This is a genomic window from Bacillus sp. FSL K6-6540 (genome assembly GCF_038007545.1).
Genome location: NZ_JBBOXH010000001.1, coordinates 6,206,197 through 6,252,500 on the forward strand (window position 1 = coordinate 6,206,197; position 46,304 = coordinate 6,252,500).

General features: G+C 51.1%; 48 protein-coding genes, 16 tRNA genes, 1 rRNA gene and 1 other annotated feature (1 of these 66 running past the window's edge). Of the genes, 13 read left to right on the top strand and 52 right to left on the bottom strand.

Annotation, left to right across the window (positions count from 1 at the left end; genetic code table 11):
- Positions 1-86: 86 nt before the first annotated feature.
- The 3 genes from MHH82_RS27865 to MHH82_RS27875 all read right to left on the bottom strand — a co-directional run bounded on the left by MHH82_RS27865 (position 87) and on the right by MHH82_RS27875 (position 2,815).
- The gene (locus tag MHH82_RS27865) at positions 87-806 is read right to left on the bottom strand and encodes a Cthe_2314 family HEPN domain-containing protein (protein WP_015737419.1); all 720 of its coding nucleotides are present in this window, start codon (positions 804-806) and stop codon (positions 87-89) included.
- Between the two features lie 440 nt (positions 807-1,246).
- Entirely contained in the window at positions 1,247-2,221 is a 975-nt protein-coding gene (locus MHH82_RS27870) for a COX15/CtaA family protein (RefSeq protein WP_015737420.1), read from the bottom strand.
- A gap of 249 nt (positions 2,222-2,470) precedes the next feature.
- Positions 2,471-2,815, bottom strand: coding sequence for a thioredoxin family protein (locus tag MHH82_RS27875; RefSeq protein WP_009592843.1), 345 nt, complete (start codon positions 2,813-2,815; stop codon positions 2,471-2,473).
- A gap of 138 nt (positions 2,816-2,953) precedes the next feature.
- On the opposite strand from MHH82_RS27875, the gene MHH82_RS27880 reads away from it, so the two are divergent.
- Positions 2,954-4,330, top strand: coding sequence for a DUF2515 family protein (locus tag MHH82_RS27880; protein WP_340968871.1), 1,377 nt, complete (start codon positions 2,954-2,956; stop codon positions 4,328-4,330).
- Positions 4,331-4,411: 81 nt separating this feature from the next.
- Here the strand turns inward: MHH82_RS27880 and MHH82_RS27885 are convergent, their stop codons facing one another.
- Genes MHH82_RS27885 through MHH82_RS27895 form a run of 3 tightly spaced genes read right to left on the bottom strand, consistent with a single transcriptional unit; the run spans position 4,412 to position 7,326 of the window.
- Positions 4,412-6,037, bottom strand: a complete 1,626-nt coding sequence (locus MHH82_RS27885) for a putative polysaccharide biosynthesis protein (protein WP_015737423.1) — start codon at positions 6,035-6,037, stop codon at positions 4,412-4,414.
- Between the two features lie 55 nt (positions 6,038-6,092).
- Positions 6,093-6,572 (bottom strand): DUF456 domain-containing protein, encoded by a 480-nt coding sequence (locus tag MHH82_RS27890; protein WP_009592909.1) that lies wholly within the window; start codon positions 6,570-6,572, stop codon positions 6,093-6,095.
- A gap of 7 nt (positions 6,573-6,579) precedes the next feature.
- Positions 6,580-7,326 carry a Cof-type HAD-IIB family hydrolase gene (locus MHH82_RS27895; protein WP_015737425.1) on the bottom strand — a complete coding sequence of 249 codons (747 nt, stop codon included), beginning with the start codon at positions 7,324-7,326 and terminating at the stop codon, positions 6,580-6,582.
- A 260-nt stretch (positions 7,327-7,586) separates the two neighbouring features.
- Between MHH82_RS27895 and MHH82_RS27900 the strand changes: the two genes are divergently transcribed.
- Positions 7,587-8,048 (top strand): SRPBCC family protein, encoded by a 462-nt coding sequence (locus MHH82_RS27900; RefSeq protein ID WP_015737426.1) that lies wholly within the window; start codon positions 7,587-7,589, stop codon positions 8,046-8,048.
- A 49-nt stretch (positions 8,049-8,097) separates the two neighbouring features.
- On the opposite strand, the gene MHH82_RS27905 is transcribed toward MHH82_RS27900, so the two are convergent.
- The 3 genes from MHH82_RS27905 to MHH82_RS27915 all read right to left on the bottom strand — a co-directional run bounded on the left by MHH82_RS27905 (position 8,098) and on the right by MHH82_RS27915 (position 11,988).
- On the bottom strand, positions 8,098-10,152 hold the full coding sequence (locus tag MHH82_RS27905) for a peptidoglycan D,D-transpeptidase FtsI family protein (RefSeq protein ID WP_015737427.1): 2,055 nt from the start codon (positions 10,150-10,152) through the stop codon (positions 8,098-8,100).
- 135 nt (positions 10,153-10,287) lie between these two features.
- Positions 10,288-11,436: a transglutaminase domain-containing protein gene (locus tag MHH82_RS27910; protein WP_085982515.1), complete on the bottom strand. Its 1,149-nt coding sequence runs from the start codon at positions 11,434-11,436 to the stop codon at positions 10,288-10,290.
- A gap of 105 nt (positions 11,437-11,541) precedes the next feature.
- Complete coding sequence (locus tag MHH82_RS27915; RefSeq protein ID WP_009592905.1) at positions 11,542-11,988, bottom strand: hypothetical protein; 447 nt, start codon at positions 11,986-11,988, stop codon at positions 11,542-11,544.
- A gap of 182 nt (positions 11,989-12,170) precedes the next feature.
- Here MHH82_RS27915 and MHH82_RS27920 point away from each other — a divergent pair, with 182 nt between their 5' ends.
- A complete protein-coding gene (locus MHH82_RS27920) occupies positions 12,171-13,343 on the top strand; it encodes an MFS transporter (RefSeq protein WP_015737429.1) in 1,173 nt (390 codons plus the stop codon).
- Positions 13,344-13,757: 414 nt separating this feature from the next.
- Positions 13,758-14,105 carry a toprim domain-containing protein gene (locus MHH82_RS27925; RefSeq protein ID WP_009592860.1) on the top strand — a complete coding sequence of 116 codons (348 nt, stop codon included), beginning with the start codon at positions 13,758-13,760 and terminating at the stop codon, positions 14,103-14,105.
- A gap of 122 nt (positions 14,106-14,227) precedes the next feature.
- Here the strand turns inward: MHH82_RS27925 and MHH82_RS27930 are convergent, their stop codons facing one another.
- The 3 genes from MHH82_RS27930 to MHH82_RS27940 all read right to left on the bottom strand — a co-directional run bounded on the left by MHH82_RS27930 (position 14,228) and on the right by MHH82_RS27940 (position 16,367).
- Positions 14,228-14,845: an SCO family protein gene (locus MHH82_RS27930; protein WP_015737430.1), complete on the bottom strand. Its 618-nt coding sequence runs from the start codon at positions 14,843-14,845 to the stop codon at positions 14,228-14,230.
- A gap of 80 nt (positions 14,846-14,925) precedes the next feature.
- Complete coding sequence (gene cyoE / locus MHH82_RS27935) at positions 14,926-15,864, bottom strand: heme o synthase (RefSeq protein WP_009592896.1); 939 nt, start codon at positions 15,862-15,864, stop codon at positions 14,926-14,928.
- A gap of 284 nt (positions 15,865-16,148) precedes the next feature.
- Positions 16,149-16,367 (bottom strand): alpha/beta-type small acid-soluble spore protein, encoded by a 219-nt coding sequence (locus tag MHH82_RS27940; protein ID WP_015737431.1) that lies wholly within the window; start codon positions 16,365-16,367, stop codon positions 16,149-16,151.
- Between the two features lie 122 nt (positions 16,368-16,489).
- Here MHH82_RS27940 and MHH82_RS27945 point away from each other — a divergent pair, with 122 nt between their 5' ends.
- The gene (locus MHH82_RS27945; protein WP_009592873.1) at positions 16,490-16,657 is read left to right on the top strand and encodes a hypothetical protein; all 168 of its coding nucleotides are present in this window, start codon (positions 16,490-16,492) and stop codon (positions 16,655-16,657) included.
- Positions 16,658-16,668: 11 nt separating this feature from the next.
- Here the strand turns inward: MHH82_RS27945 and trpS are convergent, their stop codons facing one another.
- Positions 16,669-17,655, bottom strand: a complete 987-nt coding sequence (gene trpS, locus MHH82_RS27950) for a tryptophan--tRNA ligase (protein WP_015737432.1) — start codon at positions 17,653-17,655, stop codon at positions 16,669-16,671.
- Between the two features lie 90 nt (positions 17,656-17,745).
- Positions 17,746-17,987: a binding site (T-box leader), on the bottom strand.
- Between the two features lie 178 nt (positions 17,988-18,165).
- Between trpS and MHH82_RS27955 the strand changes: the two genes are divergently transcribed.
- Together MHH82_RS27955 and MHH82_RS27960 are read left to right on the top strand one after the other, a co-directional pair.
- On the top strand, positions 18,166-19,155 hold the full coding sequence (locus MHH82_RS27955) for an aldose 1-epimerase (protein WP_015737433.1): 990 nt from the start codon (positions 18,166-18,168) through the stop codon (positions 19,153-19,155).
- Positions 19,156-19,363: 208 nt separating this feature from the next.
- A complete protein-coding gene (locus MHH82_RS27960) occupies positions 19,364-19,585 on the top strand; it encodes an alpha/beta-type small acid-soluble spore protein (protein ID WP_006212633.1) in 222 nt (73 codons plus the stop codon).
- A gap of 93 nt (positions 19,586-19,678) precedes the next feature.
- Here the strand turns inward: MHH82_RS27960 and MHH82_RS27965 are convergent, their stop codons facing one another.
- Both MHH82_RS27965 and MHH82_RS27970 read right to left on the bottom strand, forming a co-directional pair.
- A complete protein-coding gene (locus tag MHH82_RS27965; RefSeq protein ID WP_009591435.1) occupies positions 19,679-20,083 on the bottom strand; it encodes a hypothetical protein in 405 nt (134 codons plus the stop codon).
- A 293-nt stretch (positions 20,084-20,376) separates the two neighbouring features.
- Positions 20,377-22,170 (bottom strand): M3 family oligoendopeptidase, encoded by a 1,794-nt coding sequence (locus MHH82_RS27970; RefSeq protein WP_340968879.1) that lies wholly within the window; start codon positions 22,168-22,170, stop codon positions 20,377-20,379.
- A 146-nt stretch (positions 22,171-22,316) separates the two neighbouring features.
- Here MHH82_RS27970 and MHH82_RS27975 point away from each other — a divergent pair, with 146 nt between their 5' ends.
- Positions 22,317-22,502, top strand: a complete 186-nt coding sequence (locus tag MHH82_RS27975; RefSeq protein ID WP_015737435.1) for a YycC family protein — start codon at positions 22,317-22,319, stop codon at positions 22,500-22,502.
- Positions 22,499-22,729 carry a hypothetical protein gene (locus tag MHH82_RS27980; protein WP_340968881.1) on the top strand — a complete coding sequence of 77 codons (231 nt, stop codon included), beginning with the start codon at positions 22,499-22,501 and terminating at the stop codon, positions 22,727-22,729. The genes MHH82_RS27975 and MHH82_RS27980 overlap by 4 nt, the downstream gene beginning before the upstream one ends.
- Positions 22,730-22,807: 78 nt before the next feature.
- Here MHH82_RS27980 and MHH82_RS27985 read toward each other — a convergent pair whose 3' ends face one another.
- On the bottom strand, positions 22,808-23,503 hold the full coding sequence (locus MHH82_RS27985) for a DUF2225 domain-containing protein (protein WP_251498627.1): 696 nt from the start codon (positions 23,501-23,503) through the stop codon (positions 22,808-22,810).
- Positions 23,504-23,560: 57 nt separating this feature from the next.
- Positions 23,561-23,938 (bottom strand): globin domain-containing protein, encoded by a 378-nt coding sequence (locus MHH82_RS27990; protein ID WP_015737437.1) that lies wholly within the window; start codon positions 23,936-23,938, stop codon positions 23,561-23,563.
- Positions 23,939-24,343: 405 nt separating this feature from the next.
- On the opposite strand from MHH82_RS27990, the gene ylbJ reads away from it, so the two are divergent.
- Entirely contained in the window at positions 24,344-25,561 is a 1,218-nt protein-coding gene (gene ylbJ / locus MHH82_RS27995) for a sporulation integral membrane protein YlbJ (RefSeq protein WP_015737438.1), read from the top strand.
- 76 nt (positions 25,562-25,637) lie between these two features.
- Entirely contained in the window at positions 25,638-26,441 is an 804-nt protein-coding gene (locus MHH82_RS28000; protein ID WP_009591431.1) for an NAD kinase, read from the top strand.
- A 122-nt stretch (positions 26,442-26,563) separates the two neighbouring features.
- Here the strand turns inward: MHH82_RS28000 and MHH82_RS28005 are convergent, their stop codons facing one another.
- Together MHH82_RS28005 and lipA are read right to left on the bottom strand one after the other, a co-directional pair.
- Positions 26,564-27,103: a YutD family protein gene (locus MHH82_RS28005; RefSeq protein WP_251498630.1), complete on the bottom strand. Its 540-nt coding sequence runs from the start codon at positions 27,101-27,103 to the stop codon at positions 26,564-26,566.
- A 28-nt stretch (positions 27,104-27,131) separates the two neighbouring features.
- Positions 27,132-28,025, bottom strand: a complete 894-nt coding sequence (lipA, locus tag MHH82_RS28010) for a lipoyl synthase (protein ID WP_009591422.1) — start codon at positions 28,023-28,025, stop codon at positions 27,132-27,134.
- 222 nt (positions 28,026-28,247) lie between these two features.
- On the opposite strand from lipA, the gene MHH82_RS28015 reads away from it, so the two are divergent.
- Positions 28,248-29,330, top strand: coding sequence for a M23 family metallopeptidase (locus MHH82_RS28015; protein ID WP_251498636.1), 1,083 nt, complete (start codon positions 28,248-28,250; stop codon positions 29,328-29,330).
- A gap of 110 nt (positions 29,331-29,440) precedes the next feature.
- Here MHH82_RS28015 and yunB read toward each other — a convergent pair whose 3' ends face one another.
- The 6 genes from yunB to MHH82_RS28045 form a co-directional block, all read right to left on the bottom strand.
- Positions 29,441-30,403 carry a sporulation protein YunB gene (gene yunB, locus MHH82_RS28020; RefSeq protein ID WP_340968888.1) on the bottom strand — a complete coding sequence of 321 codons (963 nt, stop codon included), beginning with the start codon at positions 30,401-30,403 and terminating at the stop codon, positions 29,441-29,443.
- Positions 30,404-30,507: 104 nt separating this feature from the next.
- Positions 30,508-30,867, bottom strand: coding sequence for an ArsR/SmtB family transcription factor (locus MHH82_RS28025; RefSeq protein WP_340968890.1), 360 nt, complete (start codon positions 30,865-30,867; stop codon positions 30,508-30,510).
- Between the two features lie 3 nt (positions 30,868-30,870).
- Positions 30,871-31,296, bottom strand: a complete 426-nt coding sequence (locus MHH82_RS28030) for an SRPBCC family protein (protein WP_340968892.1) — start codon at positions 31,294-31,296, stop codon at positions 30,871-30,873.
- A gap of 191 nt (positions 31,297-31,487) precedes the next feature.
- The gene (locus tag MHH82_RS28035; protein WP_340968894.1) at positions 31,488-31,913 is read right to left on the bottom strand and encodes a DUF1801 domain-containing protein; all 426 of its coding nucleotides are present in this window, start codon (positions 31,911-31,913) and stop codon (positions 31,488-31,490) included.
- Between the two features lie 123 nt (positions 31,914-32,036).
- Complete coding sequence (locus MHH82_RS28040; RefSeq protein ID WP_340968895.1) at positions 32,037-32,837, bottom strand: TrmH family RNA methyltransferase; 801 nt, start codon at positions 32,835-32,837, stop codon at positions 32,037-32,039.
- 74 nt (positions 32,838-32,911) lie between these two features.
- Positions 32,912-33,574, bottom strand: a complete 663-nt coding sequence (locus MHH82_RS28045; RefSeq protein WP_009591426.1) for a potassium channel family protein — start codon at positions 33,572-33,574, stop codon at positions 32,912-32,914.
- A 142-nt stretch (positions 33,575-33,716) separates the two neighbouring features.
- Here MHH82_RS28045 and sspI point away from each other — a divergent pair, with 142 nt between their 5' ends.
- Positions 33,717-33,953, top strand: a complete 237-nt coding sequence (gene sspI, locus MHH82_RS28050; protein WP_009591415.1) for a small acid-soluble spore protein SspI — start codon at positions 33,717-33,719, stop codon at positions 33,951-33,953.
- Between the two features lie 84 nt (positions 33,954-34,037).
- Here sspI and MHH82_RS28055 read toward each other — a convergent pair whose 3' ends face one another.
- From MHH82_RS28055 to MHH82_RS28185, 27 genes are all read right to left on the bottom strand, one after another.
- Positions 34,038-35,618 (bottom strand): peptide chain release factor 3, encoded by a 1,581-nt coding sequence (locus MHH82_RS28055; RefSeq protein WP_015737445.1) that lies wholly within the window; start codon positions 35,616-35,618, stop codon positions 34,038-34,040.
- Positions 35,619-35,738: 120 nt separating this feature from the next.
- A complete protein-coding gene (gene zwf / locus MHH82_RS28060; RefSeq protein ID WP_009591421.1) occupies positions 35,739-37,286 on the bottom strand; it encodes a glucose-6-phosphate dehydrogenase in 1,548 nt (515 codons plus the stop codon).
- Between the two features lie 137 nt (positions 37,287-37,423).
- The gene (locus MHH82_RS28065) at positions 37,424-38,254 is read right to left on the bottom strand and encodes a YwmB family TATA-box binding protein (RefSeq protein WP_340968897.1); all 831 of its coding nucleotides are present in this window, start codon (positions 38,252-38,254) and stop codon (positions 37,424-37,426) included.
- 296 nt (positions 38,255-38,550) lie between these two features.
- On the bottom strand, positions 38,551-39,201 hold the full coding sequence (locus MHH82_RS28070; protein WP_036665042.1) for a response regulator: 651 nt from the start codon (positions 39,199-39,201) through the stop codon (positions 38,551-38,553).
- A complete protein-coding gene (locus MHH82_RS28075) occupies positions 39,179-40,252 on the bottom strand; it encodes a sensor histidine kinase (RefSeq protein ID WP_015737447.1) in 1,074 nt (357 codons plus the stop codon). Before MHH82_RS28075 ends, MHH82_RS28070 begins: the two co-directional genes overlap by 23 nt.
- 42 nt (positions 40,253-40,294) lie before the next feature.
- A complete protein-coding gene (liaF, locus tag MHH82_RS28080) occupies positions 40,295-40,939 on the bottom strand; it encodes a cell wall-active antibiotics response protein LiaF (protein ID WP_009591411.1) in 645 nt (214 codons plus the stop codon).
- 169 nt (positions 40,940-41,108) lie between these two features.
- On the bottom strand, positions 41,109-41,795 hold the full coding sequence (locus MHH82_RS28085; protein WP_015737448.1) for a PspA/IM30 family protein: 687 nt from the start codon (positions 41,793-41,795) through the stop codon (positions 41,109-41,111).
- A 1-nt stretch (position 41,796) separates the two neighbouring features.
- Positions 41,797-42,285 (bottom strand): PspC domain-containing protein, encoded by a 489-nt coding sequence (locus tag MHH82_RS28090; protein ID WP_036665039.1) that lies wholly within the window; start codon positions 42,283-42,285, stop codon positions 41,797-41,799.
- A gap of 2 nt (positions 42,286-42,287) precedes the next feature.
- Entirely contained in the window at positions 42,288-42,965 is a 678-nt protein-coding gene (locus tag MHH82_RS28095) for a PspA/IM30 family protein (RefSeq protein ID WP_009591432.1), read from the bottom strand.
- 74 nt (positions 42,966-43,039) lie between these two features.
- On the bottom strand, positions 43,040-43,339 hold the full coding sequence (locus tag MHH82_RS28100) for a hypothetical protein (RefSeq protein ID WP_009591410.1): 300 nt from the start codon (positions 43,337-43,339) through the stop codon (positions 43,040-43,042).
- Positions 43,340-43,692: 353 nt separating this feature from the next.
- A tRNA-Leu gene (locus MHH82_RS28105) sits at positions 43,693-43,772 on the bottom strand.
- An 8-nt stretch (positions 43,773-43,780) separates the two neighbouring features.
- Positions 43,781-43,857: transfer RNA gene (locus MHH82_RS28110), tRNA-Arg, on the bottom strand.
- Positions 43,858-43,869: 12 nt separating this feature from the next.
- A tRNA-Cys gene (locus tag MHH82_RS28115) sits at positions 43,870-43,943 on the bottom strand.
- An 11-nt stretch (positions 43,944-43,954) separates the two neighbouring features.
- Positions 43,955-44,029 (bottom strand) — tRNA-Gly (locus MHH82_RS28120).
- Between the two features lie 14 nt (positions 44,030-44,043).
- Positions 44,044-44,118: transfer RNA gene (locus tag MHH82_RS28125), tRNA-Gln, on the bottom strand.
- Positions 44,119-44,134: 16 nt separating this feature from the next.
- Positions 44,135-44,210, bottom strand: a tRNA-His gene (locus MHH82_RS28130).
- Positions 44,211-44,236: 26 nt separating this feature from the next.
- A tRNA-Trp gene (locus tag MHH82_RS28135) sits at positions 44,237-44,310 on the bottom strand.
- A gap of 6 nt (positions 44,311-44,316) precedes the next feature.
- Positions 44,317-44,401: transfer RNA gene (locus tag MHH82_RS28140), tRNA-Tyr, on the bottom strand.
- A gap of 4 nt (positions 44,402-44,405) precedes the next feature.
- Positions 44,406-44,481, bottom strand: a tRNA-Thr gene (locus tag MHH82_RS28145).
- Positions 44,482-44,503: 22 nt separating this feature from the next.
- Positions 44,504-44,579 (bottom strand) — tRNA-Phe (locus MHH82_RS28150).
- An 80-nt stretch (positions 44,580-44,659) separates the two neighbouring features.
- A tRNA-Asp gene (locus tag MHH82_RS28155) sits at positions 44,660-44,736 on the bottom strand.
- Positions 44,737-44,766: 30 nt separating this feature from the next.
- Positions 44,767-44,843 (bottom strand) — tRNA-Met (locus MHH82_RS28160).
- Between the two features lie 34 nt (positions 44,844-44,877).
- A tRNA-Val gene (locus MHH82_RS28165) sits at positions 44,878-44,953 on the bottom strand.
- A 63-nt stretch (positions 44,954-45,016) separates the two neighbouring features.
- Positions 45,017-45,091, bottom strand: a tRNA-Glu gene (locus MHH82_RS28170).
- A gap of 16 nt (positions 45,092-45,107) precedes the next feature.
- Positions 45,108-45,199: transfer RNA gene (locus MHH82_RS28175), tRNA-Ser, on the bottom strand.
- Between the two features lie 5 nt (positions 45,200-45,204).
- Positions 45,205-45,280, bottom strand: a tRNA-Asn gene (locus MHH82_RS28180).
- Between the two features lie 157 nt (positions 45,281-45,437).
- A 23S ribosomal RNA gene (locus MHH82_RS28185) occupies positions 45,438-46,304 on the bottom strand; it runs 2,062 nt beyond the window's last position.

A 46,304-nucleotide genomic window follows, 5' to 3' on the forward strand; every position in this document is an offset into this window, starting at 1 on the left:
TGATTTGATAACATTTAATGAATGCAATAGTTAGTATAGATTCTTTTCAGGCTTTTGTCAAAAGGAATTTCATGGCGATTTTGTGCCTAAGCCCGCACTCCATTTTCAGTCCACAGCTTGTTCGTATATTTATACGAGGCGGCCAGGCTGCGGCATACCATATCGATGCCCTGTTGGAGATCGTCCAGGTGCTTGTCGATATCCTCCAGCTCGATTTTGTCGGACAGCCCTTGATGGCGCTGCCACAAATCATCCTGCATCTCGGAGTTCATGTAGTGAATTTCAGCGTTGCGCCTTTTCCTGAGCGCGTTCAGCGGTGCTTTGTAGCGATCCTTGATCGCTTCCAGCTCTTCAGCCAGCTCACCGTGGGCCTTCAAAAATCTGAACTGCCGCAGGACCGTAAAATAAGAAAAATGCGCCTTAACCTTGGAGGTATGCAGATCAAACAAATCGTTCAGCACCGTGCCCAGCTTGTCAAGGATCGAGAATACGCGGATGAAGCCGTTTTTGTAAAAATACACATATCGTTGATATTCCCCTTGCTCCTGAATCGACATATCATCGATGTAACCCGATTGGACCGATTGACTGAAATGCTTGGCCGCATTCCAGCTCTGCTCCAGCTCATCCAGGGAGACGATCAGTCCCCGGGTCCAAATCTCCAGCTTGCGAAAATCATGCGTCGGATCTTGATTTTTATCCATTTCCTTCTGCAGCAGCCGGGTTGTCTTCACCATCGATTCGATGGCTTCCTCAAGCAGGCCGTTATTCTGCCGGGGCTGTTCCCCAAGTAACATTCGAAGCATGGCGGTACCCCCTCGCGTCATCAGATTAACCTTGGTTCTTGATCTCGATTGTGCTAATGCCAATATACTCATTCCAGCGCTCAGCGGCCGTCTTCACGGCGATATCCTCGCGCGGGGGCAACTCATCCGGATCGCCATCAGGCCCTTCGGCATCCCATGACTATCAGATGACCCATCATCTGCTGCGCCAATCTGGGTTCGTCCTGTTAGGATGCCCCCGAAACGGGAAGACAACTCCATAGCATGGAGCATGGAGCGACTTGTGATTTCTCCGGTGTTATTAAATATAAACAAATTCGTTGCCTTATCAAACCTTTTCGATACCGCTGCCGGCAGCTCCTTTCTATACAACAAAGCCCTCGAACTCCGGTCCGGGGACTTTGCATGCATGTATGCTATAGGATATTGGATTTTCTTTACGGAATGATCGGCGTTCTTCCTTATACGATCTTTTCGCGGGGCACGTCGTGGCCCTTCCGTATTTCGGCTTCAAGCGGCTTGCTGAGCTGCCATACCCGGACGCTTAAATAACAGAGTACGCCGAACAGCGCCGAGATCAGCAGCGTATGCCCCAGTGCGGAGAATACGTAAACTTCCTCGTTATGCATCGTAGCCATAATGAGAGCGCCGCTGAACACCTGCAGCAGGCACAGCATGGTTGCCGAAATGCCCAGCATCTGGATTTCACGGTTATCGCGATTGCGCCAATATGCAAAATGCCCCATCACCGCCACCACGATCAGCAGCAGAAGCGCGGCCACGCGGTGCATAAAGGCGATGCCGACCCCTCCGCTCAGCTCCGGTATCACTTCTCCGTTACATAACGGCCAGCCGGAGCAGCCTTCCCGGGAATCGGTATGGCTGACGAATGCACCGATATACACCACGATGTAGCTGTACAACGTTGTGCCCCAGACCAAATTGCGGAAGCCCTTTCCCACCCGCGGCAAACGCTCCAGGTCAACGGGCCCCTTCGCTTGTTCGATTCGGCGCATGCCCAGAGCCAGCATGACCGAACTGGCAAAAGCAATCAGCGAGAAGCCAAAATGCAGCGCCATGATCGCCGCCGACTGAGGTTTAACCACCGCGAGGGCCCCCATGATGGCTTGTACCACGACGAATATCGAGGTTCCGATGACGTAAGCCATCAAATCCCGGCGGTCCCGCTTGTACTTCCAGAACGCGATCAGCGAAGCCAAGGCGGCCAAGCCGGCCATTCCGCTTACGGCCCGGTGGGAATACTCAATCATCGAGGACACCGTGTAAGCGGGAACAAATTTACCGTTGCACAGCGGCCACTCTTGGCCGCAGCCAAGCCCCGACCCCGTCTTTGTCACAACCATGCCCCCGAAAGTCGCGCAGAACATAATTAAGCATGTTATGTAACTCAGCCACTTTAATTGTTTATCGTTCACTTATCTCACCTGCTGCTCATAATCATTCACTATTCAAAACCTATACAGGATCGCATCATATACAGTCCACATTTCATTATACCTGATTCTGCAGCCCCGGTCACTTGAGCGATTGTGACAAAATGTTCAAAAATGAACAAAACCTTCATGCTCAAGGTACTTGACTTCACAATCCCCCTCATAATATCCAATGTAAAAACAACACCGCCGCCCGTTATAGCTCAAAGGCGGCGGTGCTATCGTCACTGCTTACTTGTGAATCGTACCGTATACGTCCACGGCACGCTGCAGGAAATCTTCAATCTCCTCGCGCGATTTGCGGAGTTTGTTAACGTAGCGAACCAGCTCGCGTCCGTCAGAGTATGCAACAAAGCTAGGGATGCCCAGAATATTTTGCTGCTGACTCACGTCACCGACAGCATCGACGTCAACTTCCACCAGAGTCAATTGGTTGGAGAACTTCGTCTCAACCTCCGGCATGAATGGATCGATAAACTTGCAATCGCCGCACCAGTCCGCTTTAAATACGGCAACGGTCAGTCGTGGAGACTGGATCGCAACCTGAAATTCTGCTTCTGAAGTGATTTTTTCCATTGATTATCTCCCCTTTACGTCGAGTTCCTTCCCCCCTAGTGAATCAAATTGTTGAGTGGAAGTCAAATTTTAGAGCATACTGACTGTATGAGGTTCACGGTCTGGAATTATCATCAGAAAGTGCAGGTGACAACCGGCATGCACTCGCACGGAGCCAAGGACAAACCAAATCGGGGCAGGGATTACGGGGCATGGACAGCTGCCATTCCGCGAGCCCTGGCAGAATCATGGTCGGGTATGATGGCAGCTTGGCGATATTCCTTAAAGCTTCGGATGAACAGGCATGAATTGCAGTGGGATCCTACAGCCGTTAAGGCCATTCGCAGGCAGCTCAAGAACATTCTCTCCTCCCATCCCTATCTGCCGCAGGGCATTTCTTCGTTTCTCCCTCTGCAAGAAGGTCACAGCGATATTCGCGGTCATGAACCGGACCAGCAGCCAACGGATGAGGAGCAAGAGCTGGTTCATCGCATTCAGGAGGCCGCTGCCGTCGCCAACCGAAGCAACGTGACCCGAACAGAGGCCTATTTGGACTGTTACGAGTCGCATCCGGAGCTGCATTGGGCCTTGCTTGCCCATATGGTATCACGCAATGCCGGATGGAATATGAGCGATCTGAAGGGCGGGCTGATGTCGGATCTCATGGCTCCCCCATTCCAAAACCATCTGTACAGTTTCCTGGAGCGCTGCAATGCGCTGATTTTTCAGGATGCCTATCCGCAGCTGCTTCTCTATATGCACAGTCGAAAAATAGGAAAGCCCTTATTCCATTTGCTCCCCCGCTTCCATGTTTCATCGTTCATGACACCGTTCTGGGAACGGTTTTGGCACGACCAAGGCAGTTCGCTGCTTACGGTCGCCCTCATCATTAATGAACAGAACTATATTGAGGGGCGCGTGGCAAGACATCCTTTTTACCGTCAGCATATTTTGCAGGATCCCCTCTTCCGGGTGCATGAGCTGTCTCGGTTGAATCAAATCGTGTTCCCGCTGGGTCAAAGCCATCAGGCAAGCACAGACTCTGCCGATTATCCCGTTTCCCCTACCCGGCCGCTGGCCGGACTCACCATCCCCAAGTTTGACGACCTGTCCATCCGGATCAAGGCAGGCCGCTCGCTGTACGCTTTACTGTTCGGTTACGAGGATATCTACCATGCCGTACTGGCATTCGCTCGTTCCACCAAGCATCAGGGCTCGCGCGCTGAATATTGGCCGGCGTTATTTACGCCGACGCGGGATCAAGCCATGAATCACGGCCACGAGGGGCTTGAGCTTATCCAATCGGAATGGCTGCCGGACGGCCGTCGTCTGTATAGCCCCCGTCTCGAGGAGATCTGGCAGGATGAACCCCCGGAACCGATTCCCCGGTACGACTGGTATCAGGGCCACGCGATGTTTAAGCATATTCGCAAACCGAAACCGCCGATGTTGCCGGATATCACCCACGCCCATCGGGCCGTTCTGGAGAAAACCTCCATCGCCCATGACGTATCCGATCCGTTCCACCGGCAATAAAAGAAGACCATTCCGATACGGCCGGAATGGTCTCTTCTCTAACGGATGAATGAATAGATGTGCTGTTCTTGAATCATAGGTTTATCCCCGTTCCCGCATACGCGCAGGCTGCAGTCTCATCAGCGGACGGAATACCTTCTGCAAAGGACGCGGGTAACTGCTAAGCTCCGATTGCCGCAGTACGCCAAACACCACCAGCAGCACAAGATATATAATGACTACGGCTACGCCTACAACCAGACAGGTCAGCAGGAATGCCAAACGTGCCGGCATGACATCGACCATCTGAATACCCGCCAGATTCAGGCCGTAACCGATCCCTCCTGCGGCAGCAACCGTTAGTATGAAGCCCATCCAGCGTTTGCCCAGGATCGAGAAGGATACAATCGCCTTGATCGATCTGACGTTCAGCATCGTAATGACAAGGAAACAGAGAGCCGTGCTCCCGATGATGCCGTAAATGCCAAACAACGGAGCAAGCAGGAAGCTGGCAACAAGCTTGACCGCTATCCCGATCATCACGTGAACCATCGAGAGCTTGGCCTTGCCGATTCCAAGAAGAATGGAGTTCGTTGTCATCATCGTGATCTGAAAAATCGTACCGAATGTCAGGAACCCGATGATCCCGCTTCCGCCGAGGGAACTAAACAGCAATCCGTTGATGGAATAGGATGCAACGCAGAGCGCAATCACCATCGGCATACCCGTCAATATGGCAACTCGCATGGCCAGCGATACTTGCTGTTCCAAATGTTCCTGATCTTTCCTCGCAAAAGCGGCAGAGATGATCGGAATGAGCGAGGTGCTGAGGGCAATGGCTAGAATCGGCGGAATGCCCGCTACGCTTTGCGCTCGGTTTCCTAATACCGCGAGGGCTGCAGTAGCCTCTCCCAGACCAACCTGCCCGATCAACAGCGGCTTCACAATGGAGCTGTCAATGAAGTTGACCGCCGGAACAGCCAGGGAAGACAGCACAATCGGTATAGACAGCGTGAATATATCCCGGTATATCCCGCCAAGCGGAATCGAGCGGTCCGCCGCCGGCATTTTGAGCTCACGATCGTTTCGGCGAAGCTTCACCGTAAAATACAGCATGACCGCAAATGCCCCGATACTGCCGAGGACGCCCCCGAAGGAGGCACCTGCCGCGATCCAGGTATCGTCATATCCCAAACGCAGCAGCACATAGGCCAAGCCGATCGCTGTCAGAACCCGTGCAATCTGCTCGATAATTTGCGATATGCCGCCAGCCGTCATATTATTGCGCCCTTGGAAGTATCCCCGCATCATGGCGATGGCCGGAAACAGCAGCAGCGCCGGAGCGAGCGCTTGAATGGCAGCGGCGGCCTCCGGCTGCTTGGCTATATGAGTGGCATAAAAAGGAGCTCCGAAGTAAAGGAGCAGCGTCATGACAACGCCCGCTGCCCCGGCAAAAATAAGCGCAGCATGATAGACGCGCCGAGCCTCCGCAGGCTTGTTCAAAGCATGGCGCTCCGATACCATTTTACTGAGCGTGCTGGGAATGCCGGCCGTTGCTACCGTTAACAGCATTAGATATACGTTATTGGCGATCGTAAACGAGGCATCCCCGATATCATTCAGCATATGCTCCAGCGGCACCCGCTGAGCAAGGCCCAGCACCCGGGCTACCAGCGCAGCAGCGGCCAAGATGATGGTGCCTTTAATAAATGACTCTTTCTTAGACAAAACCGTACCCTTCTTTCTCCTCCAAAGCGCCTCTTACAGCGATTGCTATGCTCTATTAGAAAATCCAGATGAAGAAAATGATGATCATCGCAAGCTGCAATATAATCTTCACCACAATGCTGCTAAACAATCCAACTACCGATCCGAAGCCAACCTTCATGGATTTGCTTGCTCCCGAGCCTGCCAGCATTTCACCCAAAAATGCGCCGAGGAACGGTCCGATAATCAACCCGAAGGCCGGTATCACGAACGGTCCGATAATAAGTCCGATCGTGCTGCCCCAGATCGAGGCTTTGGAACCGCCGAGCTTCTTGACTCCCCAGGCATTAACCGCATAATCGGCAATGAAGAGCACCACCAGAATGATGGTCTGGATAATCCAGAACCATGCATTGTAATGCTCGAATGTAAAGAACCAGCCGTAAACGAACAACGCCAGGTAAATGGCGACAACCCCCGGCAGAATAGGGTATATCGCTCCGGCCATCCCAATGATAAACAGAGCGATGACGATAATCCAGCCCAATACGTCCATCAACATCTCACCCTTCGATCAAAATATGATCCCTGATGACTTCGACGATGCCGTCCTCATTGTTGCTGGAAACCACAAGATCCGCCTCATCCTTCACGGTCTGCTGGGCATTGCCCATGGCCACGCCGAGGCCGGCCTGCTGGATGACGGCCAGGTCGTTCAGGCTGTCTCCTACGGCTACAACCTCGGACATGCTGATACCGAGCAGCTCGCACACCTGTCCGATCCCGGTTGCTTTGTTGACGCCCTGCGGATTGATTTCCAGGTTGTCCGGCGAAGAGTTCGTGATCTCCAGTCCGCCCATATCCTGCAGTCGCATCATGATATTGTGGCGTACCTCATGATCATTCGTGTTATATCCGAATTTCAGCCACTCCTGATTCGCGACATCGTCGGTCCAGTTCTCAGAGTTATACAATCTATCTACTGAATACGCCCAGAACCACGATCCGGTTTCAACCGCGAGTGCATGCATTTGTTCCACGAGCTTGCTGTCGAGCAGCGCGCGGCGATGCAATTCATACGGCGCACGCCATACTTCGCCGCCGTTCACCGTTACCATCGGCGTCGTCAGTTCAAGCTGCTTGGCATACGGATAAGCATCCTGAAACGGCCGGCCCGTCGAGAGGCAGACGTGAATGCCGTGCCGCACCGCCTCCTTGATCCACTTCACCGTTTCCTCGGATACTTCATGGTCGTCCTGAAGCAGCGTACCGTCCATATCCAGTGCCAACAACCGATATTTATGTTTCATGGTATTAACCCCCTTACGAATCAAAGCAAACATAACGACATTTTACCACAAAAGGCCGGGCGTCAAAACATTCCCCTGAATGAGCAGCCCCTCGATGCATGCCAAACCAGGCAGAACCCGGCCTGACGCAAGATTTCCTCGAGGGTGCTCGAACAAACGACAAGCCCCTTGAAATAAATAAGCAATGTAAAAGAAAGAATACTCATTACGGTATGCTAGGATGAGTATGAAGACAACCCCGAAAGGAGTTATGCACCCCAATGACCAAGCTCAATCAGAATCCCGTCGTCACGGCAGAGATGTTGATTCGTAGACCCGTTTCAGAAGTTTTCGAGGCTTTCATCGACCCTGATATCACAACCAAGTTCTGGTTTACCAAAAGCAGCGGCAGACTTGAGAAGGGCCGGCATATCCGCTGGGATTGGGAAATGTATGGCGTGTTTGATGACTTGTATGTGCACGATATCGAGGAGAACCGCCGCATCGCCATCGAATCTTCCGATCAAACCAGGACCGAGTGGATATTCACCCCGCGGGGCGAACATGAGACCTTCGTTGCCATTACCCATTCCGGATTTACAGGAAATGATGATGAGATGTTGCATGGGGCCATTGATTCCATGGGAGGATACACCATGGTGCTCTGCGGCCTCAAAGCGCTGCTGGAGTTTGGCGTTGTTCTGAATCTCGTGGCGGACAAGGCCCCGGACGCCCATGTATGACAAAAAAACGGCAGCCAACCCTGCAGGGCTATTGGCTGCCGTTTGTCGATTATTCGTTCGTACTGCCGTCCTCATTCTCACCCTCGGTTTTTTTAGGGTGCGGCGTACCGTCCAGTCCGTAAATCTCGTCATAAGCGTCGAAAATTTTACGTGCAACCGGCGCGGCACTCTGAGAACCGAAGCCTGCTTCCGGAATGACTACGGCAACGGCCAGTTTCGGGTTTTGTCGCGGTGCAAAGGCGATGAACACCCCGTTTTCCACCCGGATCCGAGTGCCGTTTTTATAAATATCCTGCTCGGATGTTCCTGTTTTCCGCGCAAAATCATATTTGAAATCCTCGAAAGCCCGAAGTCCCTGCGTGTTCATCCCTGCAATGACTTCATTCCAGTACTGCTGCGGGAATTCCTCTTTATTCAATACTTCGCGCTTGAACTCCTTGATCACATTGCCGTCCTGATCCACAATCTTGCTGGCGAGCTGCGGACGGATGCGTTCTCCCCGATTGGCAAGCGTGCTGGCATACTGCGCCAATTGGAGCGTCGTATATTTGCCCGACTGTCCGAAGGAGGCGTACGCCATGGCAGCCAAATAACTTCCCGCCTGCTCGATGTTGGTATATTCGATGATGCCTTTATGCTCCTTTGGCAGACCGGATTCGGTGGATACCCCAAGCCCGAATTTCTTCATGTATCTATCCCATACCTCAACGGATTCGGAGCCATACTTGTTGTACAGCTTTTCCCCGATCCAATCAACCATAAAGGCATTGGAGGAATGCTCGATCGCTTTTCTTGCGTTCAGGGACCCGTAGGCTTTACCGCCGGAGTTCCGAACCCTCGTATTATCCTTACCGAAGAATGCCGCGCCGCCGTCATAATAGTAATCGTTCGGCCCGAACAAGTTTTCGTTAAGCCCGATCAGCACCGACAAAGGTTTCATCGTCGAGCCAAGCAGCACGACCGATTCCAGATTGTTGCCGGAGCGCCCGGAACTGTACGGAGAGATCGTACCGTTACCGTAATACTTCATGACGGATTCCCAATCGTCGGTTCCATTCTCCCATACATTGGGGTCATAATCTGGCATACTGGCCATGGCGACAATGTTGCCGGTATCCACTTCCATCGCTACCGCATAACCCGTGAGCGCATTCGGATGCGTTTTGCCGGAAACCGGATTGGCGTGCAGCCATTTCAGCTGATCGATGATCGCCTGCTGCGTAGCTTTTTGGATATCCTTATGAATCGTCGTATGGATGTTGTAACCCTTCTCCGGGGCAATCATGGTCGGTACCCCGTCCGCCATGTTCTGCGGATTAATCGGAATGCCGATATATCCGTTCTTGCCGCGCAGCTCATCTTGGAACATCATTTCGAGCCCGTCTACGCCGACCTTCTCCTGCTCCGTGTAGATGAGTCCCGGATCCTTTTGCTTCTTGTTCTGCTCATCAATCTCTTTATATTTGTCCAGTGTCTTAATGCCGCGGAACTCTTTCAAATATCCAATCGTTTGAACGGCGATTTTGTCCGGGTTGTATTGACGCTGGCTCTCTTCCACGACCTCGACTCCGGGATACTCGTTCTTATGCTCCATAAAGTAAGCCACTTCTTTAGTCGAGAGATCCGCTTTGATGCGTCTCGGCTCATAACCCGGCTGCTTGTTAAATTCCAGGTCCATCGCTTTGATTACATCATCCACCGTTAATTTCTCTGCTTTCGGATCACCGTATTGATCGAAGACCCTGACCATTTCCTCGGCCAGCTTTTCGATTTCCGGACGGTTCTTCTTCCCTCGTTCGGATGAACTGTAATCCTTTAACAGCGTTAAATACAGGGCTTGGGAGGGTGTCGAGTAGGCAATCGGCGTTCCGGAAGCATCGATGATGCTGCCCCGAATCGGCTGAAGCGGGAAATTTTTAACCTGCCCGCCGGTTTCGAGCTCTTTCAGCTCAGGACCTTCCACGAACTGCAGTATGGCAAGACGTATAATAATGACGCAGAATATAATAAACGTGCTGAAAAAAAATAGATTAACCCGCAAGTTAAACTGACTGCCGGCATCTTGTTCTTCTTGTTTGCGCTTGTCCGGCCTAAACCCTTTCACGTAAGCTTCTCCCCTTTATCCACAATCACATAAACCCATATTAACATAAACGCCCCCCCACTTCATCTGAAGGCACATCGGATAGGCAAGGGCGGACTTCCTTGCTAGAAAGCCGCCCCTGCCTCTATCACTCTATTAAAATACCTGCTCTTTAATATGCGTCTCATTAAATCGCGGCGGATTAAACCAGTTGCCGCTCTGTGCCCAGGTCGGGTCAAGAGGGATCCAGCGCTTCTCTTCGCTCAAGTAGACTTCATTCCATGCGTGCGGACCATAACCGCCTTGTCCGTTATATCCCCTGCCGGTAACCACTCTGACTTTAAGATCCTGCGACCTCGCCATCATGGCATACAACCGGGCGTAATCAATGCATACCCCTAACCTCGTATCGTAGGTATTCTGCGGCGTCTGCTCTTTCCATATCCGCTGCTCTTCATACAGCGTCACTTTGTCGTGGTCGTATGCGATCCGGCTGCCTACCCAATCATAAAGCTTTCGCGCTTTCTCTTCATCGGTTGATGCCCCCTTCACGACATGGGCAGCCGTCTGCTCGATGCCCTCGGGGATTTGATGGTCGATGACCTCGTACTTTCGCTGAATGATCCCATTCAATTCTTCCTGAACCGACTGGGTAAACACCGGCAGCTTTTCCTTGACGAGAGAACCCGACAAGGGCTCGATCACAGCCCGCGCCCCCTGCTGATAAACCGGAGAAGCCTCGACATACCGGCTGAAGCCGTGATCAGGATTCAGACTGACGAAGATGAATAAGATAGCAATCACAATAATGCTCCGCGCTGCGCCCATGACGACGCCGATTCCGGCACCGGTCAGCCGGCTCAGCAGCGATGCCGAGGTTTCTTTTTTCGTTCCGAAGAGTCCCAGCCCGCCTCCCATGATCAGGGAAACCAGCAGCCGCAGCATAAACACGATAACGGCATAACTCAGCATAAAGAGGACCGCAAACCGAAGCAGCGGGAAATCCGCCAGCGATTTTACGGCCGTATAATAAATCTGCTCCCAGAAGCGCAGCTCCCGATTCGGTAAACCGGAGACCGTGCCCAGCCAATCGCCTGCCTTAGGCGACAGCCATAATGTAAAAGGAACGGAGATCGCAAGCCCGACCAGGCGAAGCACCGCGTCCCCCAGAAAAAAAACAAGCTTCCCGGCTGAGCGGGAGGCTCCGCGACTCCATCCCTGAATGAGTGAAAAAGCCACAATCAGCAGCAGCAAGATGGTGATTCCGTTCCCATCCAGCACACTTTCCTTCCATGCCGACATCAAACGGTATCCCCTCCTATCCCATGATGTCTTGTCAACGGACGTAAGCTTAACCGCTCATGGACATGCTGCCAGCTTACATCCGCATCCGATTGCGTTCATCATTTGTTATTTCGATGCCGAATTGCTCTTGGCATCATCGATAAAGCTCTGAATCGTATCGTTGATGTCCCACTTCCCTACCGAAACACCGCGGAAGGTGACTTCCACCTCTTTCGAACCGGCGCTTCCTTTCAACTCGAGATTGGGCGCTTTAATGGAGTACGTGCCGTCTCCATTCGAAGTATATTGTGCTTCCTTCGCTTCCTTCATCATCATGTTCAGCGCTTCTTTTTTTATCGTATCCACCGTCTCTTCCTTGACCGTGGTTACAACCTCGCCGATTTTGTCCAGGGAAATTCCGCTGTACACCAACAATCCCCCGATGATGAGCACGGCAAGTGCCCACTTAATGACGGTTCTCACCACGTTCAGCACGATAAACAAGATGATTAAGGCGATGGCGATGACCAGCCAATTTTGTTTAAGAAATTCAATCCAGACCTGAGTATCCAATTCGTTTTCACTCCCGTCAATCGTTTCAAAAGCGGCGGTTTATGGCCGTCTTGTTAATTATACATGATACCCCGCAAAGCTGTCAGCCAACCGGGTCTTTTCACAAAAAGGTCTAAGCTTGACCTTTCGTACGTACAAGTAGTAGTACCATATCAACTTTAGCCGGATAGGAGGGTGCCATATTGAAAACCGCTTTATGGCTCTATATGTTTTTGTTTCTGGCGTTTTTTGATTTGCATGCTCAGTATCCTGTACTGACGCCCTTTGCCATTTCACTTGGAGCAGCCCCTACGTTTATCGGCTGGATGATGGGCATTTATGCTCTAACCCATCTGCCCGGCAACCTGCTTGCGGGCAGTCTGATCGATCGTCACGGCAGCAGACGCTACATTATTTTCAGCCTAACCGCCGCCGGTATCATTCTGCTTCTTCAGGCCCATGTCCAATTGCCCTGGCAGCTGCTCGTGCTCCGCTCGATCAGCGGCTTCGTGCTGGCCTTTCTGTCACCGGCCTGCCTGGCGCTGCTGGCGTCGCTCTCCCGGGATCCCGTTACGCAGGGCAAATATATGTCCGGTCATGGCGTGATCCACACCCTTGCCTCTGTCTTGTCGCCGGCTGCAGGAGCTTTCATCGTCGCCAATGCGGGATTTTCCGGCACATTCCAGAGTCTGGGCTGGCTTTTGATTTTCACAGGCTTGATGGCGTTTCTCAGTCTCCCGAAGCCGATGTCGGCCGCTGCTAAACATAAGGATCAGCAGGCTGAACCGATCAACAACGAGAAGCCGGCACGGCTTCCGTTTAGCTTGCGCTTATATTTGATTCCTTTTGCGATCGCTTGCTCTCAGGGAATCCTGTTCTTTGAAATACCGCTTCGGGAAAGCGGGCTGGCAAGCATTATGTCCACCGGGCTTCTCTTCTCCGTCATTAGCCTTGGAGCCCTGGTCACGCTAAGCATGCTGTTCCTCAACCGTTATGCGCCTCATATCAGGGTGACCATCGGCGTATTCGGGCTGGCCATATGCTTCTACGCCCTCGCTGCAGCAGACCATGTACCGATTATGATTATCCTGTTTACGCTCGGACTTGCCAAAGGTTTGCTATTCCCGGCTTTATCCTCTTTGTTCATTCAGCTCAGCGGCGGAGGCAGGCTTGGCAAAGTGTTCTCATTTCAGTCCATCGCCATGTCGCTGGGATCCTTTGTCGGCCCGATCGCGGCTGGACAACTGCGCACGGTGATATCCCCTTATTTTGTTGCGTTTCTTATGCTGATGACGGTCCTGCTGCTGCTCCCCAAACGCAATCGTGAAGCACCTTTGACAGCCATCTCGCCCGAAACCCCAATCTCAACCGTCTGATGAATTTGTACCATGCTAAAAACAGCGCCCAAATCAACGCGGATGGGCCAATACACAGTCCATATGGGTAAACCCACATAAGATACAGTGTGGCAAATGACCACGAACATTTAACCAAGGGGTGAAGTAATCATGAGTCATGTTCATCATAAACATTGCCATGGGGGCCATGGAAATTCCGTAGGAATGATTCTTGTATTGTACATTCTGCTCGTCATCATTCTAAGCTGTTTCTAACTAGAATACATGGATTAATCTTATTGCGGCCATCCACTGGATGGCCGTTTATTATGCCTCCTTTTGCATGATCGGCAGAAAACAAGTTACACTATACCTACATCATTCGACGGCAGATCAACATTTCCCGGGGAATGCTGCCAAGGATCTCCGTATCATGACAGAGGTGATAAAAAGATGCCGATATTTCTTATTGTAGAGGGCAAGAACGACCGGAGCCGGCTGCGTCGGCTGCTGACTTCGGATATAACCATCCTGTGCACATTCGGAACGTTAAACACCGCCAAGCTTGAGAGTCTGCATAAACAGGTGAAGGATCAAGAGGTGTACCTTTTTATGGATAACGACAGCTCCGGCAAAAAAATTCGCGGGGCTCTGCGCGACGTCTTTCCAGATGCCGAACAAATCTATACCCGCCGGGGATATGCCGGCGTTGAAGGAACTCCCGACGAATACTTGATTGCCCAGCTGGAGAAGGCAGGGCTGGAGGAATTCATCATCTACCCGCCCCCTGACGTATTTTGATGAACCGTGTCTATTGTCAAGGATCACAAGAGCATCTTGAATGGCTTCAATTTTCGCTATTTAAATAAAAAGGCGTCCTCCATCTTTAACGATAGAGCGCGCCTTTTGGTTTTACCTGCAATTTATTCCTTAATCAAAGCCTTGATGTCCTTCACGATATCCTCGGTCTTCACTTCGGATGGATCCGCAGCATTATAGGTCTTCCGGATATTATTGTCCCGGTCCACCAAGGCAATGGAATTGCCATGCGTGAAATTCGTCGAATTGTTGCCCAGCAGCGGAATTTTGAAAGACTCCTGCATCAGCTTCCGCGTTTCCTCCTGGTCTCCACGCAGGAAGTACCAGCCGCTGTAATCGGCATAGAATCGGTCTCCGAACTCCTTAATCTTCTCTTTCGTATCGGTCTCCGGATCAAAGGAGATGGACACAAAGTTAACTTCTTTACCGAATAAACCTTCTTTTTTCAAGTCCTCCTGGATCTGAGACAGAACCAGCGTCGTAATCGGGCACACATCCGGGCAGCTGGTGAAATAGAAGTACATAAGCTTCACCTTGCCTTTGGTATCCTCCGACGTGATCGTTTTCCCATCTACATTCTCCATGGAATAGGCAGCAACCTCACGAACGATCGGAAACTTCTCCTTTCCGAATCCAAGCGAGTTGTATACCAGGTAGATGGCTGCTATTACGCATATAGCGAGCAGTACCCAAGTCCATTTGTAACGTTTGAATGCATTCATGACCTTCCCCGTTCTCCCTTCGTCTCAGGCAATCCCTGTTCTATCAGGTTTTAGTGTATCGCTAAAAGCCCAGCCACCTGTTAAAAGGTGGTATTGAGTATGAGAACGATCAGGCTCAAGGTCAAGTAGTTGATGGAGATAATGAATACTTTTTTGGACCAAGCTTCATCGTCCTTGGCACGGAAACCTTGGAGTGCGGCGTAGAGCCACCAAATAGCCAGAAGGAGTCCGATGACCAGAAAGAATATACCGGCATATCCGTATGCATACATCAGGATGGGGATCGGTATGAGAAGCACCAGGTAAGGAATCATCTGATACTTCGTGCGTTTAATTCCTTTGACAACCGGCAACAAAGGGAATCCCGCTGCACGGTATTCTTCCACCCGGCGAATGCCCAGCGCCCAGAAATGCGGCGGCTGCCAGAGAAACAGCAGGGCGAAGAGCAGGACGGCTGCCATATCTACGCTTCCGGTTACGGCCACATAGCCGATTACCGGAGGCATGGCACCGGAGATCGCTCCGACCGACGTGCTCCATGTAGAAGAACGTTTAAGCCAGAGAGTGTACACCACAACGTAAACGAACATTCCGACGGCTCCGAATAGGCCTGCCAGCACGCCTGAGAACAGGAACAGCACGGCTAGTCCCACGACCCCCAGAATGACGGCATACCAAAGAACAACCTTGGGTGTCAAACGCCCGGTTGGAAGGGAGCGATTCCGGGTACGCTCCATCTTCATGTCGAGCTCCCGGTCGAAATAGTTATTGAAAACACAGGACGAAGCCATGACAAGCACAGTTCCGAGAAGTGTCATAATCATCAATCCAAATTGGATATCCCAACGCGATGCCAGCCAAAATCCGGCAAAAGCCGCTATCAAATTTGACCGGATGATTCCGGGTTTCGTCACCGTGATAAAATCTTTCCAAGTCCCCGCCTTATCGGGAGGTGCAGGCGCTGCCGAGGCCAGTGCTGCGGATTCTGAAGGAGCCTGGTATCTCAAGTGATTATCCACGTGTTAACGTTCCTCCTTGTATCTGTCGTTATGGAGGAAGTACTGCCTCCGCTATAAAGTTTATCATATCATTAGTAAAAAGTGTTTAGCAATCCTTCGGAATTCATTCCATCTATATGACAATTCAGTGACATTTGGAAGGGATATCACCTTGACGTTTCGCCGTTGTTTAAGGCACAATTTGTCTATGTAGCAGGATGCCTGTCGGGCCCCTGATATGAATACAAAGCCCGGAGCGCTGACATAGCGCTCCGGGCTTCCATACTCACGTTATGAGAGAGAAATTACAGCGTGCGGCCAGACCCCGAAAGAGCCTGTTCAGCTTGCTGTACCAAACGTTTAGTAATGTATCCGCCCAGGGATCCTGTTTCACGGGAAGTATAGTTACCATAGTAACCGTCCTGAGGAATCGTTACGCCTAGTTCTTGAGCAGCCTCGAGTTTCAAACGTTGTAATGCTGCAGTAGCTTGAGGTACAACCAAATTGTTGCTGCGACGTGCCATATTAAAAATCTCCCTTCACTGAATGTCTGTTATTCCAGTGCAAGCTTGCAAACTTATTATGGCTCCTTCTTGCAACGTTATACGTATTTTTAAAATTTTAATCTTTGGAGGTTTTTTTCATAATGAGTAAAGGCTTATCCCTATGGTTTGCGGTCTCTTCCATCGTCCTGTTGACCGCCTCCGCCATATCCATCAGCTACAACGGATTTCTGGCCGTCGGTCTGGCGCTGCTCTCCATCCTCAACATAGGCTGGGGATTCATTATTAAATCCAAGCGCAAGCCTTCCTAGAAGACCCTTGTTTATTTAGGAGCCAGAAATCCCATCTTGTCCTTCACGCCATCGAGTATTTGGGCAGCGGTCTTCTGCGCCTGCTCGGCTCCCTTGGCGAGAATGTCATGAATTTCACCGGTTTGGCGAATTTCGTGGTATCTGTTCTGAAGCGGCTCCAGAGCGGCTACGACAACTTCGCCAAGCTCCTTCTTGAATGCCCCGTACATCTTTCCTTCGAAACGAGACTGCACTTCCTGCAAAGACACCCCAGCACACTCCGAATAGATGCTCATCAGATTGCTCACCTCAGGCTTAGCGGAAGGATCATACACCACTTCGGCTCCGGAGTCGGTTGTAGCCCGGCTGATTTTCTTGCGAATTTGATCCGGCGTATCCAGCATCGCGATATAACTGCCCTCAACCGGATTGCTCTTGCTCATCTTTTTGGAGGCGTCGTCCAGCGACATGATTCGCGCACCGACTTCAGGGATGAACGGCTCCGGAATATTGAAATACGGACCGAACCGATGATTGAAGCGTGCAGCCAAATCGCGCGTGATTTCCAAATGCTGCTTCTGGTCGTCTCCCACCGGCACAAGATTTGCATTATACAGCAAAATGTCTGCGGCCATGAGCGCAGGATAAACGAACAAGCCGGCCCCAACCGATTCCTTGCCTTCCGATTTGTCCTTGAACTGGGTCATCCGTTCCAGCTCGCCCATATTCACCAGGGTGGTCATGATCCATCCCAGCTCGGCGTGTTGAGGAACATGGGACTGCAAAAAGATATTGGCGCGGTTCGGGTCGATTCCGGCGGCAACGTACAGGGCCGCGACCGATTCCGAGCGATCCCGCAGCGAGCTAGGCTCCTGCGGTACCGTTATTGCGTGCAGATCGACCACCATAAAATAACAGTCATGCTCGTTTTGCAGCTTCACAAAATTTTTAATGGCTCCGATGTAGTTGCCGAGCGTTAGATTACCGCTTGGCTGAATTCCCGATAATACGGTTTTCATGACTAGCCCTCCATTTATTTATATTGTCATTTAATCCAAGTCTGCCCCGTCCTGCGGGAGCATATAGGAACGCAAAAAAGCCTCACATCCGCAAGGGACGTGAGACCGTGGTGCCACCCTTATTCGCTGCAAGCATCATCCTACGCAGGCTGCAGCCTTCCATTCTTGTAACGGAGAATACCCGGCCGGCATATTAAGGAATAACAGCATTATCCCGTTCAGCCCGGCACTCGAAGGGCCATTCAGCAAAGCGGATCCGCCGGTTCGCATCAACCACCGGCTTTCTGAAGGATGGGCCGCACCTGCTTACTTGTCCTTGTCATCGTGTTTCAATCATCATGGATCACTATTACATGCAATGATAAAACTCTTGCTCTGCCTTGTCAATTCCAATTTGGAATCAAGATGTCCGGGCCTATTTGAAGCATTTCTTTTACCCTTTCCACAAAAATCTGTTATGATGTGGTTAATCGTCCAGACCATGATTTCTGTTAGTAAAGGAGCATCGATATGAATCAAGTGACCAAAGGCCAGTGGAATGGTTACGACACCTATATTTTAAACAGCGGCCGTCTTGAAGTGACTCTCCTTCCTCGTCTAGGTAATAACGTCATTGGGATTAAAGACAATGAAAACTCACGCGAAATCCTCCGAAAACCAGATGAAAGCGAGCTTGCATTCTATCTACAGAAGCCTTACCACTTCGGCATTCCGATGCTCATACCGCCAGGCCGGATTTCCAAGGGCCATTTCGAATATGGCGGAACGTCGTATCAATTTGACCAAAATACCGCGAACGACAATCATATCCACGGCCTCCACCGATCACAGGCTTGGTGTGTCAGCGACATAGAGGAGGAGGATGACGGCTGCGCCGTTTCGACCGAGTTCATCTCATCGGATGATCCGAAATGGATTGCCCAATTTCCTGTGCCGCTGAAGCTGGAGATGACCTTCCGTCTTCAGGGGACACGCTTAACGCAGAGCCTTCGCGTAACGAATCTTGGCGCTAGCCCCATTCCGTTCGGCATGGGTTACCATACGTGGTTCCTGCTGGACGGCGAACCGCATCGCTGGACGCTGGATCTGCCAGTTGAAGGCATTTATACTTTGAATAACGAACTGATCCCGACCGGCGATCTTTCACCTCTCGGCCATTTGGAACAACTGAATTCGGGACTAAACCTGAAGGATGCCGACCTGGATACGATATTAAAGATCCCTGAGGGCAAACCTGCCGAGGCCTTGCTGAAGCGGGACGATGGTTACCAAATTCATTATTCGGCAGACCGTGCCTTCTTCAAGCATTGGGTGCTCTATACCAAAGGTGTTGCCGAGCAGTTCCTCTGCATCGAACCGTACACCTGGCTTCCCAACGCACCCAATTTGAATCTCCCGAACGAAGAAACCGGGCTGATTCATTTGGAACCGGGACAGACCGTGAATCTGACGACCAAGATCAGCATTCAGAATACGTCACCGGAGGCAGAGCAAGACTAAGCCAGTGTCTCCATTGACACATAACATCCTCATATACTTAACTTTTCAGCAAGAGCAGCCCTTTGAATATCAAAGGGCTGCTTTTATTTGATCTATGAACAATGCCTACGGGTAATTTTACCAGCAGACGATCTGCCTCCTGCACGAATGAGATCCCTATCAATCAGGTCATAATATCCTCATACAACACCAAAGGAGGTGACATGACATGGCTCAAGGTCGTTCTTCTAACAATCTTGTCGTACCTCAAGCAACTGCAGCTCTTCAACAATTGAAGATGGAAGCTGCTCAAGAACTGGGCGTAACGATTCCACAAGACGGTTACTACGGAAACTATACTTCCCGTGAAACCGGTTCTTTGGGAGGTTACATCACCAAACGTCTGGTACAATTGGCTGAGCAGCAATTATCGGGTCGTTCGAACCTGTAATTAGCATCTCTTCCCTCCAGCCGTAAATAGAAAGAGGCGATCTTCTCCCCAAAGATCGCCTCTTTCGTTATATGTTCTATATAATAAATGATTTCAGGATTCCGAAGCAGCTTCGGCATATGTATTACGAGGGTACCGTATCATCAAGTTGGCCATGTTATAGTTGGATTCAAGCACAGCATCCACAACGACGATGCCTTGTCGTACCATAAATTCATAACTGATTTCGCCATGTGTCCAATGGCGTTTATGTTTCAGACTTTCAAGCGCCATCGAACGAAAAGAGAATTGTTGAGCCTCACTTAGCCCCTCCTCTTGCGGAGCTATGATCCCGTTACGCCCAGACAATGGATTATGCCGTATGCCAAATTTACCAATTACATTGTTTCGTATTTGTACAAAAACCGTCCCCGAGCTTAGACCTCCCAACTCTTCTTCCAGCTCTTTAAACACGATGTCCAGCTGCCTAGCCAGTGATAATTGATCTAGTTTTACCATCCCTTCTCCCCTCCTTTATTAGTAAATCTTCCCTATTATTAGGGCTTATGACTCATTATAGGGGATAGAAATCATTGGATCAACAATATTCAACACATTTGGGTATTTATTACTAAAATTGCACAAATATTTTAGTTTTCCGCTCCTTTATTGCGTCAACTTTCTTTCTTTTACGACAAAAAAAGAAGCCCCGAAGGAGCTTCTTTCGAATATGGGAGTAAATCTGCAGTCGGAGATCAAACGCCATAACAGAAACTGCATTTTTAACTGTTTTTTCGAGGATAACCAACAATTTATGCTAAATGCTCTGTCATTTGTAAGAACTGCTTAATATCGCTTACGCAGGAGTCCGCCGCGCTTTGCCAGAAGTCGCGCTGGGTCAGATCTACATTCAGATGTTTCTTTGCCAGGTTCTCCACGGACATTACGCCTGTGTCTCGAAGCAAAGCATCATATTTGTCCGCAAAGGTCGGACCTTCTTCCAATGCCCGAACATAGAGGCCCGTACTGAACATATAACCGAAGGTATACGGGAAGTTATAGAACGGGGTGCCCGTGATATAGAAATGAAGCTTGGATGCCCAGAAATGCGGATGGTACGATGTCAGGGCATCACAGTATGCTTCCTTCTGTGCCTCCACCATCAAATCGGAGATCTCCTCGCTGCTCAGCAGACCGTTCTTCCGCTTGTCATAGAAGCGGGTTTCGAACAAGAAACGTGCATGAATGTTCATAAAGAAGGCCACGCTGTTCTGAATTTTCTCTTCCAACAGAGCCAGCTTCTCCTCTTCGCTGCCTGCCCCCTTCACCATCGCATCAAAAACAATCATCTCGGCGAAGGTGGATGCCGTCTCGGCGACATTCATCGCATACTTTTGGTTAAGCACCGGAATTCCGCCCATCAGATGCTGATGATAGGCATGACCCAGCTCATGAGCCAGGGTCGAGACGTTCGAGGCCGTTCCGCCAAACGTCATGAAAATCCGCGTCTGGCCGCTTGCCGGGAAGGAGGTGCAGAAACCGCCAGGTCGCTTCCCGGATCGGTCCTCGACCTCAATCCAGCTCTTGTCGAACGCCATCTGCGAAAAATCAGCCAATCTCGGGCTAAACTTACGGAATTGCTCCACGATGTTAACAGCGGCATCGTCATACGAGATCTTGGTTGCCGAAGTACGGAGTGGAGCATCCACATCGGTCCAGGACAACCCGTCCAGACCGAGCAGCTTCGCTTTGCGGTTCAAGTACTCCACAAGCACCGACTTCGTATCCTGGATGACGGCCCACATCGTGTCCAACGTCTCGCGGCTCATCCGGCCAATCGCCAGCGGTTCTTTCAGGACATCGTTCCAGCCGCGGTTCTCGTACAGTTTCAGGCGGTAGCCGGATAGATGGTTCAAGGTATCCGCGCAGTAATCAGCGGAATCTCCCCAAGCCTTCTCCCACTTCTCAAACATGGATTGGCGCACTTCCCGGCGTGGATCATGCATTTTATTGAATGCTTGCCCTGCCGACAGCATGACCGTCTCTCCGTCTTCCTCATACGGAATTTGGATTTTCTTCACGATGGTGTCGTAGAACTCCCCCCATCCGTGATAACCGTCTACCCCCAGCGAAAGAGCCAGGCTTTCCAGCTCGGGACTCATCTTATCCTTCGCGAGATTGCGGCTTTCGTTCAGTACGAATTCCAGCTCGGACACCTTATCCGTACCGGTCCATGCGGTCCAGAGCTCATCGTTCATTCCGCGAAGCACGTTATCGAACTGGTTCTTCACCGACTGCAGGGCCGCAGACAGCGTAGTTACCCGCCCGGACAATTGAACCGCCTTCTTGTCATTCACGTTCTGTGCGGTCAGGCAGCCTACGAAGGCAGAAACCTCGCGGATCCTTGCATAGGCGCTCTGGAACTGCTCAAGGAAGCGCTCCAGACTGGATGCGCTCTCGATGGTCTCTGGAACAGCCAATGCCTTGACGTCTTGCTGAAGCTTATGTACATCCTGCTCCAAAGCCTCAATAAAGCTCCCGAGCTGCGGCGAGGAGGAGCCTCCTGGAAATATCGATTCCAAATCCCAAGTTTGTTGAAGTGCCATCGAACATTCATCACCTTTCGAGATAAAATATGAATTCAAACGGAATACCATTTGTGTGGACTTAGGGAAAAGTGTATAACTATATATAACTAAAATACTGTTTTCCCTCTTGATCAAACAAATTACTGCTGGAGGAGCTAGAAGCCATGAGACCTTTGCAAATTTCACCGGAGACGGCGGTTACACTGTCCAAGCAGCTGGGCGTTCCGCTGGAACAGCTGATGCATATGCCTCAGCATATATTAATGCAGAAGATTGCCGAGCTTGCCAAGAATGAGGAAGCGAAAGCAACCCCGAAAGACGATGAGTCCCATTCATCGGAGAACTCATGATTCCTTTTTCGAATACGTGGCCTTATGATGTCGTTGGCAACGACGTATATGTACACAGCTGCCCCTTCTGCGCGACAGACAATGTCTTGCTTCCCATGAAGCCTAAGGAGCTTGTGAGCGTTAGGGAAGGGAAAAAGAAGCTGCTCATCTTCCCCTGCTGCCACAACAAAGTTACCGTGCTGGACAGCGACATCGACTATTTGCTCACGGATCAGCGATTGCGCTGACTCTATCTTAAAGCAAGCCATCGCTGCAAATTGCAAATCAACAGCCTGCTGGCCCACCGTTCAGCGGGCTGTTTGCATTTAAGACTCCGCCGGAATCGCCGCGTTCTTCTGCTCCCGGATCTGTTCGGCTATCAGCTTCCACTGCTCTCTGGAGGCTCGGATCATGGCAGCATCCATGATCTTCTCGTCCTGGACCACTCTGGAGAACCACTGGACCGCCTCCTGGAACTGTCCCAGCCTGCGATGAATCTCTCCGATCAGGTACAGCAGACGGGCATCATTCGCCCCTACCCCTTCCAGCTCAAACACCCGGATATAAGATTCCAGGCTGTAGCTCAAAAACCGCTTCTCTTGATCCTCGTTGCCCTGATACCGGTACAGCCATGCGATATGGTGCAGCAGGCTGGCCACGATGCGGTCCCGCTCCCCGATCACCTGGGCGCAGAGGAGAGCCAGCTTGTACGACTCCAGGGCATCCTCCAGATTGCGGGGACCTCCCATATCCCTCTTCTCCCAGCGGCATCCAACCTGGTCATAGAAGAGCGTCTTCTGCCGTTCATTCAATTTCAGGGTCGAGTGTTCCGTCGAAGCAAATCCGCATTCGGGACAGACCCGCACCACGTAAAAATCGGGGTTCTCCGATTTGTAGTAAGCGCAGAAATCCGTATCCGTACGGAATGCTTTCTTAAAGCTTGGTCTCACCCTGGACGTTAAGTATTCATGCTCACAGTGCGCACAAGCCACCTTGATGGAATACAAGGGTTCCAATTTCACGCCATTCGCCATCCCTTCATTCGCGTCTAATTCCTGTCCGTTTCTAGATCTAAGGCACTACGGAGTATTCACGAAATGGTGGGCGGGACCCGAAAGACGCTGCAGCACAAAATCACGTAAATCATCCTCCACGCCGATTTCGATTAAGGCTCCGGCCATGCAGCCAAGCCATTCTTCGGCATGACGGTCGGTAATCGGGAATTTCATGTGCCTGGCCCGCATCATCGGATGTCCGAACGCTTCCGAGAACAAGGCCGGCCCCCCGAAAAACTGGCTCAAAAACATATATTGCTTCTCCATCACCGGCAAGATATCTTCCGGAAACAATGGCGAAAGCAGCTCATTTTGCTGCACTCTCGGATAAAAAGCTTCGACGAGCGATCGTACACCCTCGGCACCCCCGAGGTTATCATAGATGCTTAAGTTCGGATTCATATCCGCTAATTCTCCCATCTGTTTATGATTCGCTTTCGATTGGATGTACCTGTCCATTATAGCAAAAAACAACAAAAAAAGGCGCTAAGCGATGGTTAGCACCTTTTAGAACTTATTAATAACTGCGCCAGTCCTCTTCACTCTGGACGAGAGAAGCACGTATAACATAAACGAAGGCGCATACCAGGATACCTGCGACTATGCTCATGATCATCACTCCATCCAAACATAATACGAAAGATGTGCTTTGATGGTTTTTATTATAGCACAATATCCCCGAAAATAAAGCACAAATGTAACCGCTTTCTCATGTTTTTTATACTGTTTGTCCTATATGCTGCATAGATTTTAAATATCGGACCATATTCTATCATTCACAACGATGCCAGGGGGCGTATTCCTTATATGACCATGAAAAAAATGGGCTGGCTCATGCTCGTATCGGCTCTGATCAGCGTGATTGTCCTGATGGCTTTGTTTCCCGAAGCGGCGCTCCAATCCGCACTCCGCGGCCTGGCGATATGGTGGGACGTGCTGTTTCCATCCCTGTTCCCGTTCTTTGTCATTTCAGAGGTGCTGTTGGGGTTTGGCGTGGTGCATCTGATCGGCACGCTCCTGGACCCCATGATGCGACCGTTGTTCCGAATTCCGGGCGCAGGGGGATTCGTGGCCGCGATGGGATATGTTTCAGGTTACCCCGTCGGTGCCAAATTAACCGCCAAATTGTGGGAGCAAAAAATGGTAAATCGGGAGGAAGGTGAACGACTTGTTGCCTTTACCACCTCCTCGGATCCCATATTTCTGATAGGAGCGGTATCCATCGGCTTCTTTCACGATCCCAAAATAGGTCTCATTCTGGCCCTGGCCCACTATGGCGGAGGATTCCTCGTAGGACTGTTAATGAGATTTCATGGCAAGCGCGAGTCCAATACATCAACCGATTCGCTCCTCCTGTCCCAAACGAAGACAAGCCGGCTCAAGTCCGCCTTTCAGGCCATGCATGCTGCGCGGGAGCAGGACGGCCGTGATCTCGGCACGCTGCTGAGACAAGCGATTCAATCATCGCTTCAGCTGATTATCGTTGTCGGCGGTCTTGTGGTTTTCTTCTCCGTGTTTCTTGAACTCTGGACCCGGGCCGGCGTCATGCCCGCGCTAACGGAGGTCATCAGCTTGCTGTTATCCCTCGTTGGCATGCCCGAATCCTTATCCACTGCCATTGTGGGGGGACTGTTTGAAGTGACGCTGGGCGCACGCTATGCCGGGGAAGCGGGTGCCGCTATTCCTCTGCCATACAAAGCGGCCGCGGCAGCCTTTATCTTGTCTTGGGGCGGCCTGTCCGTTCATGCCCAGATCATCAGCATCCTGAACTCTACCAACCTTAGGTATTTTCCGTTTGTCGTAGCCAGGCTGATCCACGGCATTATTGCGGCCACCGCCGTGTTGCTGTTGTGGAGAAGCGTCATGGGGTCTTCGATACCGACGCTGGCGGTGCCGTCTGTTTCGGATTCCGCCCTAAACGGGTATACCCATATTATGGCGGCTTTCTGCATCCTGCTCGGTTTCCTGATTGCAGTTGCGTTGTTTATTCAGATCCTTCGAGGACTGCAGCAGAAATTCCGCTAATTCCCAAGGTGAACATTGTGTTCTTCTCCAAGATTGATTATCATCTTTATATAACCTTACAAAGGAGCTTATCAACTTGAGATATTATGTTCTGGACCGCGGTGACCCATTGTCTGTCGAGCTGACCCAGCAGTTTCACAAGCTGGCGGAACAGCGGGGGTTTGTGCTGGATGCAGAATCTCCGGAGATTGTGGTCTCGATCGGTGGAGACGGCACGATGCTGCACGCCTTCCATACGTTTATAGACCGTATTCCCGACCTCGCCTTCGTCGGCGTCCATACGGGCCACTTGGGATTCTATGCTGACTGGAAGGCGGATGAACTGACGGAGCTAATTGATCATATGAGCGGAGAAGGCGAACACGGCAACGTGAAGCCGCGCCTCGTCAAGTATCCCCTGGTTCAACTGGAAATCCATAAGAAATCAGGAACGTCCTCTTACATTGCCTTAAACGAATTTACGCTTAAAGGCGTTGACGGTACCGTTGTCGCGCAAATTGACATCAACGACGTGACCTTTGAGATGTTCAGGGGAGACGGCATTTGCGTATCCACGCCGTCCGGCAGCACGGCGTATAACAAGAGTGTCGGCGGCGCGATGGTTCATCCCTCGATCGATGCGCTTCAGATTGCGGAAATCGCCTCGATTAACAACCGGATTTTCCGTACGCTGGGCTCGCCGCTGCTTCTGCCCAAGCATCATCATTGTGATATATTCTCGCGAAAAGAACAGCGTTTGCTGCTTACCATCGATCACGTTAATATCTCGATTGACGACCTCGTATCCGTGCGCTGTCAGGTGGCAGAGCAGCAGGTCAGTTTCGCACGTTATCGGCCGTTTCCGTTCTGGAACCGCGTCCGCGATGCATTCCTTGGTTAATATGAAGAGGACCTCTTTCTTACATTTACCAGGAGGGCCAACGCTTCACGAAGTCTTTCCTTTACCAATACCCGAAAAAAAAGAACGGTCTACCTGCCAAAATACAGGTGACCGTTCTTTGGTTATTGCGGCTGCTCTGAAGGGACATGAGACTCCTTGGAAGGCTTTGCTTCCTTCTCCTTGGGGGCCTTGGCTTCTCGAGGCTCGCGTCTTGAATCCTTGCCTTCGCGCCGCTCACGCTGGTCCTTGTGCTCCTTGCCCGGTTTTGAACCCTCTTGGGGTTCCTTGCTTCCCTGTGCTTCCCCCTCAGCCCGGTTATCCTTAGGGGATGTTTCTCGAACCTCTACAGGCTCTTTCGTATTGGAGGCATGCTCTTTCGTTTCCTTCTGCTCCTTCGTTTTCTGAAGCACAAAGTGAGCACAGCCAAAATTGCAATATTCGTTAATGTAATCGGACATGCTGGAAAAGGTTGAATCCTTGGCAGCCTTGGGATGATTGTCCCGATAGAAGCCTTTAAGCCGAAGCTGATTGTAACCCCAGTCTCCCACGATGTAATCATAGCGGTCCAGCACCTCGCTGTACCGCTCCCGGAAAGCTTCCAGATTCCAGCCGTTTCGATGGTCCTTTAACACTTCATAGCTTTTGTTTCCGATAACGATCATTGAAAGCTTCCCCTGCCTTTCCAATAGGTTAAGACTGCACCGTCTCTTCCTTGTTGCGTTCCGCAGACTTCACTTGCTCGTGTGCATGATAGGAGCTGCGCACAAGAGGACCGGACTCCACGTGGCTGAATCCGCGCTTCATTCCTTCTTCCTTCAAGATCGCAAACTCTTCCGGCGTGTAGTATTTTTCAACATTCAGATGTTTCGGCGAAGGCTGCAGGTATTGGCCGATCGTCATGATGTCGCATCCCACCGAACGCAAGTCGTCCATCGCCTCCAGAATTTCATGCCATTGTTCGCCGACGCCCAGCATGATGCTGGATTTGGTCGGAATGTCAGGCTGCATCGCCTTGGCATTCTTCAGCAGCTGCAATGAGCGGGAATACTTGGCTTTGGCACGTACGCGATCGGACATACGCTCCACCGTCTCAATGTTGTGGTTCAGAATATCCGGCTTTACGTCCATCACGATTTTCAGCGATTCTTCGTCTCCCATGAAATCCGGGATCAGCACTTCCACCGAGCACAGCGGCAGGCGTCGGCGAATGGCTTTGACGGTTTCGGCGAATATGTAGGCACCGCCATCCTTCAGATCATCCCGTGCCACACTTGTTACCACGCAGTGGCGCAGGTTCATTTGCTCGGCTGCCTCCGCTACCCGTTCCGGTTCCTGCAGGTCCAGCTCCGTTGGAAGCCCCGTATTCACGGCGCAGAATCGGCAAGCGCGGGTACAAATGTCACCCAGAATCATGAAGGTTGCCGTACGGTTAGCCCAGCATTCGTAAATATTTGGACAGCGAGCCTCTTCACACACCGTATGAAGTGTTTTGGATCGCATCATGCTTTTGATTTCTTTATAATTATCGCCAGTAGTCAGCTTGATTCGAATCCAGTCAGGTTTTGGCTGTTTGGTTTTAGACAAAGAAAAAACCTTCTTTCGAATGTAATGATGTAACTCAAGACATACCCCATCGTTTGCTGTCCCATATTATATCATGAAAACCATCATATTACTTGTTTCGCATCGATATGAGATTAATCTAGTTGCGGCATGGATAAAAATCCTTGTTTCGATTCACCCTACAGGTAGGCATGACTGTCCGTCCTTAATTACGACTATCGAAAAAGGGAGGAGAAGGACAATATGAGGATTTTACAACCATTGCGCGCAAGGGGCATCATGTATCGGTCCACGGCTGCAGTCATGGCGGCCTTGATGGCTGCCTGCTGCATATGCGGGCCTGCGTCCGCATCCGCCTCCATGGCAGTCAGCGCGGCTGACGATGCGGCTAAAGCAACGGATGCTGCAGCGAATTTTGCGGACCGGAAATCTTTATACGATCAGGTTTCCACCGTTACCCAAATTCCTTGGCACCGCCTAGCGGCCATTGACCAGTATGAACGAACGCTGACCCGGGTTCATCCCAAGGATCGAATGCATCCGGACCGCACCCTCGGTATCTTTATCCCTTCCACCCGATGGGCTGGCCCGTTGAATCCCAATCAGGAAGACGTGAATCCCACGTCGATCAGCGTGTTCTCCGGGATCGGGCTCGATGGGGACGGGGATGGCAAGGCAGACCCTAATAATGATATCGACCTGCTCTACACCATTGCGACAAGACTTTCCCCTTATGGGCATGCCGCTGATGATTTCAGCATCGGCCTATGGTCATACTACCAGAACACGCGGGCCGTACAGCGCATCATGCAGTATGCCAAACTGTACGAGACCTTCGGGAAGCTGGACCTGTTCGACCATGCGTTTCCCCTTCCCGTCAAGAGCAACTATTCCTACCGAAGCACCTTTGGCATGGGACGCAACTGGGGAGGCAAAAGGGTTCACGAAGGAACGGATTTGTTTGCTTCATACGGAGTCCCCGTTCGAAGCACCTGTTACGGCGTCGTCGAAATTAAAGGCTGGAATAAATACGGCGGCTGGCGCATCGGCATCCGGGATTTAAACAATCATTACCATTATTACGCCCATCTGCAGGGCTTTGATAAAGGGATTTCGCTCGGGGATGTCGTTACGCCGGGTCAAACTCTCGGCTGGGTCGGCAGTTCGGGCTACGGCAAGCCCGGAACCCAGGGCAAATTCCCTCCGCACCTCCATTACGGCATCTACCGGGACACCGGGTTGACCGAATGGGCTTTCGATCCTTACCCGCTGCTAAAGCACTGGGAACTGGAAGAAAAACGCTCGAAGAAAAAAACGCGCTCCTGAATTCAAATCAGGGGCGCGTTTTTCCTTTAAGGACATACCCTCATGACACATAACGGCCAATCCATGCTGCAGTACACGATACGGTTTCAGAATGGGCGAAAATGAGCGTCCTACTCGCCTGTTCCGCTTCCCTCCGTATGCCCTGACATGTCGGCACCGCCCGGCGTAGGCACAAGAGGCGTCGTCGTTCCCTGAGCAGGAGGGTCTGGTGTCGTTGCGGGCGGAATCTCCTGGTGCGCGTCATGGGTGTTCTCATCCGTTACCGGTGGCGGTATCGCGATGCTCGGTGCGCTTGCCTTATTCTCGCCGACCGCCTTTCCTTGGCCGTCGTAATAATACATCGGCACATCGCCTACCACGAGCAGATACGAGATCGGAATATCGGTTTCCACGATTTGCGGCTCCATGTCAAAAGGAACGACAACCGCTACCTCCGTCACGATGTGGACGAACACCTCCACCAGGATCATATTGATGCCGGCCCCCTGCTGCCTCGTATCCAGCTGAACCTTTACAGCTCCCTGGGGTTCGATCTTTAAAGGGATTTGCGGACCGAATGAAGCGATGATCGGGCTTTTTAACACCTGTCCCAGCGGAATTTGCTCTTTGTGCTTATGGATTTCGTCCAGCGTGCTCTGCACGACCTGCGTCGTATGGGACGTGATTTTTAAATGCTCGGCATAATTCAGCATGAATCCGGTCACTTTGCCCGAGCTGTCCGTTTTCCAGTTGACCAGATTATCAAAATCCTTGCCCTGCGTCACCTGGGAGGTGATCGCTTTATTGATGGCTTCGGTAGCGATCTGCTTAACCCGGATTTGGGCTAAATGCATGATCGGCGGCCGCAGATTCTGCTCGATATACATAAAAAACTCAACGATCCCAAACACAAGGAGCAGAGCGCCGATCAGCCACCATTTTTTTGTGCTTCGCCGTTTGGCAGTCTGAGGACGCCCCCGGCTCTGCGGTACGGGCCGAAAGCCTCTGCGCGGTGGTTTGTAAGCTCTCCTTGGTTTAGGCCACGACAGCGACGGAAAGGCCAAACGCCTGCTTCCCCATCTCTTTCGTCTCATGCTTGGTCCCCCCTATTTGCGCCCCGAGGAGCATGTTTACCATGGCAAGCTCTCCTGTATAGAAGGTATGCGGACAAACGGCAAAAAAGAAGAGCAAGGATGGCTTATCCTCGCTCTTCTTCCTTTGCGTTCTTTGGATCGTCCTCTTGATCTTCCACGTAGTATTTCAGCATCGACAGTTTGTTCTCCCAGAAGCGGTCGAAATAAGACAGCCAATCCTTCAATTCCTTAAGCGGCTCTGCTTGCAGGCGATAGCGGGTCTCGCGTCCAACCTTGCGGTCCTGCACCAGACCCGCTTCCTCCAAAATTCGGAGATGCTTGGACACGGCGGTTCGCGTCATGGAGAAATGTCCCGTAATTTCCTTAACCGGCATTTCCTTATCGCTTAACAAGCCGAGCAGCTTACGGCGAGTCGGATCTGCGATGGCTTGGTAGACATCATGCTTCGGAGCGGCCTGCGACATCGGTTACGCCTCGACGTATCCTGCAAGCTTCTGGACAATGCCAGCCCAGCCGTTGTTCATGCGGCCTCGAACGATGTCATGCGCTTCCCCGAACTCGGTTACTTGATCCGCTGTCCATCCGCCGTGGATGAGCGTGAATTCCGTATGGTCTCCCTGCTCCACCAGTTCGAACGTAACGCTCCAATCCTTGCCCCAGTTAAAAGACAGACGGTTAGGCTCGTCAATGAGCGTGACCTTGCATGGAGAATTCCCCCATGGGCCTGCATTCAATTGAAACTCAAAGCCTTCCACCGGCTCAAAATTGTTGGGCATGAACCAGGCTGAAATCCCTTCAGCCGTGGCTACGGCTTTCCACACCTTCTCGATGGGCGCTTTCAGCACAAGAGTATGACGAATATCCGGCAGCTTGCCGTTTGTTGCGTTGTCCATATCAGATTGATCCCTCGCTTAAACTTAAATTATGAAACCATTTGGTTTCCCTTCATGCATTATAGGACACCAAATGGTTTTACGTCAAACCCTAATATTCACCTGTTCGTCATCACCCTTAGGTCAATCAGCCGACTAATCGGCTCAAAACAGAGACCTTGCCGGCACACCGCACTTAACTCAACCTCACGTTAGGGTTGATCCGGGTAAGTCTTTTTCAGGAACGCGATCGATTCTCGAATCAGCTGCTTCAGCACCTCAACTTCAATGTCCGCCACTTTATTAATGTACACGCAGCCTTTCCCTGCCGTATGCTTGCCGAAACTCGTCAGCAGCTCCTCCCGCTGATCATCGCCTGGCGCAAAATACAGGCTGATCTTCGCTTTTCGCGGCGAGAATCCTACAAACGGCGCATCTCCCTCATGGCCGGAAGCGTAACGGTAATGGTAGGAGCCGAAACCAATGATGCTGGGTCCCCACATTTTGGCCGCAAAACCGCTCGTTTCTTCAAAAATCTCCAGCAAACGATAGGCATCCTCCCGTTTTTTGGGCGAATCCACTTGCTCGATAAACTCCACCACGCTGTGATCCGTTTCTTTGGTTTTTTGCTTGTACACGGGTTTAACTCCTTTCGAACACGCTTGTTATTATGACCATCCCTGTCAAAAATAAAAAAAAAGGCCGGTTATGATCAGCAACGTTATCTAATCATTCCCCGCCTAATCTTGCCATTTCTGTCTTTATAGTTCAGCAGCGTACTCCCTCTGCCTTAAAGCCTCGTACATCAATACGGAAGCGGCCATTGCCGCATTCAGCGATTCGGCACGCCCCGGCATGGGGATACGGATGGCATCGTCCACGAGTGCCGCGACCTCAGGCGAGACGCCGCGTCCTTCGCTGCCGATGACGATCCAGCTTGTCCCTTTGAAGTCGTACTCGAAGCATGAGCGCTGTCCTTCCAGCATAGTGGTCACTAATCTGGCTCCCCGTTCCCTGGCTTCCGGCAGGATGCTCGGCAGATCACCCTCCAGCACCGGCAGATGAAACAGGGATCCCATGGTGGAGCGAAGTGTCTTAGGATTGTACAAATCCGCACAGCCTCGCCCCAGGACCACGCCGGCAGCCCCTACGGCATCGGCGCTTCTTATGATGGTTCCCACATTGCCCGGATCCTGGAGACCGTCGAGAACAACGACCAAACCGTTCTCGCGCAGGATCAGGTCCTGCCATTGCCGCGCTTCCTTGCGAATGACGGCAAACACCTGCTGCGGCGACGGCGTATCGCTGACCTTCGATATAACGGCATGGGATACGCCGATCCATTCGGCACCTTGTCCTGTATCCGTAATATGACGAAGCTCTTGGGGGATGCCCTTGTCCACGTCATAAGCCACGCACTCGATGTCCGCGCCGGATGACAGGGCTTCCTGTACGAGATGGATGCCTTCCACCACATACTTGTTCTGCTTGTCCCGGTGTTTTTTCTCCTGCAGCTGTGCCCAGCCCTTCACTCTGGCATTCTGCGGCGATAATATCTCCATTGTTAATCCATCCGTTCTTTTACATATATACTCATCAGAGCCCGGGTTCGGCCCGGTATCCGAAGCTGACGGCTTTATTTGGGATAAGCAAGCTCCAGCTTCGTTAAGTCATTCTTATGTCCCACGATGACAAGCACATCGCCTTCCTCGATCCGGTCATCCGGACTCGGCGAAATGTTCATGTCCGCATCGCTTCGAATCGCCATGACATTGCACCCGAATCGTGCGCGAATATCCAGCTCTCTCAAATTGTGGCCAATCAGCTCGCCTGTAGCCAGCATCTCCATAATGCTGTAATCGTCCGACAAATCGATATAGTCCAGAATATTCGGCGAGACCAGATGGTGGGCAACCCGAAGCCCCATGTCCCGCTCTGGGAAAATCACCTTGTCCGCCCCGATTTTGTTAAGCACTTTTCCGTGCAGCTCATTCTTCGCTTTAACGATAATAGCCGGTACGCCAAGATCCTTCAGAATCAGCGTTGTCAAAATGCTGGATTGAATATCCTCCCCGATAGCCACGACAACCACATCAAAATTCCGAATGCCGAGCGCCCGGAGCGCCTCTTCATCGGTCGAATCCGCCGAAACGGCATGCGTGACCATGCTGGCAGTTTCCTGAATACGCTGTTCGCTCGCATCAACGGCTAATACGTCAAATCCCATGCTGCTCAATTCCTTGGCAACGCTTGTGCCAAAACGCCCCATACCGATTACTGCGTACTGCTTCTTAGCCATTTATATGTCCCCCCACGAGCCTAGGTCGATCCTTAATCATCAATGATAACAGTATATCATACTGTCCAGAATACTTGAATGTAACTCCCCTGGAACGGGCACATTACACAATGACCCTTATATAACAAGGAGGAACATTTCGATGTCCATATTGTTAGATCTAAGGCAAGCCGTCATTCATAAAGTCCACAATCAGGACGAAGAAGAGCTGCGCTCCATGATCGAGGGTTCCGTTGACGGGCCTGAAGCCGCCCTGCCGGGACTCGGCGTGATGTTTGAAATGATGTGGAAAGACATGGATGCTGCCCAGCAGAACACCCTCGTCTCTTCCCTTCACGACCATTTGAAAACCGTTACGCCTGGCAATCTTCAGGGATAATCCCGCGCTCAACAAAAAAGAACAATCCCCTTAGCCCTTAAAGCTGAGGGGATTGTTCTTTATATTGCATATTTATGCCATCGCTTACGGAGCGGTCTCAAGAAACTTGGCGGTTGGGTTCTTGTCTATGGCGGTTCTCATCGCATACTCATTTTCGAAGAGAACGACATAATTATCCTTCTTGTCTTTCACCAGGGTCGAGTTAATCCGGAACTTGGACGGATCAATGTTGTCGTCCACGAGCCAGCGGGCGAACTGATACGGCATTCGTTGCAGCTGGACATCGACGCCGTACTCCCCTTTCATCCGATACTCGAAGACTTCGAACTGGAGCTGGCCGACCACCCCGAGAATGGTCTCGTCGAAGCTAACGGTTCGGAATACCTGGATGGTCCCTTCTTCCGTCAATTGGTCAATCCCCTTCTGATATTGCTTATGCTTCAGCGCATTCTTCACGGTTACTTTGGCAAAGATCTCCGGGGAAAACGTCGGAAGCTCGTCGAATACAACCTCGCGTCCTTGGCTGAGGGAATCCCCGATCCGGAAAATCCCCGGGTCAAACAGACCGATAATATCGCCAGGGTATGCCTCCTGCACAATATCTCGATCCTGCGCCAAAAATTGCTGCGGCTGCGCCAGCTTGATTTCCTTGCCTACCCGCACATGCTTCACGCTCATACCGCGTTCGAACTTGCCCGATACGATTCGAAGGAAAGCGATGCGGTCCCGGTGAGCCGGATTCATGTTGGCTTGGATCTTAAATACGTAACCGGAGAATTTCTCATCGGTCGGTTCCACTACGCCTTCCGTGCTGCGGCGCGGCTCGGGCTTCGGCGCAAGCTGGAGGAAGTTTTCAAGAAAGGTCTGGACGCCGAAATTGTTGATCGCACTGCCGAAAAATACAGGCGTTAACTGACCCTGCATCACTTTCTCCAGATCAAACGGGTCGCCGGCAACATCCAGCAGCTCCAGATCTTGACATAACTGGTCATGCAGATAGTCGCCAGCCATCTCGCGGATGAGCGAATCTTCATACCCTTCGACCTTCTGCACTTTAATCGTGGAATGGTCGTCCCCTTGGAACAATTCCACCTGATTCTTCACCCGGTCGTACACGCCGCACAGGTCGCGGCCGGAACCGATCGGCCAATTCATCGGTACGGAGCGGATGCCCAGCACCTGCTCAAGTTCCTCCATCAGGTCAAACGGACTGCGTCCTTCGCGGTCGAGTTTGTTGATGAAGGTGAAAATCGGAATACCCCGCTTCGCGCAGACCTGAAACAGCTTGATGGTCTGGGCCTCGACCCCTTTGGCTACGTCAATCAACATGACGGCGCTGTCGGCAGCCGTCAACGTACGATAGGTATCCTCACTGAAGTCTTGGTGACCCGGCGTATCCAATATATTAATCCGATGCCCTAAATAATCAAATTGCATCACGGACGACGTGACGGAGATTCCCCGCTGCTTCTCGATCTCCATCCAGTCACTCGTTGCATGCTTGCTCGCTTTACGAGCTTTTACCGATCCGGCCAGACGAATGGCGCCCCCGAACAATAGGAGCTTCTCGGTCAGCGTCGTCTTACCGGCGTCAGGGTGGGAAATAATCGCGAACGTGCGACGCTTATCCACTTCCTGCTGCAGTTCATCTATTAGCTTTGCCATTTCACTTATCCCTTCGTAACTAAAGTCATGTATATCATTGTACCACAATTCATACGCAAATCATCCCCATGCGCCGTGCGCATGAGGATGATTTTTATCGCATAAATTTTAGCTAATCTTCTATTTTTTCAACCACACTACGTTATCCTCAAGCTGACCGTTAACCGGCCACCAGTGGAAGCCGTCTTCCTTCAGCAGCTCATCCGCTTTGTCAGGTCCCCAGGATCCGGCAGGATACGATTCCAGCTCGCCCTGGTTCTCTCTCCAAGCGCTAGCGATGCGATCCACGAAGGACCAAGCGGAAGCCACTTCGTCCCAACGCGTAAAGTAGGTGGAATCCCCGCGGGCAGCATCATGCAGCAGACGCTCATACGCTTCAGGAGAGTTGATGCCCACGATGCAGCTTTGGCAGAAGTCCATCGCAACCGGAGCGATCTCGGACTCGGAGCCCGGCTTCTTCGCGTTGATCTTTACGTAGATGCCTTCCATCGGGTTAACCCGGATAACGAGCAGGTTAGGCTCCAGGGAATGCTTTTGGCCCAAGTATACGTTGGTTGGCATCCGTTTGAACTCTACGACCACCTCGGTCGTCTTAACCGGAAGGCGCTTGCCCGTGCGGATATAGAACGGTACGCCCGCCCAGCGGAAATTATCCACGAAGACTCTGGCCGCAAAATAGGTTTCCGTATTGGATTCCGGATTCACCTTATCCTCTTCACGGTAAGCCGGCAGATCTTTGCCGCCTGCGGAACCGCTCGTATACTGACCGCGAACCACGTTGTTCTTGACTTCTTCGTTTGAGGCATATGGACGCAGGGAGCGAAGCACCTTCACCTTCTCATCGCGAATATCTTCTGCGAGCAGACGGCTAGGCGGCTCCATGGCAATCATGGTCAGCAGCTGCAGCATATGGTTTTGGCCCATATCCCTGAGTGCCCCCGCATGGTCGTAATAACCCCCGCGCTCCTCGACGCCAACCGTTTCACCAAGCGTAATTTGGATGTTGGCAATATGCTTATTGTTCCACAGAGGCTCGAAGAAAGCATTCGCAAAACGGATAACCTCGATGTTCTGCACCATTTCCTTCCCGAGGTAATGGTCGATCCGATAGATCTCCTCTTCCTTGAACACTTTACGGATCTCTTCGTTCAGCTTGGCAGCGGACTCCAGATCGTAGCCGAACGGCTTCTCGATCACAAGACGGTTCCAGCCCTCTCCGTCAAGCATGCCGCCCTTCATCAGGTTGAACGATACGCTGCCGAACAATTCCGGTGCAAGCGCGAGATAGAACAAGCGGTTGCCCGGTATATTAAATTTCGTTTCCAATTGCTCCGTTTGTTCGCGGAGCTCACGGAAACCGTCAATATTGTTGATATCTAAAGATTTATATTCAAAATGCTGTGCAAATGCATTCCATTCACTATCCTGTTCCGAACTATATCGGCAGAATTCCTGAATCGAACGATACACGTCCTCCCGAAACTCCTCTTGGGTGCGCGGACGCCGCGCCACGCCGATTACAGCAAAATCCTCATCCAGTTTTCCTTCACGATAAAGACTGTAGATCGCCGGAAACAACTTACGTCTTGCCAAATCACCAGTCGCTCCAAAGATGAAAAATACAGCTCCCGGTGTCTTCATTGTATCTAGATTTTGATTTTCAGCCATGGCTCCTCATTCTTTCTATGAATTATAGTGTATTTTTATGCATCGGCACTTAACTCGATGTGATGACATTTTAGCATATTCATTTCAAGTATGCTATCTCATTCCGTATTTTTTCATCGGAGTTTCAGATATTATTTTCAATATTCTATTGTAATGACGGGAAATCCGATCGTTATTCTACTTCTTTTCTTCACCGAATCTTCATGCACCGCGATCTGCATATGAATCGGCGTGTCGCCGCTCTTCACAAAAGTCCCCAGCGAAGGCGCCTCATAGGATCGGCTGATCGTTGTAACATCCGCATAATCCTCAACGGAACGAAGCGGAAGCTTTCGGGCTATAGCCTTTTCTACTTGGGCCATCGTTCCATCCACGCCGCCTGACTTCGTTGCATATCCTTGAATGGACGCATTCCACGTATTCGGTATGCCTGCTTGCTCCATCCGTTCTTGAACATGCTCCTGAAGGCTCACCATTTCCCGGGCATGCGCTGCCGCCTCTCCGACAAGCATGACTCTGACATAACTATGGCCTTGCTTCGTGAGGGCCCAATCCAAATTCACGGAGACGCCCGATCGATCGCCTTCCGCTTGGAAAACGTCATTTCCTTGAAGCTCGTTTGAGGTAATGCCGGAAAGCCCTATTGCGCGAGCCAATTCTTCGGCTGCTGTCTTAGCTTGATCCTTAGAAATCGAATTTATCATTTCGCCTTGAATTTTTACCGTGAGGAGCGCGGAAGGATCCATATGTTCCTGTCCAAGGGCTGTAAGAAGCTCCATATTGCTTTCGGCTGTAGTCCCTGCTTCTGATGCTCCATTCGCCGTTCCCTTCCAAGCTGACGCCTCTGCCGTTTGCGGAACCGATTCCTCCCCATTGCGTTCCGTTGTTCCCGCAAAACCCGCCATCATCCCTGCTGCCCCGCACAGCAACAACATCATCACAATCAGCTGTAAACGTATCTTCCGCATCGTCAGCCACGCCTCCTCGTACGAATCTATCAATCTAGTAAAAGGATGGCCGCCTCACTGCAGATTTATACATCGCCATATAAAATGATCCTGCTATTACCGTTTTAAAAATCTCTCTTCCCCTTAAATAAATAAAAAAAGCCTCCCGATTGGGGAGTCTTTAAGCCTGCCTATCATTGTTTACATGGATATGTTGATACCCGACGCGTCGCATCACGGATCTGTTTAGAACCGCGCTCAGCATCTCAAAACTGTTTATTTCACGTTCATAAGCATAAAAAAAGAGCCGGCACTCCTTACTCAGCCAGCCCATTTTTATAAGCGTAGATGGCAGCTTGGGTCCGATCCTCTACCCCCAGCTTGCCCAAAATATTAGTCACGTGAAACTTCACGGTTTTGATGCCTATAATCAAATCATCGGCAATGTCCTGATTGGATTTGCCCTGTGCCAGCAATCGCAGCACTTCCATCTCCCGGTCCGTCAGGTCATTATGCGCGGGCGCTTCATTTTGCGGATGGCGGAAACGATTCATCATCTTCGAAGCGACCTGGGACTCCAGAACCGACTGGCCCCGTGCGGCGGCACGTATAGCATCGGCGACCTCGGAAGCCCGGGAGGTCTTCAGCAGATAACTGAATGCGCCTGCTTCAATGACCGGATACATCTTCTCATCGTCCAGATAGCTGGTCAGTACGATCACCTTAAGATTCGGAAATTGCTTCATCAGCTCCCGCGTGGTCTCAATGCCGTCCATCCCATCCATGACCAGATCCATCAGCACCACGTCAGGATGATATTCCTGCGCCAGGCGTATGCCTTCCTCGCCGCTGCCCGCTTCGCCTACCACCTCAATGCCGTCTTCTGTGCCAAGCACGGCAGCCAAGCCGATCCGCACCATCTCATGATCATCCACCAGCAGTACCTTAATCGGTGCTTCCATCTCCATCCCCCCGTTTGCGTTCTTCGTTTATGAGCGGCACGATAATCTCAATCCGCGTCCCTTTACCCGGGGCCGTGATGAATTGTAACGAGCCGCCGATTTCCGTCACCCGTTCCTGCATGGTCGAAAGACCGTAGGAAGTCTGTTTCTTGTCGTCCAGTTCGAACCCGACCCCGTCATCTCGCAGCATTACCCGAACGGTGTTCTGCCTGCGATGAATCCGGATGTCCATTTTTTCCGCCTTCGAGTGCCGAAGCGTATTCGACATGGCCTCCTGAATAATGCGGAACAGATGATTTTCAATCCCTTTAAGCAAATGTATGTCATCGTCCATCTCAAACGTAATTTCCATAGGCACTTTGATCCGCAATTCCGTGATCAAATCCCGCAGCCCCTGTTCCAGTGCTTTTCCTTCGAGATATACCGGCCGCAGATGAAGGAGTAGCGCCCTCATCTCGGACTGTGCCACAGCCGACATTTCCTCAATCAGAGCCACCTGGCGCTGCGCTTTGTCAAAATCCTTATCCAGCGTCCTGCCCACAGCTGTTGCCGTCATCGAGATGGCAAACAGCTGCTGAGAAACCGCATCATGGAGCTCGCGCGCCAGACGCTGTCTCTCTTCCACGATCGCCGTAACCCTGGCCTGCTCGGCTAGCTGGGCATTGTTCGTGGATAACCGCTGCAGGGAAGACACCTGATCCTCCCAGCGCTTGCTGATCTTCACCAGCTGTTCTCCAAGCCGGCCCACTTCGTCTTCGCCGATGTCCGGCATGACGTCCGTCAGACTCCCTTTTTCCCAGTTCACGAGTGTTTCCCTAACGAGATCGACCCGCCGTTTTACCCGGTATCCCTGGAAGAAGCCATAAATCGCTCCCAGCCCGATCGGCAGCAATACCAGGGTTATGCCTGCCTCGATCCGGTTCTTCCACGTCTCAAACGGTTGAAGATAACCATATGTATATAATAAATAAAGGACAACGAGCATGACAACCAATCCCAGAAGGGTCCCCTCACGCATACTTCGGGTAATGATATTTGCTTTCTTTTCCGTTTCCACGGGGCAACCCTCCTGAATGGTTTACACAAAACAATACGTTTATTATGTCATTCTTATATTCAAATCTCCGCCTAAATAAGAAACGATAAATTTCACTTTATATTCGCTGGTCTCATAATTGGGCGATTGATATTTCACTCGGTTCAATATGCCGGTTTCCTTCCGGTCGTCCATATGAATCGATCCGAACAAGATGAATGCTTCGATCTCCACCCCGTAATAGTCCGGGATCATCAGATCGATATCACCGAGCATTCCGTGGAACATGAGCACCGTTTGGCGTTCCTCGGGAAGCGCCAGGGACAGATCCACATCCGCTTCCCCGAGCACATGCCACACGCTCAAGCTGCGCATCACCCAGGGTGCACGGTCCCAGTCAAAGTTGGACATAAAGTTCTGCTTCTGAATATATCTGGTCGTGGTATGGGCCCGTTTGGACTTGCCGTAGAAAATACCCAGCGATATCAAACTGACGCCAATAATCAACATAAGATGCTCGAGCAGCAGCAGCACGGCTCCGACGCCGAGCAGAATGTACCCCTTCTTCACATGGCCTTGCCTGATCTGAAGGACGCCCGCGAAGATGAGCAATAGGGCGACAATGGTGAAGAAACCAAACCATCGGCCGAAAAGCATAATAAAACCCAAGCTGATTAAACCTACTGCTATCCAGCGGTTTCTGTCCATGTCGCACCTCCTTGATGACCAAGATATAAGCTCGGAAAAGCCATATCAGTGAGATGTTCCCCACTGTATGGCTTTGCCTGTACTATACGACAATCTCATTCGTATAGCATATCATATGAACACGGTATTCGAATACGCTTTGTTCTTATTTTGCTGACTTGCTGAGGAATTACTCGGATTTCGAGGATTTCCCCATTTTGTTTTTCAACGCTTGCAGCTGCTCATCCACCTTCAGTTGCTTCTCAGCATCCACTGGACTTGTGTATGCTGCGTTGTTAGGGCGGTATGGTGCGCGAAGCACATCAGCTTCAGCTTCCATTTGCATGATTTTTTCTTCCATGCGGTGGAAGCCCATCGAAGCACTGCCGCTTTCAATGGTATGCAGGCTGCTCACTTGAGACATTTGCTTCTTCGCTTTCGCCATTTGAGCGCGAGCTACAAGCTCATTGCGCTTGTTGCGCATTTTGTAGAACTCGTCTTTCATTTCATGCAGCTGAGCAACAAGCTCTTTCGCTTGAGCCTCGGATTGCAGGTGCAGTTCCACGTACTCGGTTTCTTTTTGATCGAAATAGATCTTTTCTTCAAGCAGCTTGCGAGCCACTTCTTCTTGACCGTTTTTCAGAGCCAATTCCGCCTGAGCTTCACGTTGTGCCGCCATCTTCACAGCCTCATCGACGCGCTGCTTCATGCGACGCTCATTTGCCATTTGCTTCGCGACCGTTACCTCTGCTTCATGAATTTCTGCCTCCATGTCGCGCAGGTACTGGTTCAGCATTACGATCGGATCCTCCACTTTATCCAGCAGCTCGTTCACCGATGCTTTCGTCATATCCTTAATTCTTTTAAATACTCCCATGTTATTTATCTCCCTTCTCATAGTTCGAAAGTTTTTTCTTCAATTCTTCGATTTCTTTTTGCATGGCTTTTCTTTCAATATCCTTCATCATCGCATCCAGATCGGAATCGGTGGACGCGTTCGTTCTTGTGCCGTTGGGACGGTCATATTTGGGACCAAAGCTTCCATGCTCATTAGGGTTAGGATAGCCTTGATGACGTCCATAAGCATCATTGTAGCTGTTGTAGCCTGGCCCCGGGCCCGGATGGTCGTTGTAACGGTATCCGCCGCCATGTCTTCCTTGCGGTCCGTACGGATCGTGATAATACGGCTCTTTAGGAACGACGAGGGTTGCAATCAGATAGATCAACAGCGTTGTACCGCCTGTGAAAAAGATACTGACTACAAATATGATTCTAAGTAGGGTAGATTCGACTCCGAAATGATCGGATATACCGCCGATCAACCCTGTGAACATCTTGTCTCGGGTGGAACGGTACAATCTTGTCATGGTTACTCCTTTCCGCTGTTATTCAGCTTTTGCTTCAAGCGGGCAAGTTCCTTTTCCAATACCGTGGAGACGGATTCTCCAGCCTGATCCATGTATTCCTGCCCCATGCGGCGTAAATCGCGAAGGCTTCTGGCTTCCAGTTCCCAGTCGCTGATACGGTCCTCGAGGCGATTGAACATCTTCGGTACATCATGCCCCCCGCCATAGGACCCCGTACGTTCATTCATTTTTTGCTGAAGACGAAGGGTTTCCACTCGGGCAACATAATACTGGCGTTTGCTGTAGACCGTCTGATATTCCATCCGCAGCTCACCGAGCTGCTCCTCGATTTCTTTCAACGACTCCAGGCTTGAGGATAACAGGCCTTGATACTGTTCAATCTTTTCCTCATAAATCAGCTTCTCCTGCAATGCCAGCTTGGCAAGATGCTCTTCGCCGGCCTTCAAGGCAAGCAGTGCCTGCTCTTCGCGTTTAAATCGCATGGTTTCCGCTTGATCCACCTGCTGTTTCAGCTGTCTGGAATGTACTTGGCATTGCTGCTGCAGCTTCTCGGCCTCAGCAATGTCCTGTCTGGTTGAATGTAGGAACTGGTCAATCAATCGAACCGGATCCTGGCTCTGCTCGAGCTTTTCATTCAATGTTGCTACGGTTATGTCTCTTATCCGCCGGAAAACACTCATATCGGCTTAGCCCTCCTCATCTATCATGATCTGATCTGTTGTTTATGCAGGTTATATAATGTAGTGGTTCCTTATCAATAACGGGGTCTTCCATTCTTCAATCGGGACACTCCGTAGATGATTAAGATGACACCAAGGATCGGACCGATCAGCCAAGACAGTTTACCCATCAACCAGATGATCCCGATACCGAGAATGATCCATCCCATCAAGGTATTGCCTCTTCGAATTCCGTAATATCCCAAAGCAACCATCAGTATCGGAATTAGAAGACTGAACAACCATCCAAGCAGAGGACCGAATACTCCCAGAAGAACCAAGATCCCTAAACCAATCAACAGGATACTCATTCCATTGCCTTTTGAATTCCTCATTTATACACCGCCTTTCTGTTGTTTGATCGTTGTTTCATTTGTTCAACCTTATGACTCTATTCTAGGTAATTTCGAGTTTGACTAAAACGGCCTGTGGACGGTTTTTGGACCTAGACCTAAGGCGGGGCTTCCTATAGACCTACGTCCAACCCCTGCACTGGTCTGCAGTTTTTGCGTTACATCCGTGAACGAACACACTCTTGTTACCGTATCACTTATTGAAGGAACATCGATCTACAGGAGAACGACTTCAGCAGCTGCGATTGGGAGTGGACTTGTCGTGTGGATGCATCGATGGAGAGACAACAAAAAAAGGAATGCAGACGTTGATCGTCTACATTCCTTTTGATTGATGCCGGTGAAGGGACTCGAACCCCCACGGTTTCCCTCACGATTTTGAGTCGCGCGCGTCTGCCAATTCCGCCACACCGGCTTACACAATGGCGTGCCCTAAGAGATTCGAACTCCTGACCTTTTGATTCGTAGTCAAACGCTCTATCCAGCTGAGCTAAGGGCACATATGTTTGTTATGGAGGCGCCACCCAGATTCGAACTGGGGATAAAGCTTTTGCAGAGCTGTGCCTTACCACTTGGCTATGGCGCCAGAAATAAAAATGGAGCGGACGACGGGAATCGAACCCGCGACCCTCGCCTTGGCAAGGCGATGCTCTACCGCTGAGCCACGTCCGCAAACATAAAATCAATGGCTGGGGATATAGGATTCGAACCTATGCATGACGGAGTCAAAGTCCGTTGCCTTACCGCTTGGCTAATCCCCAATATGATTTTGTAATATGGGGCGATCGAGGGGAATTGAACCCCCGAGTGCCGGAGCCACAATCCGGTGCGTTAACCACTTCGCCACGACCGCCATATTGTACTATAAATTGATTCGATTGGCAGGGGCAGCAGGAATTGAACCCACACTAACGGTTTTGGAGACCGCTGTTCTACCTTTAAACTATGCCCCTAAAAACTGGTGGAGGATGATGGATTCGAACCACCGAACTCGAAGAGAGCAGATTTACAGTCTGCCGTGTTTAGCCACTTCACTAATCCTCCAGAATGGTGCCGGCGAGAGGACTTGAACCCCCAACCTACTGATTACAAGTCAGTTGCTCTACCAATTGAGCTACACCGGCGTATAAAATTATAAAAGGTACATGGTGGCTCGGGACGGAATCGAACCGCCGACACGAGGATTTTCAGTCCTCTGCTCTACCGACTGAGCTACCGAGCCATAGAGCTCATTTCGGACTTTGACGAATCCCATATCGGATACGCATCTCATCCCAAAGTCATCTATGAAACTTGTAAAAATGGCGGAACTGACGGGATTCGAACCCGCGATCTCCTGCGTGACAGGCAGGCATGTTAGGCCTCTACACCACAGTTCCACGAGGCACTATCGCTATTGCGATATAAATTGGTTGCGGGGGCAGGATTTGAACCTACGACCTTCGGGTTATGAGCCCGACGAGCTACCGAACTGCTCCACCCCGCGTCATTAAAAGGGTTGCTGCAATGGTGAAAAATCATGGTGGAGGCTGAGGGGATCGAACCCCCGACCCTCTGCTTGTAAGGCAGATGCTCTCCCAGCTGAGCTAAGCCTCCGTAACAAAGCGACTTTTATCATACCAAAATCTGATATAAGAAGCAAGTGTTTTTTAAAGAAAGTGGTGACCCGTAGGGGATTCGAACCCCTGTTACCTCCGTGAAAGGGAGGTGTCTTAACCCCTTGACCAACGGGCCTTGCTTAAAATAATAGTGGCGGAGAGAGAGGGATTCGAACCCTCGAGACGCTTTTGGCGCCTACACGATTTCCAATCGTGCTCCTTCGGCCAACTCGGACACCTCTCCATAAATGGCTCCCCGAACAGGACTCGAACCTGTGACAACTCGATTAACAGTCGAGTGCTCTACCAACTGAGCTATCAGGGAACAATATTCAATTCAAGTGATTGATCACCTGAAAACTAGATACGAAACGAATTTGCAGCACATTAGACTCCGTAGCATTCACCCGATGTGGTATCGGGGTCCCCGAAAAGTATTCGGCATCTGCTTCAAAGCTTTGCTTCACTTTTTGGGGTGTTTTTTGGATAAGCCCTCGACCGATTAGTATTGGTCAGCTCCATGCATTGCTGCACTTCCACCTCCAACCTATCTACCTCGTCGTCTTCAAGGGGTCTTACTAATTGGGAAATCTCATCTTGAGGGGGGCTTCACGCTTAGATGCTTTCAGCGCTTATCCCGTCCGTACGTAGCTACCCAGCCATGCTCCTGGCGGAACAACTGGTGCACCAGCGGTACGTCCATCCCGGTCCTCTCGTACTAAGGACAGCTCCTCTCAAATTTCCTACGCCCACGACAGATAGGGACCGAACTGTCTCACGACGTTCTGAACCCAGCTCGCGTACCGCTTTAATGGGCGAACAGCCCAACCCTTGGGACCTACTTCAGCCCCAGGATGCGATGAGCCGACATCGAGGTGCCAAACCTCCCCGTCGATGTGGACTCTTGGGGGAGATAAGCCTGTTATCCCCAGGGTAGCTTTTATCCGTTGAGCGATGGCCCTTCCATGCGGTACCACCGGATCACTAAGCCCGACTTTCGTCCCTGCTCGACTTGTAGGTCTCGCAGTCAAGCTCCCTTATGCCTTTGCACTCTTCGAATGATTTCCAACCATTCTGAGGGAACCTTGGGGCGCCTCCGTTACTCTTTAGGAGGCGACCGCCCCAGTCAAACTGCCCGCCTGACACTGTCCCCGTACCGGATTACGGTACCAGGTTAGAACCTAGATACGATCAGGGTGGTATCCCAACGTCGCCTCCACACAAGCTGGCGCTCATGCTTCTTAGGCTCCCACCTATCCTGTACAGATCGTACCCAAATCCAATATCAAGCTGCAGTAAAGCTCCATGGGGTCTTTCCGTCTTGTCGCGGGTAACCTGCATCTTCACAG

Excerpts from the sequence above, each read along its gene's own strand:
- zwf (WP_009591421.1), bottom strand. The coding sequence starts at position 37,286 with ATGGCTGAAAATCAAAATCTAGATACAATGAAGACACCGGGAGCTGTA.
- MHH82_RS27945 (WP_009592873.1), top strand. The coding sequence starts at position 16,490 with ATGAGTAAAGGCTTATCCCTATGGTTTGCGGTCTCTTCCATCGTCCTG.
- MHH82_RS28100 (WP_009591410.1), bottom strand. The coding sequence starts at position 43,339 with ATGAGGAATTCAAAAGGCAATGGAATGAGTATCCTGTTGATTGGTTTA.
- liaF (WP_009591411.1), bottom strand. The coding sequence starts at position 40,939 with ATGGACAGAAACCGCTGGATAGCAGTAGGTTTAATCAGCTTGGGTTTT.
- yunB (WP_340968888.1), bottom strand. The coding sequence starts at position 30,403 with ATGAGACGAAAGAGATGGGGAAGCAGGCGTTTGGCCTTTCCGTCGCTG.
- MHH82_RS28025 (WP_340968890.1), bottom strand. The coding sequence starts at position 30,867 with ATGTCGCAGGCCGCTCCGAAGCATGATGTCTACCAAGCCATCGCAGAT.
- MHH82_RS27970 (WP_340968879.1), bottom strand. The coding sequence starts at position 22,170 with ATGGCACTTCAACAAACTTGGGATTTGGAATCGATATTTCCAGGAGGC.
- MHH82_RS27960 (WP_006212633.1), top strand. The coding sequence starts at position 19,364 with ATGGCTCAAGGTCGTTCTTCTAACAATCTTGTCGTACCTCAAGCAACT.
- trpS (WP_015737432.1), bottom strand. The coding sequence starts at position 17,655 with ATGAAAACCGTATTATCGGGAATTCAGCCAAGCGGTAATCTAACGCTC.
- MHH82_RS28040 (WP_340968895.1), bottom strand. The coding sequence starts at position 32,837 with ATGGAGATATTATCGCCGCAGAATGCCAGAGTGAAGGGCTGGGCACAG.
- ylbJ (WP_015737438.1), top strand. The coding sequence starts at position 24,344 with ATGACCATGAAAAAAATGGGCTGGCTCATGCTCGTATCGGCTCTGATC.
- MHH82_RS27930 (WP_015737430.1), bottom strand. The coding sequence starts at position 14,845 with ATGAATGCATTCAAACGTTACAAATGGACTTGGGTACTGCTCGCTATA.
- sspI (WP_009591415.1), top strand. The coding sequence starts at position 33,717 with ATGTCCATATTGTTAGATCTAAGGCAAGCCGTCATTCATAAAGTCCAC.
- MHH82_RS28045 (WP_009591426.1), bottom strand. The coding sequence starts at position 33,574 with ATGGCTAAGAAGCAGTACGCAGTAATCGGTATGGGGCGTTTTGGCACA.
- MHH82_RS28015 (WP_251498636.1), top strand. The coding sequence starts at position 28,248 with ATGAGGATTTTACAACCATTGCGCGCAAGGGGCATCATGTATCGGTCC.
- MHH82_RS28005 (WP_251498630.1), bottom strand. The coding sequence starts at position 27,103 with ATGATCGTTATCGGAAACAAAAGCTATGAAGTGTTAAAGGACCATCGA.
- MHH82_RS27940 (WP_015737431.1), bottom strand. The coding sequence starts at position 16,367 with ATGGCACGTCGCAGCAACAATTTGGTTGTACCTCAAGCTACTGCAGCA.
- MHH82_RS27895 (WP_015737425.1), bottom strand. The coding sequence starts at position 7,326 with ATGAAACATAAATATCGGTTGTTGGCACTGGATATGGACGGTACGCTG.
- MHH82_RS27965 (WP_009591435.1), bottom strand. The coding sequence starts at position 20,083 with ATGGTAAAACTAGATCAATTATCACTGGCTAGGCAGCTGGACATCGTG.
- MHH82_RS28070 (WP_036665042.1), bottom strand. The coding sequence starts at position 39,201 with ATGGAGATGGAAGCACCGATTAAGGTACTGCTGGTGGATGATCATGAG.
- MHH82_RS28085 (WP_015737448.1), bottom strand. The coding sequence starts at position 41,795 with ATGGGAGTATTTAAAAGAATTAAGGATATGACGAAAGCATCGGTGAAC.
- MHH82_RS28055 (WP_015737445.1), bottom strand. The coding sequence starts at position 35,618 with ATGGCAAAGCTAATAGATGAACTGCAGCAGGAAGTGGATAAGCGTCGC.
- MHH82_RS27890 (WP_009592909.1), bottom strand. The coding sequence starts at position 6,572 with ATGGACGTATTGGGCTGGATTATCGTCATCGCTCTGTTTATCATTGGG.
- MHH82_RS27980 (WP_340968881.1), top strand. The coding sequence starts at position 22,499 with ATGATTCCTTTTTCGAATACGTGGCCTTATGATGTCGTTGGCAACGAC.
- MHH82_RS27875 (WP_009592843.1), bottom strand. The coding sequence starts at position 2,815 with ATGGAAAAAATCACTTCAGAAGCAGAATTTCAGGTTGCGATCCAGTCT.
- MHH82_RS27865 (WP_015737419.1), bottom strand. The coding sequence starts at position 806 with ATGCTTCGAATGTTACTTGGGGAACAGCCCCGGCAGAATAACGGCCTG.
- MHH82_RS28065 (WP_340968897.1), bottom strand. The coding sequence starts at position 38,254 with ATGCGGAAGATACGTTTACAGCTGATTGTGATGATGTTGTTGCTGTGC.
- MHH82_RS28095 (WP_009591432.1), bottom strand. The coding sequence starts at position 42,965 with ATGAGTGTTTTCCGGCGGATAAGAGACATAACCGTAGCAACATTGAAT.
- MHH82_RS28090 (WP_036665039.1), bottom strand. The coding sequence starts at position 42,285 with ATGACAAGATTGTACCGTTCCACCCGAGACAAGATGTTCACAGGGTTG.
- MHH82_RS27925 (WP_009592860.1), top strand. The coding sequence starts at position 13,758 with ATGCCGATATTTCTTATTGTAGAGGGCAAGAACGACCGGAGCCGGCTG.
- MHH82_RS27900 (WP_015737426.1), top strand. The coding sequence starts at position 7,587 with ATGACCAAGCTCAATCAGAATCCCGTCGTCACGGCAGAGATGTTGATT.
- MHH82_RS27880 (WP_340968871.1), top strand. The coding sequence starts at position 2,954 with ATGCACTCGCACGGAGCCAAGGACAAACCAAATCGGGGCAGGGATTAC.
- MHH82_RS27990 (WP_015737437.1), bottom strand. The coding sequence starts at position 23,938 with ATGAATCCGAACTTAAGCATCTATGATAACCTCGGGGGTGCCGAGGGT.
- MHH82_RS27975 (WP_015737435.1), top strand. The coding sequence starts at position 22,317 with ATGAGACCTTTGCAAATTTCACCGGAGACGGCGGTTACACTGTCCAAG.
- MHH82_RS27955 (WP_015737433.1), top strand. The coding sequence starts at position 18,166 with ATGAATCAAGTGACCAAAGGCCAGTGGAATGGTTACGACACCTATATT.
- MHH82_RS28030 (WP_340968892.1), bottom strand. The coding sequence starts at position 31,296 with ATGGACAACGCAACAAACGGCAAGCTGCCGGATATTCGTCATACTCTT.